At 33.4% G+C, this 57,671-nt stretch carries 55 protein-coding genes and 1 riboswitch (2 of these 56 running past the window's edge); of the genes, 29 read left to right on the top strand and 26 right to left on the bottom strand.

Annotated elements, in window-relative coordinates; translation table 11 throughout:
• The 11 genes from B0A75_RS02355 to B0A75_RS02305 form a co-directional block, all read left to right on the top strand.
• Positions 1-384: the 3' portion of a hypothetical protein gene (locus B0A75_RS02355; protein WP_089052683.1), read on the top strand. 297 nt of this gene lie to the left of the window's left edge; only the last 384 of its 681 coding nucleotides appear in the window; the start codon falls outside the window, past its left edge; the stop codon is at positions 382-384.
• Positions 384-953, top strand: coding sequence for a DNA-3-methyladenine glycosylase I (locus B0A75_RS02350; RefSeq protein WP_089052682.1), 570 nt, complete (start codon positions 384-386; stop codon positions 951-953). Before B0A75_RS02355 ends, B0A75_RS02350 begins: the two co-directional genes overlap by 1 nt.
• A gap of 98 nt (positions 954-1,051) precedes the next feature.
• A riboswitch (TPP riboswitch) is annotated at positions 1,052-1,148 on the top strand.
• 66 nt (positions 1,149-1,214) lie between these two features.
• Entirely contained in the window at positions 1,215-1,421 is a 207-nt protein-coding gene (thiS, locus tag B0A75_RS02345; RefSeq protein WP_053472622.1) for a sulfur carrier protein ThiS, read from the top strand.
• A 136-nt stretch (positions 1,422-1,557) separates the two neighbouring features.
• Positions 1,558-3,381, top strand: a complete 1,824-nt coding sequence (thiC, locus tag B0A75_RS02340) for a phosphomethylpyrimidine synthase ThiC (RefSeq protein WP_089052681.1) — start codon at positions 1,558-1,560, stop codon at positions 3,379-3,381.
• Positions 3,382-3,412: 31 nt separating this feature from the next.
• Entirely contained in the window at positions 3,413-4,027 is a 615-nt protein-coding gene (locus B0A75_RS02335) for a thiamine phosphate synthase (RefSeq protein ID WP_089052680.1), read from the top strand.
• Positions 3,994-4,749 carry a hydroxymethylpyrimidine/phosphomethylpyrimidine kinase gene (locus B0A75_RS02330; protein WP_089052679.1) on the top strand — a complete coding sequence of 252 codons (756 nt, stop codon included), beginning with the start codon at positions 3,994-3,996 and terminating at the stop codon, positions 4,747-4,749. Before B0A75_RS02335 ends, B0A75_RS02330 begins: the two co-directional genes overlap by 34 nt.
• Complete coding sequence (locus B0A75_RS02325) at positions 4,739-5,377, top strand: thiamine phosphate synthase (RefSeq protein ID WP_089052678.1); 639 nt, start codon at positions 4,739-4,741, stop codon at positions 5,375-5,377. The genes B0A75_RS02330 and B0A75_RS02325 overlap by 11 nt, the downstream gene beginning before the upstream one ends.
• The gene (locus B0A75_RS02320; RefSeq protein WP_089052677.1) at positions 5,358-6,134 is read left to right on the top strand and encodes a thiazole synthase; all 777 of its coding nucleotides are present in this window, start codon (positions 5,358-5,360) and stop codon (positions 6,132-6,134) included. The genes B0A75_RS02325 and B0A75_RS02320 overlap by 20 nt, the downstream gene beginning before the upstream one ends.
• Before the next feature lie 152 nt (positions 6,135-6,286).
• Positions 6,287-6,664 (top strand): GxxExxY protein, encoded by a 378-nt coding sequence (locus tag B0A75_RS02315; protein ID WP_089052676.1) that lies wholly within the window; start codon positions 6,287-6,289, stop codon positions 6,662-6,664.
• A gap of 38 nt (positions 6,665-6,702) precedes the next feature.
• A complete protein-coding gene (thiH, locus tag B0A75_RS02310) occupies positions 6,703-7,839 on the top strand; it encodes a 2-iminoacetate synthase ThiH (protein WP_089052675.1) in 1,137 nt (378 codons plus the stop codon).
• 57 nt (positions 7,840-7,896) lie between these two features.
• Positions 7,897-8,607 carry a HesA/MoeB/ThiF family protein gene (locus B0A75_RS02305; RefSeq protein ID WP_089052674.1) on the top strand — a complete coding sequence of 237 codons (711 nt, stop codon included), beginning with the start codon at positions 7,897-7,899 and terminating at the stop codon, positions 8,605-8,607.
• Here B0A75_RS02305 and B0A75_RS02300 read toward each other — a convergent pair.
• From B0A75_RS02300 to B0A75_RS02285, 4 genes are all read right to left on the bottom strand, one after another.
• Positions 8,604-9,398, bottom strand: coding sequence for an MOSC domain-containing protein (locus tag B0A75_RS02300; RefSeq protein ID WP_089052673.1), 795 nt, complete (start codon positions 9,396-9,398; stop codon positions 8,604-8,606). The two genes, B0A75_RS02305 and B0A75_RS02300, sit on opposite strands and share 4 nt — an antisense overlap.
• 4 nt (positions 9,399-9,402) lie before the next feature.
• On the bottom strand, positions 9,403-10,038 hold the full coding sequence (aat, locus tag B0A75_RS02295) for a leucyl/phenylalanyl-tRNA--protein transferase (protein WP_089052672.1): 636 nt from the start codon (positions 10,036-10,038) through the stop codon (positions 9,403-9,405).
• 243 nt (positions 10,039-10,281) lie between these two features.
• Positions 10,282-10,653, bottom strand: a complete 372-nt coding sequence (locus B0A75_RS02290; protein ID WP_089052671.1) for a DUF3127 domain-containing protein — start codon at positions 10,651-10,653, stop codon at positions 10,282-10,284.
• Between the two features lie 30 nt (positions 10,654-10,683).
• A complete protein-coding gene (locus tag B0A75_RS02285; RefSeq protein WP_089052670.1) occupies positions 10,684-11,559 on the bottom strand; it encodes a flavin reductase family protein in 876 nt (291 codons plus the stop codon).
• 161 nt (positions 11,560-11,720) lie between these two features.
• Between B0A75_RS02285 and B0A75_RS02280 the strand changes: the two genes are divergently transcribed.
• Positions 11,721-12,875, top strand: coding sequence for a sensor histidine kinase (locus B0A75_RS02280; protein WP_089052669.1), 1,155 nt, complete (start codon positions 11,721-11,723; stop codon positions 12,873-12,875).
• 66 nt (positions 12,876-12,941) lie between these two features.
• Here the strand turns inward: B0A75_RS02280 and B0A75_RS02275 are convergent, their stop codons facing one another.
• Positions 12,942-13,328: an HIT family protein gene (locus B0A75_RS02275; RefSeq protein WP_089052668.1), complete on the bottom strand. Its 387-nt coding sequence runs from the start codon at positions 13,326-13,328 to the stop codon at positions 12,942-12,944.
• A 67-nt stretch (positions 13,329-13,395) separates the two neighbouring features.
• Positions 13,396-13,872 carry a transcription elongation factor GreA gene (gene greA / locus B0A75_RS02270; RefSeq protein WP_089052667.1) on the bottom strand — a complete coding sequence of 159 codons (477 nt, stop codon included), beginning with the start codon at positions 13,870-13,872 and terminating at the stop codon, positions 13,396-13,398.
• 155 nt (positions 13,873-14,027) lie between these two features.
• Between greA and B0A75_RS02265 the strand changes: the two genes are divergently transcribed.
• Positions 14,028-14,441 (top strand): Rieske (2Fe-2S) protein, encoded by a 414-nt coding sequence (locus B0A75_RS02265; RefSeq protein ID WP_089052666.1) that lies wholly within the window; start codon positions 14,028-14,030, stop codon positions 14,439-14,441.
• Positions 14,442-14,487: 46 nt separating this feature from the next.
• Here B0A75_RS02265 and B0A75_RS02260 read toward each other — a convergent pair whose 3' ends face one another.
• From B0A75_RS02260 to B0A75_RS02235, 6 genes are all read right to left on the bottom strand, one after another.
• Positions 14,488-16,677, bottom strand: coding sequence for a TonB-dependent receptor (locus tag B0A75_RS02260; protein WP_089052665.1), 2,190 nt, complete (start codon positions 16,675-16,677; stop codon positions 14,488-14,490).
• 231 nt (positions 16,678-16,908) lie between these two features.
• Positions 16,909-17,139: a hypothetical protein gene (locus B0A75_RS02255; RefSeq protein ID WP_089052664.1), complete on the bottom strand. Its 231-nt coding sequence runs from the start codon at positions 17,137-17,139 to the stop codon at positions 16,909-16,911.
• A 3-nt stretch (positions 17,140-17,142) separates the two neighbouring features.
• A complete protein-coding gene (gene arfB, locus B0A75_RS02250) occupies positions 17,143-17,544 on the bottom strand; it encodes an alternative ribosome rescue aminoacyl-tRNA hydrolase ArfB (protein WP_089052663.1) in 402 nt (133 codons plus the stop codon).
• Positions 17,544-19,658 (bottom strand): DUF4301 family protein, encoded by a 2,115-nt coding sequence (locus B0A75_RS02245; RefSeq protein WP_089052662.1) that lies wholly within the window; start codon positions 19,656-19,658, stop codon positions 17,544-17,546. Before B0A75_RS02245 ends, arfB begins: the two co-directional genes overlap by 1 nt.
• On the bottom strand, positions 19,619-20,242 hold the full coding sequence (gene pnuC / locus B0A75_RS02240; protein WP_089052661.1) for a nicotinamide riboside transporter PnuC: 624 nt from the start codon (positions 20,240-20,242) through the stop codon (positions 19,619-19,621). The genes B0A75_RS02245 and pnuC overlap by 40 nt, the downstream gene beginning before the upstream one ends.
• A gap of 34 nt (positions 20,243-20,276) precedes the next feature.
• Positions 20,277-21,005 (bottom strand): geranylgeranylglyceryl/heptaprenylglyceryl phosphate synthase, encoded by a 729-nt coding sequence (locus B0A75_RS02235; RefSeq protein WP_089052660.1) that lies wholly within the window; start codon positions 21,003-21,005, stop codon positions 20,277-20,279.
• 85 nt (positions 21,006-21,090) lie between these two features.
• Here B0A75_RS02235 and B0A75_RS02230 point away from each other — a divergent pair, with 85 nt between their 5' ends.
• The 3 genes from B0A75_RS02230 (at position 21,091) to B0A75_RS02220 (ending at position 22,450) form a co-directional block, all read left to right on the top strand.
• Positions 21,091-21,687 carry a Crp/Fnr family transcriptional regulator gene (locus B0A75_RS02230; RefSeq protein WP_089052659.1) on the top strand — a complete coding sequence of 199 codons (597 nt, stop codon included), beginning with the start codon at positions 21,091-21,093 and terminating at the stop codon, positions 21,685-21,687.
• An 80-nt stretch (positions 21,688-21,767) separates the two neighbouring features.
• Complete coding sequence (locus B0A75_RS02225) at positions 21,768-22,052, top strand: hypothetical protein (RefSeq protein ID WP_089052658.1); 285 nt, start codon at positions 21,768-21,770, stop codon at positions 22,050-22,052.
• Positions 22,049-22,450 (top strand): group III truncated hemoglobin, encoded by a 402-nt coding sequence (locus tag B0A75_RS02220; protein WP_089052657.1) that lies wholly within the window; start codon positions 22,049-22,051, stop codon positions 22,448-22,450. Before B0A75_RS02225 ends, B0A75_RS02220 begins: the two co-directional genes overlap by 4 nt.
• Here B0A75_RS02220 and B0A75_RS02215 read toward each other — a convergent pair.
• Positions 22,447-23,103 (bottom strand): 4'-phosphopantetheinyl transferase family protein, encoded by a 657-nt coding sequence (locus tag B0A75_RS02215; protein WP_089052656.1) that lies wholly within the window; start codon positions 23,101-23,103, stop codon positions 22,447-22,449. The genes B0A75_RS02220 and B0A75_RS02215 overlap by 4 nt on opposite strands.
• A gap of 277 nt (positions 23,104-23,380) precedes the next feature.
• Here B0A75_RS02215 and ahcY point away from each other — a divergent pair, with 277 nt between their 5' ends.
• The 10 genes from ahcY to B0A75_RS02165 all read left to right on the top strand — a co-directional run bounded on the left by ahcY (position 23,381) and on the right by B0A75_RS02165 (position 32,449).
• Complete coding sequence (gene ahcY, locus B0A75_RS02210) at positions 23,381-24,697, top strand: adenosylhomocysteinase (RefSeq protein WP_089052655.1); 1,317 nt, start codon at positions 23,381-23,383, stop codon at positions 24,695-24,697.
• Between the two features lie 201 nt (positions 24,698-24,898).
• Positions 24,899-27,217 carry a patatin-like phospholipase family protein gene (locus tag B0A75_RS02205; protein WP_089052654.1) on the top strand — a complete coding sequence of 773 codons (2,319 nt, stop codon included), beginning with the start codon at positions 24,899-24,901 and terminating at the stop codon, positions 27,215-27,217.
• A gap of 89 nt (positions 27,218-27,306) precedes the next feature.
• Entirely contained in the window at positions 27,307-27,591 is a 285-nt protein-coding gene (locus B0A75_RS02200) for a hypothetical protein (RefSeq protein ID WP_089052653.1), read from the top strand.
• Positions 27,592-27,600: 9 nt separating this feature from the next.
• Positions 27,601-28,680: a hypothetical protein gene (locus B0A75_RS02195; protein ID WP_089052652.1), complete on the top strand. Its 1,080-nt coding sequence runs from the start codon at positions 27,601-27,603 to the stop codon at positions 28,678-28,680.
• A gap of 47 nt (positions 28,681-28,727) precedes the next feature.
• A complete protein-coding gene (locus B0A75_RS02190) occupies positions 28,728-29,060 on the top strand; it encodes a DMT family transporter (RefSeq protein WP_089052651.1) in 333 nt (110 codons plus the stop codon).
• Between the two features lie 59 nt (positions 29,061-29,119).
• Positions 29,120-29,581, top strand: a complete 462-nt coding sequence (locus B0A75_RS02185) for a GNAT family N-acetyltransferase (RefSeq protein ID WP_089052650.1) — start codon at positions 29,120-29,122, stop codon at positions 29,579-29,581.
• Between the two features lie 208 nt (positions 29,582-29,789).
• Positions 29,790-30,632: a bifunctional helix-turn-helix domain-containing protein/methylated-DNA--[protein]-cysteine S-methyltransferase gene (locus tag B0A75_RS02180; protein ID WP_089052728.1), complete on the top strand. Its 843-nt coding sequence runs from the start codon at positions 29,790-29,792 to the stop codon at positions 30,630-30,632.
• Positions 30,633-30,801: 169 nt separating this feature from the next.
• Complete coding sequence (locus B0A75_RS02175) at positions 30,802-31,515, top strand: 2OG-Fe(II) oxygenase (RefSeq protein ID WP_089052649.1); 714 nt, start codon at positions 30,802-30,804, stop codon at positions 31,513-31,515.
• A gap of 93 nt (positions 31,516-31,608) precedes the next feature.
• Entirely contained in the window at positions 31,609-31,854 is a 246-nt protein-coding gene (locus B0A75_RS02170; RefSeq protein WP_089052648.1) for an Ada metal-binding domain-containing protein, read from the top strand.
• Positions 31,841-32,449, top strand: a complete 609-nt coding sequence (locus B0A75_RS02165) for an alpha-ketoglutarate-dependent dioxygenase AlkB family protein (protein WP_089052647.1) — start codon at positions 31,841-31,843, stop codon at positions 32,447-32,449. The genes B0A75_RS02170 and B0A75_RS02165 overlap by 14 nt, the downstream gene beginning before the upstream one ends.
• Positions 32,450-32,460: 11 nt before the next feature.
• Here B0A75_RS02165 and B0A75_RS02160 read toward each other — a convergent pair whose 3' ends face one another.
• Positions 32,461-32,781, bottom strand: a complete 321-nt coding sequence (locus B0A75_RS02160; RefSeq protein WP_089052646.1) for an MmcQ/YjbR family DNA-binding protein — start codon at positions 32,779-32,781, stop codon at positions 32,461-32,463.
• Positions 32,782-32,813: 32 nt separating this feature from the next.
• Positions 32,814-33,569 (bottom strand): NUDIX hydrolase, encoded by a 756-nt coding sequence (locus tag B0A75_RS02155; RefSeq protein WP_089052727.1) that lies wholly within the window; start codon positions 33,567-33,569, stop codon positions 32,814-32,816.
• Positions 33,570-33,847: 278 nt separating this feature from the next.
• Here B0A75_RS02155 and B0A75_RS02145 point away from each other — a divergent pair, with 278 nt between their 5' ends.
• A complete protein-coding gene (locus tag B0A75_RS02145) occupies positions 33,848-34,117 on the top strand; it encodes a hypothetical protein (RefSeq protein WP_241687377.1) in 270 nt (89 codons plus the stop codon).
• 50 nt (positions 34,118-34,167) lie between these two features.
• Here the strand turns inward: B0A75_RS02145 and B0A75_RS02140 are convergent, their stop codons facing one another.
• The 9 genes from B0A75_RS02140 to B0A75_RS02100 form a co-directional block, all read right to left on the bottom strand.
• A complete protein-coding gene (locus B0A75_RS02140) occupies positions 34,168-36,396 on the bottom strand; it encodes a glycoside hydrolase family 3 N-terminal domain-containing protein (RefSeq protein WP_089052726.1) in 2,229 nt (742 codons plus the stop codon).
• 14 nt (positions 36,397-36,410) lie between these two features.
• Positions 36,411-37,835, bottom strand: coding sequence for a glycoside hydrolase family 30 protein (locus B0A75_RS02135; protein ID WP_089052643.1), 1,425 nt, complete (start codon positions 37,833-37,835; stop codon positions 36,411-36,413).
• 2 nt (positions 37,836-37,837) lie between these two features.
• Positions 37,838-38,677, bottom strand: coding sequence for an endonuclease/exonuclease/phosphatase family protein (locus tag B0A75_RS02130; RefSeq protein WP_089052642.1), 840 nt, complete (start codon positions 38,675-38,677; stop codon positions 37,838-37,840).
• A gap of 157 nt (positions 38,678-38,834) precedes the next feature.
• Positions 38,835-40,589, bottom strand: a complete 1,755-nt coding sequence (locus B0A75_RS02125) for a cellulase family glycosylhydrolase (RefSeq protein ID WP_089052641.1) — start codon at positions 40,587-40,589, stop codon at positions 38,835-38,837.
• 30 nt (positions 40,590-40,619) lie between these two features.
• Complete coding sequence (locus B0A75_RS02120) at positions 40,620-42,092, bottom strand: glycoside hydrolase family 30 protein (RefSeq protein ID WP_089052640.1); 1,473 nt, start codon at positions 42,090-42,092, stop codon at positions 40,620-40,622.
• Between the two features lie 168 nt (positions 42,093-42,260).
• Positions 42,261-43,715, bottom strand: a complete 1,455-nt coding sequence (locus tag B0A75_RS02115) for a glycoside hydrolase family 30 protein (protein WP_089052639.1) — start codon at positions 43,713-43,715, stop codon at positions 42,261-42,263.
• A 140-nt stretch (positions 43,716-43,855) separates the two neighbouring features.
• A complete protein-coding gene (locus tag B0A75_RS02110; RefSeq protein ID WP_123872301.1) occupies positions 43,856-44,722 on the bottom strand; it encodes a hypothetical protein in 867 nt (288 codons plus the stop codon).
• 29 nt (positions 44,723-44,751) lie between these two features.
• Positions 44,752-46,263, bottom strand: coding sequence for a RagB/SusD family nutrient uptake outer membrane protein (locus B0A75_RS02105; RefSeq protein WP_089052637.1), 1,512 nt, complete (start codon positions 46,261-46,263; stop codon positions 44,752-44,754).
• A gap of 14 nt (positions 46,264-46,277) precedes the next feature.
• Complete coding sequence (locus B0A75_RS02100) at positions 46,278-49,388, bottom strand: SusC/RagA family TonB-linked outer membrane protein (RefSeq protein ID WP_089052636.1); 3,111 nt, start codon at positions 49,386-49,388, stop codon at positions 46,278-46,280.
• A 414-nt stretch (positions 49,389-49,802) separates the two neighbouring features.
• Here B0A75_RS02100 and B0A75_RS02095 point away from each other — a divergent pair, with 414 nt between their 5' ends.
• A complete protein-coding gene (locus tag B0A75_RS02095; RefSeq protein WP_244284331.1) occupies positions 49,803-52,604 on the top strand; it encodes a helix-turn-helix and ligand-binding sensor domain-containing protein in 2,802 nt (933 codons plus the stop codon).
• 37 nt (positions 52,605-52,641) lie between these two features.
• Here the strand turns inward: B0A75_RS02095 and B0A75_RS02090 are convergent, their stop codons facing one another.
• Together B0A75_RS02090 and gldJ are read right to left on the bottom strand one after the other, a co-directional pair.
• A complete protein-coding gene (locus B0A75_RS02090; protein WP_089052634.1) occupies positions 52,642-53,928 on the bottom strand; it encodes a UDP-N-acetylmuramoyl-tripeptide--D-alanyl-D-alanine ligase in 1,287 nt (428 codons plus the stop codon).
• Positions 53,929-54,046: 118 nt separating this feature from the next.
• Positions 54,047-55,732 (bottom strand): gliding motility lipoprotein GldJ, encoded by a 1,686-nt coding sequence (gene gldJ, locus B0A75_RS02085; protein WP_089052633.1) that lies wholly within the window; start codon positions 55,730-55,732, stop codon positions 54,047-54,049.
• A gap of 213 nt (positions 55,733-55,945) precedes the next feature.
• Here gldJ and porU point away from each other — a divergent pair, with 213 nt between their 5' ends.
• Positions 55,946-57,671: the beginning of a type IX secretion system sortase PorU gene (gene porU / locus B0A75_RS02080; protein ID WP_089052632.1), read on the top strand. Its footprint extends 2,111 nt past the window's final position; only the first 1,726 of its 3,837 coding nucleotides appear in the window; the start codon lies at positions 55,946-55,948; its stop codon lies off the right edge, out of view.

Raw genomic sequence — 57,671 nt, 5'->3', positions numbered from 1 at the left:
CCTAACGAAAATAAATTATTAAGCTTTACAAACCTTCATAAAATATTAAGTAACTGTAAAATTGGTCAAACTTTAACTCAAAAAGAGCTTACTCAAAACTTTGAAATTCAAAAAGAAGCGGTCAAACTTGTTAAAAGCGTAACCAAAACTGCCCAAAATGAAATCGAAGTTAAATGGCATTCAACGTGGTTTATTGAAAAAATATCTGATGCTAAACTTCAAGACGGGCGATTAAAAGTGGTATTTAAAGAAAATAAACTCTATACTTCCGGCAATGCAATTGGCATTAAATACAACAAAAAAATCTATAATAATTTAGTTATAATAGGCCGTTCGGCTTACATTCCAACTGTAAAAGGCTACAGCTGGCAAATTGGGAAATAATGAAAAACGAAAATATCATTCGCTGCGGCTGGTGCAGCGCAAGCGATTTATACAAAAAATATCATGATGAAGAATGGGGAACTCCTGTTTATGACGACCCTACTCTATTTGAATTTTTAATTCTGGAAACCTTTCAGGCCGGATTGAGCTGGATTACAATTTTAAACAAAAGAGAAAATTTCAAAACAGCTTTTGATAATTTCGATTATAAAAAAATCGCCCGCTATTCTGAAGATAAAATCGAAGAATTACTTCAAAATACCGGAATCATTCGAAACAAACTCAAAATTAGATCAGCAGTTACAAATGCTCAGGCTTTTATGAAAATTCAGGATGAATTTGGAACTTTCTCTGATTATATCTGGAAATTCACAGACGGGAAACCTATTGACAATAATCCAAAAACTCTAAAAGATGTTCCTGCAACAACTCCAATTTCTGATGCAATTAGCAAAGATCTAAAAAAACGCGGTTTTAAATTCGTTGGCTCAACCGTGATCTATGCTCATATGCAGGCCACAGGAATGGTCAACGATCATATTGAAGATTGCTGGACGAGAACTAAATAGCTTTCAATTACAATCGTCGTTTTCAGTCACAGTTTTCAGTTTTCAAAAAACTTAAAACTTAAAACCTGAAACTTCTAAACAAATTTTATTACATTTGCTTCACACTTTAGGGGTGTCTGCAATTTGCAGGCTGAGATTTTACCCTCTGAACCTGATCTAGTTCATACTAGCGTAGGGAAAAGTAAGATGACTTCTGCGCGCATTTTTTTTGCGTTCTTACAGCCATTCCTAAAGTATAACTCTATACTAATTCAAGAAGGAATGGAACTAAAAATCAATCAACAAACCAAACATTTCAATGCTGAATCGCTAAGCGTTCAATCATTGCTCGATCTCGAAATTCCGCACAAACAAAACGGAATCGCCGTTGCTATCAACAACACCGTTGTTCCAAAAACCAAATGGAACGAATTCCTCGTACAAGAAACTGACGAAATTTTAATTATTTCTGCTACGCAGGGAGGTTAAGATTTAAATTCCAATTCTTTAAAAATCCAAATTCCCATTATATACTGGACGTAGACGCACTGTTGTGCACCTCTACAGAAAAACTTTGTGAGACAAACACAATCAGAATCAACTTGAAACTTGAAACCAAAATATTATGACTACAGAAGAACAAATATCAAGAACACCATTTCCTAATTCTAAGAAAGTTTACATCGACGGAGAAATGCATCCGATAAAAGTAGCTATGCGCGAGATTCATCTTAGCGACACCAAACTTTCAAACGGAGGAATTGAAAAAAATCCTCCCGTAACCGTTTATGACACATCTGGTCCTTATACTGATCCAAATGTTGAAATTGATATTAGAAAAGGACTGCCGCGCTTACGCGAAAGATGGATTTTAGATAGAAATGATGTCGAAATTTTAAATGAAATCTCTTCAGATTACGGTCAAAGCCGATTGCGCGACGAAAACCTGAATCATCTTCGTTTTGAATATCTTCATCAGCCAAAACGTGCTAAAAAGGGCGCAAACGTAACGCAGTTATATTATGCAAAACAAGGCATTATTACTCCTGAAATGGAATACATTGCTATTCGCGAAAACCAACGTATCGAACTTTTAAATGAACAAACAAAAGCAATGCAATGCCAGCACGGCGGAAATAGTTTTGGTGCAAATACTCCAAAAAGTAAAATAACACCCGAATTTGTCCGTTCTGAAGTGGCATGCGGGAGAGCTATTATCCCAAACAACATTAATCATCCTGAAAGTGAACCCATGATTGTTGGGCGTAATTTCTTGGTAAAAATTAATGCTAACATTGGCAACAGCGCTGTAACATCGAGTATTGAAGAAGAAGTTGAAAAAGCAGTTTGGGCCTGCCGCTGGGGAGCTGACACGATCATGGATTTATCTACAGGAAAAAACATTCATGAAACTAGAGAATGGATTATTCGAAATTCACCAGTCCCAATCGGTACTGTTCCTATTTATCAGGCTTTAGAAAAAGTAAAAGGAATTGCAGAAGATTTAACTTGGGAAATTTTCCGTGATACTTTAATAGAACAAGCAGAACAAGGTGTTTCATACTTTACAATTCATGCTGGAGTTTTACTTCGTTATATTCATTTAACTGCAAATCGTGTAACAGGAATCGTTTCTCGAGGCGGATCAATTATGGCGAAATGGTGTTTATTTCATCATAAAGAAAACTTTTTGTACACTCATTTTGAGGAAATCTGTGAGATTATGAAACAATACGATGTGGCTTTTTCTTTAGGAGACGGTTTACGCCCAGGTTCGATTGCAGATGCTAATGATGCCGCACAATTTGCCGAATTAGAAACTTTAGGTGAATTAACCAAAATTGCTTGGAAACATGATGTTCAGGTTTTTATTGAAGGTCCAGGACACGTACCAATGCACATGATTAAAGAAAACATGGACAAACAATTAGAACATTGTCATGAAGCTCCATTTTACACTTTAGGTCCTTTAACAACAGATATTGCGCCGGGTTACGATCATATAACATCAGCAATTGGAGCCGCAATGATAGGCTGGTACGGATGTGCTATGTTGTGTTATGTAACACCAAAAGAACATCTTGGTTTACCTAATAAAAAAGATGTTAAAGATGGCGTAATCACCTATAAAATTTCGGCACATGCCGCAGACTTAGCAAAAGGTCATCCAGGAGCTCAGTATCGAGATAATGCTTTAAGTAAAGCCCGTTTTGAATTCCGTTGGGAAGATCAATTTAACCTAGCCTTAGATCCAGATACAGCGAGAGAATTTCACGATGAAACACTTCCTGCCGATGGTGCAAAAGCAGCACACTTTTGTTCTATGTGCGGACCAAAATTCTGCTCTATGAAAATATCTCAGGAAATTAGAGATGTCGCTGCCGCAGAAAAAGGAATGCAAGAGAAATCAGAAGAATTTATTGAGCAGGGAAAAGAGATTTATATTTAAGCGAGAAGATAAAAGAAATAAGAAGAAAGATATGATTGTGATTACGAATCCTTCTTTTATTAAAGATGAAATTGACATTCTTCATTCTTTATTTGAAGAAGGAATGTCTTTGCTTCATATTCGGAAGCCTGATTATTCTGAATGTGAAATGGCGCAATTCATTCAACAAATTAAATTAGAATATAGAACTAAACTTGTCTTACACAATCATCATCAATTGGCTGACGATTTAGGAATTATTCGTTTTCATTTTTCTGAAAAAGAAAGAAAAAATCAACGTCATCTTTTTTCAAAGTTTTCAGATTCTGATAAAGATAAAAACGAGTTTATATCAACATCAACACATTCTATAGACGATTTTAATTCTCTGGAAAATGGTTTTGATTACGCATTTCTAAGTCCGGTTTTTAAAAGTATTTCAAAAGAAAATTATGAGTCAAAAATAGATCTTTTTGAAGCATTAAAATCAAGAACAAATTACAAAACAAAAATCATTGCTTTAGGCGGAATTCATTCTGAAAATATTCGAAAAACACTCGAGAATGGTTTTGATAACATCGCACTTTTAGGTGCTGTTTGGAGCAATATAAACCCTGTAAAAGAATTTAAATTATGTCAGCAAATCGTCCTTTCGCACTTGCAATAGCCGGCCTTGACCCTTCGGGGGGAGCTGGTATTCTTGCCGACATCAAAACTTTTGAGCAGCATAATGTCAATGGTTTTGCGGTTATTACTGCCAATACTATTCAAACTGAAGATACATTTTATGAAATACAGTGGACGGATTTAAGTTTTGTGATTCGCTCAATTGAAACTCTTTTTCTGAGTTATAAAATCAGTGTGGTCAAAATTGGAATTGTTCCTTCTGCACATTATTTAAATCGAATTCTATCAACCATAAAACTGTTATCTCCAACTACACAAATAGTTTGGGATCCTGTTTTAAAATCAACGACAAAATTTGAATTTCTTTCAATTAACGATTATTCAGATCTCGACAAAATTTTATCAAAAATCGATCTAATCACACCCAATTATAATGAAATTGAAGTTTTATATCCTGGGTTTATTTCAAAGAAACTTTGGCTGCAAAATGAAATTCCTGCCAATATTTTATTGAAAGGCGGGCATAACGAAAAAGCCATTGGAACAGATCATTTATTTCTAAAAAATGAAGTTTTTGATTTGCTTCCTTCAGATAAAAAATGTTCTGAAAAACATGGTTCAGGCTGTGTCTTATCATCTGCGATTGCTTCAAATCTTGCATTAAACCAAACTTTATATGAAGCTTGTAAAAATGCTAAAACCTACATAGAAAAATACCTGAGTTCAACATCAACTTTAATCGGATATCATCATGTACAATAAACTGCAATACATTTCACAAGGAAAAACAATCGAACAACAATTGTACAACATTCATCAGGCTTTAGATGCTGGATGCGACTGGATACAAATGCGATTTAAAAATCAGACTGCAAAAAACAGCTTTGCTTTGGCAGAAGCTGTAAAATTTTTATGCGAAGAATATCTCGCCAACTTTATTGTAAATGATAATTTATATCTCGCTCAGCAAATTGCTGCCGATGGCGTTCACCTAGGTTTATCAGACATGAAAATCGATGAAGCAAGGGCAATTTTAGGGGCTACAAAAATTATTGGCGGAACTGCAAATACATTTGAAGACATAGTAAATCATGCAAAAAATGGCTGCGATTATATTGGTTTGGGGCCTTTTAGATTTACTAATACAAAAGAAAAATTAAGTCCGATATTAGGCTTAGCTGGTTACTATGATATCCTTGAAAAATTGAAAAAAAATAACATTGAAATTCCAATTTATGCAATTGGAGGAATCACCTTGAAAGATTTAAATCCGTTGATTGAAACTGGAATTCACGGAATTGCAGTTTCAGGTATCATCACAAAAAGTGATGAAAAAGAATTATTAATTCAACAATTAAACGAAAAATTATATGCAAACGTCATTGTTTAATATTGGAGATAAATCCTTTAAATCGCGTTTATTTCTGGGGACAGGAAAATTTGGTTCCAATCAGGAAATGGAAGATGCTATTTTAGCTTCAGAAAGTGAGTTAGTTACGGTTGCTTTAAAGCGCATTGATCTCGAAACCGACACTGATGCCATTTTATTGCATTTACAACATCCAAATATCAATTTATTACCCAATACTTCTGGTGCAAGAAATGCAAAAGAGGCCGTTTTTGCTGCACAATTGGCCCGTGAAGCTTTAGAAACAAATTGGCTCAAACTGGAGATTCATCCAGATCCAAAATATTTACTGCCTGATCCCATCGAGACTTTAAAGGCGACAGAAGAACTGGCTAAACTAGGTTTCTTTGTACTGCCTTATATTCATGCTGATCCTGTATTGTGCAAACATTTAGAAAGCGCAGGAACTTCGGCAGTTATGCCATTAGGGTCACCAATAGGCAGTAATAAAGGCTTAAAAACAATTGATTTTTTAGAAATTATAATCGAACAAAGCAATGTTCCGGTTATTGTTGATGCAGGAATTGGCGCTCCATCTGATGCTGCAAAAGCAATGGAAATTGGCGCTGATGCCGTTTTGGTAAATACCGCAATTGCCGTTGCAGGAAACCCAAAATTAATGGCTGAAGCATTTAAAGAAGCGGTTATTGCAGGAAGAAAAGCTTTTGAAGCCAAAATTGCTAATCAACAAAACTATGCTGTGGCCTCTAGTCCTTTGACTTCATTTTTATATGATTAATTTTTAATCTCTCGCAGATTTGGCAGATTAAGCAGATTTATTTGGATAAAAAATGCTCAAAAAATAATCTGCTTAATCTGCCAAATCTGCGAGAAAAACACTTTAAAAGTAGGAAATTTCGTTAGATTTGATTTAAAGTTAAAATCACGATTATGTCAGAAAATGAAATTTCATATAAAGTTAGAGGTGCTATTTTTACAGTATACAACACCCTAGGCCCCGGATTATTAGAATCAGTTTATGAAAGCGCCTTATATTATCAATTAAATAAAGATGGATTAAATACCATCAAACAAGTTAATATTCCGGTTAATTATAATAATGTAGAATTAGATATCACTTTCCGAATAGATTTACTAGTCGAACACAAAGTAATTGTTGAATTAAAATCCGTTGAAGAGCTTAAATCTATTCACTTTAAACAACTAAATACCTATTTAAAACTAACAAACAAAAAACTCGGATTATTAGTCAATTTTAATTGTATAAACATCCTAGATAATATACATCGAGTCGCAAACAAAATCTGATATATTCATGAAAATCTGCATGAAATAAAAAAAATAAAATGAAAACATTCAAATCTATTTTTGAGCAATATAATTGGGATGATATCCAGTCCAGAATATACCAAACCACATCAAAAGATGTCGAGCGCACTTTAGCTAAAACTAAATATGGTCTCGATGATTTCTTGGTTTTAATTTCGCCCATAGCTCAAAATTATCTGGAAGAAATGGCGCAAAAATGCCATGAAATCACCAAAAAGCGTTTCGGGAAAACCATCCAAATGTATGCGCCGCTTTATTTAAGCAACGAATGTCAAAACATTTGCACTTATTGCGGATTTAGTTTAGACAATAAAATCAAAAGAAAAACATTATCTGATACCGAAATAAAACTCGAAGTCGAAGCTTTAAAAAATACAGGTTTTGATCACGTTTTACTCGTTACAGGTGAAGCAAATTATACTGTAAACATTAATTATTTTCTAAACGCGATAAACCTTATCAAAAACGATTTTTCGATCATTTCTGTTGAAGTGCAACCGCTTTCTACAGAAGATTATGAAAGATTGCACAATGCTGGTGTATATTCTGTTTTGGTTTATCAGGAAACTTACCATCAAGAAGTTTACAAAAAATACCATACAAAAGGCAAGAAATCAAATTTTGACTATAGACTGGAGACTCCAGATCGAATTGGAACTGCTGGAATTCATAAAATTGGGTTAGGTGTTTTATTGGGTTTAGAAGACTGGCGAACGGATAGTTTTTTTAACGCTTTGCATTTAGATTATCTTCAAAAAAAATACTGGCAGACTAAATATTCTGTTTCCTTCCCTCGCCTTCGTCCTGCTGAAGGAATTATCGAACCAAATTTTATAATGGACGATAAAGATTTGACACAGTTAATTTGTGCTTATCGTTTATGGAATGAAGATTTGGAAATTTCAATTTCAACGAGAGAAAACGAAAAATTCAGAAACAATATTATTCCCATTGGCGTTACCAGCATGAGTGCAGGCTCGAAAACAAATCCAGGCGGATATGTTGTTGACCCGCAATCATTAGAGCAATTCGAAATCAGCGATGAACGTTCTGCAGATGAAATTACACAAATCATAAAAAGTAAGGGTTACGAGCCTATTTGGAAAGATTGGGACAAAGTATATAGTCAAAAGTTTGAAAGCCTAAAGTCATAAAGCCCAAAACTTTTGACTTTCAACTTTCGACTTTAAAAACTTTAAGACTAAATTAAAATGAGCATTATACAAGAATTTTTACGTTACAACAGACAAACCATGTTGCCTGAAATTGGTGATGAAGGTCAGGAAAAATTAAAAAAAGCACGTGTTTTAGTAATTGGTGCCGGCGGTTTAGGCTGCCCTATTTTGCAATATATTGCCACTGCTGGAGTTGGTTATATTGGAATTATGGATTTTGATACCATTGAAATTCACAATCTTCACAGACAAATTTTGTATACCGAAAATGAAATTGGTCAGCAAAAAGCAATTGCGGCAAAAGAAGTCGTTTCAAGATTAAATCCGCTTATTGAAGTTGCTGCTATTACCGAGAAATTAACTTTAGAAAATGCGTCAAAAGTCATTAAGCAATATGATATAATTGTAGATGGTTCTGATAATTTTACTACTCGTTATCTGGTAAATGATACTTGCGTTCAACTCAACAAACCTTTGGTTTATGGCAGTATTTTGAGATTTGAAGGACAAATTGCCGTTTTTAATCACAACGAAAGTAAAAATTTACGTGACTTATTTCCCGAAATGCCTGATCCGAAAGATGTTCCGAATTGCAATTTGAATGGAGTTTTAGGAACATTACCTGGAATTATTGGAAATATGATGGCGCATGAAACCTTAAAATTAATTTTAGAGCTGCCAACTTTAAAAAATGAAATAATCATTTTTAATACTTTGAAGTGGAATTTTACAAAGTTGAACTTCTAGAAAACAAGTGCATCTCCTACCTTAACAATTCCAGAATTCAATCCCACAATATTGGTTCCGAATAAAACTGAATTATCTACATTTCTGTATTTACTTAATGTTTTTAAAGGTTCTTTTTTCAGTCGCCCGTTTTCTGGATCATTATTCACCATAATGCATCTTCCGCAGGGTTTTATGTTTTTAAATTGAACTTCTCCAATGGAAAAAGTAGTAAAATCATCTTCTTCATGAGGATTTTCACTGCTTACAACAATGTTGGGGCGAAACCTTTTTATGGTGATTTTTTCATCTAGTTTATCATTCAAAAAGTCCAAGCTTTTTGTACCAATTAATAAATAAGGATAACCATCTGCTAAGCTTACATTGAAAGTTTCTTTTACTCTGGAACTTTCATGTTTACGATCTCCATTTTTTAGAATTTTTACTAATTTACATTCGAAACCCAAATGCTGGCTGAACCATTTTGAAGTTGCTTGATTCACTTCAACCACTTCACTTTTATCATCCCAAACATTCACTTCCAGCGAATTGCCTAAATGTTCATTGATAGAAAACTCATGTTTTTGATCTTTAAAAGTAATACTGATTTTTTCATCTAAAATCTTCGGATAAAACTGGCTCATATTGCGATGTTCTCTTTGTGTAATCATTTGATTATCTGCGTCAATAAGCATCCATCTGCGATCGTTTTCAAATCCCATTTCTTCAGCCAAAGCAGATTGAAGGCTGATTCCTGCCAAGCTTTTAATCGGATAAATATAGATTTCCTTTACAATATGAACTGTACTCATTTTATTAACTTTTTAAAATCGTTATAAATTCATCGCGATCAATTTCGCGACAACCCAAACTCTCTAAATGCGGATTGTAAACTTGACAGTCTAGTAATTTGTAATTCTCTTTTTCTAGATAATTCACTAAAGCTATAAAAGCAATTTTTGAAGCATTTGAAACTTTAGAAAACATACTTTCACCGCAAAAAATATGTCCTAAATCTATTCCGTACAAACCACCAACCAGTTCTTCATCTTGCCAGACTTCTACGGATTTTGCAATTCCCTGAGCATGAAGTTTACAATAAGCTTCAATCATTTGGTTCGAAATCCAGGTTCCGTTTTGTCCGTCTCTTTTTATCTTCTGACAATTTGAAATCACGTCTTCAAAATTTTGATTAAAAGTGACTTTAAATTGATTTCTATTTAAAATGTTCCGCATGCTTTTAGACACTATTAATTCATCTAAAAACAAAACCATTCTTGGATCTGGCGACCACCAAAGTATTGGTTCACCCTCATTAAACCACGGAAAAATTCCGTTCCTGTATGCGAGCTTTAACCGCTCTGGATTTAAGTCTCCTCCAATTGCAAGAATTCCCTCTTCATCAGCTTCTGAAACTGGCGGAAAAAATAGATCTTCAAATACGTAGTACATCTTTTTTAAATTCCAATAAAATTAAATGCTAAATTTCAATTTATCACAATGTTGTCATTTCGACCGAAGGGAGAAATCACAAACGAAACTAGACAAAGATTGTCAATTCACTTTACAGAATTACTTGTGCGATTTCTCCCTTCGGTCGAAATGACATAAACTTCAAATAAAAATAAAATTCCAAATCCCAAATTCACGAAAATGAATTGGAATTTGGAATTTAATAAATTGAATTTTAAACTCTTAGAACGGTAAATCGTCTGGTTCGTCTTCGTTTAAATTTGTTGCTGGAGCAAAAGCTTCTGCTGCCGGCATTGCTGGAGTTTGTGCAGGACCTTCTGGTGCAAGTCTTTCGATTCTCCAACCTTGAATACTATTAAAATATCTAGTTTCTCCTTGTGGATTAACCCATTCTCTTCCTCTTAAGTTGATAGAAACTTTTACTGCCTCTCCTTGCTTATAGCTGCTTAATAAATCGCATTTATCTTGTGTAAATTCGATTAAAATGTGCTGTGGATACTGCTCATCTGTAGTAACTACTAGTTCTCTTTTTTTGAATGAAGCACTAACTTGCTGCTCAGGATTAACCACTTTTACTTTTCCTATAACTTCCATCTTCGTCTATATTAATTATTGTTTCTATTCTTATTTTTTAGCTAAAAGCACTTTCCAAGCCGAGGTAATATCTTCTTTATCGAGATATTTTTTTGCTTCTAAATGGATTTTTTTCTGATCGTCTGAACTTAAAACTCCTTTTACAGCAAAATTTTCTTTCACAAATATACTAACTTCTTCTTTTGTAGGCAAGGATTCAATATTACCTAATTTCCCAAGGTCATTCCCATTAAACACAGGGCTTTGTCTGATATAATCCGGAATTGCATCAACACCAACACCTAAAGTTGTTAGCGGTTTTTGTACTTCAAATAACCCTTGATTCGATCTAGAATACCAATTTCCGCCAAGTCGTGAAACCAAATCGATTTTATGTTGATCGATTGCTCCGTTTTCATCAAGAATTGCTTCATGAATATGAATTTTAACTACTTCACAAAGGATCAAATTCCCTGCTCCGCCTTCGGTTCCTAGAGGAATAATCTGAGTTACCTTACATTCAAACTGAACCGGAGATTCTTTTACTCTATATGGTTTTACAAAATCTGAAGGAATTTGGGTTAAACCTGCTTTTATAAACTCGTTTACACAATCTCCATATTCTGTGCTTGCCAATGATGTTTGCTGCACCAAATCGTAATTAACCACATTAATTACTACTTCACGAGTTGCTTCAGCATTTATCAAGGTGTGTTTTATGGTATTATCACGAACACGTCTTGATGGAGAAAAAACTAAAATTGGCGGATTAGCGCTAAACACATTAAAGAAACTAAAGGGAGATAAATTTGGAACTCCATTTACACTTATGGTGCTTGCAAAAGCAATTGGCCTTGGGCCTACGGCACTTTGCAAATATCCTTGCAGTTTTACTGTCGTTATCTCTTTTGGGTCTATGCTGATCATAATTTCTCCATTTAACCGAACCTCAACTTCGGGCTTACAAAAGTATATAAATCGTTTAACTTCGAGAAATAGTTTTGCAAGATAAAAACAAAAAATCTTTAAAGTTCTGCGAAATATAAAATGCGTTTATTTCGTTATATTTATACCTCAAAAATTAGTTTATGCGTTTTTCTGAAAGTAGAAATACAACCCGTTGGATCATTATTTTTATTTCCTTCTTAATCATTTCTTTGATTCTTTGGAATACTTATACTTTTTTCCAAATCTTTAAAAATGAGGAAAGGTTAAAAATGAATCTTTGGGCTAATGCTCAAAAAACATTAATTAATGCAGATGAAAATACTGATCTTGATTTACCTCTTGAAATCATAAACAACAATACTTCTGTACCAGTAATGTTAGTAATGTATGACAAAGTTATAAGCTCAGTAAATATTCCTGAACACATAATTAATGATAGAAAAGAGTCTGTTAAATTTTTAAACAATCTTAAAAACGAAAATGATCCTGTTATAATTGAATATGCTCCTGGTAAATTTCAACAGATCTACTATGGCAATTCGGCTTTGATCAATAAATTAAAATATTATCCTGTAGCTTTATTATTGATTATTTTTTTGTGCGGTGCTTTGATCTACAATTTTTACAAAAGCACAAAAATGGCAACTCAGAATAAATTATGGGCCGGAATGGCAAAGGAAACAGCACACCAAATTGGAACTCCATTATCATCATTAATAGGCTGGGTTGAAATTTTAAAAACGGAAGAAATCGATCAATCTATTACAGCTGAAATCGAAAAAGATGTTGAGCGTTTGCAAACCATAACAGATCGTTTTTCTAAAATTGGTTCTGTTCCTGTTTTAGAACCAAATGATATTGTGGCAGAAACTTTGAATACCTATGAATATTTGCAATCGAGATTTTCTAAGCAGGTTTCGTTTTCGTATCAGGCTCCTGAAAAACAAATTTTTGTTCTGATTAATCCCACGCTGCACAGCTGGACTATTGAAAATTTAATTAAAAATGCAATTGATGCAATGAAAGGAAAGGGAAATCTTGATCTTCAGATAGAATTAGATTCTCATCATGTAAAAATAAATGTAAAAGATTCTGGAAGCGGCATTTCTAAAAATCAATTCAAAACTATTTTTGAACCTGGTTTTACTACTAAAAAAAGAGGCTGGGGCTTGGGGCTTTCTTTGACTAAAAGAATTGTTGAAGAATATCACAATGGAAAGATCAAAGTGCTTCATTCTGAAATTGGGAAAGGAACTACTTTTCAAATCAGTTATAAAATAAACACTCTTGTTTAAAAAAAATAGACATAAAAAAAACACCAATTCAAAATCGAATTGGTGTTTTTAATTTTTTTGTACTTTTTAAAGATTAGATTGAATGTCTTTTGCCAAAGCCTCGAATTCTTCTTTTGAAAGTTTTACTTTATTATGAAAACGCATCTCATCCATTTCGTTAAGCGGAATTAGATGTACGTGTGCATGAGGAACTTCTAAACCTACAACTGCCATTCCAATTCTTTTACATGGAACTGTTTTTTCCAGCGCCGCTGCAATTCTTTTCGAAAACTTCATTAATCCTAAATACAATTCGTCATCCATATCAAAAATCTTATCGATTTCTTGTTTTGGAATACAAAGTGTATGTCCTTTTGCATTAGGATTTACATCTAAAAAAGCCAAATAGTTATCATCTTCAGCGATTTTATAAGCTGGAATTTCTCCGTTTACTATTTTAGTGAATATTGACATCGTTTATTTGTTTAATCGTTTATCCGTTTAACCGATTAAACAATTAACCGATTAAACTAAAGAAAATTTAGTCTCTTGAAATTTCAAGAATTTCAAATTTTAAAACACCATTTGGTACCGTAATCTCAGCTACTTCACCAACAGATTTTCCTAATAACCCTTTTCCAATAGGAGAAGTTACAGAGATTTTCCCTGTTTTTAAATCGGCTTCACTTTCAGCAACAAGAGTATACTTCATCTCCATTCCGTTGCTTTGATTTTTAATTTTTACATTAGAAAGTACCAAAGCTTTCGAAACATCAAGTTGAGATTCATCAATTAATCTTGCATTTGCATATACTTCTTCAAGTTTAGCAATTCTCATTTCTAATAAACCTTGTGCTTCTTTTGCAGCATCATACTCAGCATTTTCAGATAAGTCACCTTTATCTCTTGCTTCTGCTATATCTTGAGATGCTTTTGGACGCATTACACTCTTTAAATGCTCCAATTCATCTTTTAACTTTTTTAATCCTTCTGCGGTATAATAAGATACTTTACTCATAACTTCATCGTTTATATAAATAGAAAAAATCCCATCGGGACGGGATTTTGTATTACAAATATACTATTATTTTTTGTAGTACATAATTATATGTTAATCATATAAAAATCAAATCTAAATAATTTATTTTTGTTTCACTAATTCTTATTAAAATAATGAAAAAAATCTTTCTAATAATCGCCTTCGTTTCTATCCTTTTCTCTTGCAGTGACAGCGAGCGTAGCAATAAAAATCCATATATTCCAAATTACTCTGTAAATTTATCTGTAGATATGAACCTGCCGGCTTATTCCAATCTGAAATTTGTGAGCAACGGTGTAATAATTCCTAATTATGGAGCAAAAGGAATTATTATTTTTAATGCTGGAGGCACCTATAATGCTTTTGATGCTGCTTGTCCTAATCAGGATTTAAACTCATGCATTGCCATGACAATTAACGGTATAAATGCCGTTTGTTCTTGCGATAAAACGGAGTACAGTCTATTTACTGGACTTGGCGGTAAAGATTATCCATTAAAACAATATCGTGTTGAAGTAAGCGGAACTGTAATTCGCGTTTATAACTAACATAAAAAAAGCCTGANNTCAGGCTTTTTTTATGTTAGAGAATATTTTAGAATTTTAATGTTAATCCTGCTAGGAAATTGATTCCTGCCTGCGGGTAATAGTATGGATAAATATCCCACATAGCCCCGTTTGAAACATACTTTTTATCTAAAATATTGTTTACTAAACCAGTAATCATAATTGATTTAAAAACAGATTTTGGTTTAATCTCGTAAGACACATTCAAATCGTTTACAAAATAATCAGCCAGTTTTGCAGATGGTAATTCGATGTTATTCATGTATTGTTTGCCAACATACTTTTGCAGCAACGAAACATATAAATTCTCAATTGGTTTATAAATTATAATATTTCCTGCAATAACTTCTGGAGAATAAGCAATATCCGTTGTTCCGTAATACTGTCCATCAACAGCTAAATCAACATTTTTATTACTGCTTAAAGTGAAATTAGGTCTCAAAATAAATTTTTCTGAAAGTGCAATTGTCGCATCAAATTCAAATCCTAAACGGTAACTTTTTTCAGTATTAGCACGAATAGGCGCACCAACATCATCTAATCTTCCCGTTAATATTAATTGATCTCTATATCCCATGTAGTAGAAATTAGAATTCAATTGAATTTTTTCTGAATTAAATCTCCATCCCAATTCAAAATCATTTAATTTTTCAGGCTTCACATTTCCACCTTCGTAGTCTGTTCTATTAGGCTCACGATTTGCACGTGCATATGAAAAGTAAAGATTGTTTTTTGAATTGATCTCAAAATTTAAACCTGCTTTTGGATTAAAAAAGTTAAACTTATCATTTACCAAACCAGTTTGAGCGCTATTGGCTTTATAATGTACATTTCGGTATTGTAAATCTCCATAAAAGCTTAATTTTTCAGTAAACTGATAGTTTGCTTTTGCAAAAATATTCCCGTCTGTTTTTGTCGAGAAATCATCATAATAATGATCGCCTAATTCAGACTGAGCTGAATTTCTTGCCCAAATTACTTTTCCGTAATGATCGCCTTCGTATTTATTCCAGCCTCCGCCAATAATAACATCTAGTTTTTCTTCTTTGTATTTTACTGAAAAAGTTGTTCCGTAAAAGTCATTATCTAACCATTTCTGACGAATCAAATCGGTTCCTGGAACTAATTCTCCTAAATCATTCTCAACTTGTTTTGTAGGCTGAATTGGCCCATATCCTTCAATTGGCTCATCATATTTATAATTTTCATAATACCCTAATCCCTTTGTATAGTGAAAAGCTAGATTAGTACTCCACTTATCAGACCATGATTCACTCCAATGCAATTGGTAATGATCTTGATTGTAATTATCTGTTTCATTATCATAGAACCTAACATTTCCTTGTTCGTCTTTATACTTTCCTGCGGAATTATAAGTGCGGTTTGAATTTAAAGTTTCAGCATCGATTCCATTCCAAGATTGGTACGTTTTTTCAGTTCCTCCAAAAACCAAAGCTTTAATCAAAGTTGTTTTTCCAACGTAAGTTCCTTGCAAGAAATATGATTTTAGATCTGATTTGGCGCGATCTACATAACCATCAGATTTCAATGTAGATAAACGACCTGCTAACTCAAAATGATCATTTAACAAGCCTGTACTGAATTTTACAGTATTTTTATTTGAATTAAAACTTCCGTAAGAACTTGAAATTTCGCCATTTGCTTTAGAAGCGTAATTATCTGTAAGCATATTTAAGCTGGCTCCAAACGCAGAAGATCCGTTTGTAGAAGTTCCAACACCTCGTTGTAACTGTAAACTCTCTAGAGAAGAAGCAAAATCAGGCATATTTACCCAAAAAGTTCCTTGACTTTCAGCATCATTATAAGGAATTCCGTTTATAGTAACGTTTACTCTCGTAGCATCACTTCCTCTAACTCTAATTCCTGTATAACCCATTCCGTTTCCAGCGTCAGAAGTCGTAACAACAGATGGCAGATAGTTCATAAGAACAGGAATATCCTGTCCTAGATTTCTATATTTAATTTCTTTTTTATCCATGTTACTGAATGTAACTGGCGTTTTTGAAGTAACACGAACTGCAGAAACTAAGACATCATCAAGTTTAGTAACTTTTGTTGAATCCTGTTCTTGCGCAGTAGAAACCAGTGTAAAGAAGAAAGAAGAAAGAAGAAAGAAAATGGATTTGGTTCTGCTCAGTTTTTGAACCTTAGAACCTTTGCAACTTAGTACCTCAGTACCTAAAAAAAGTGTTTTCATTCGTAAAAAATTACGAATAAAAGGGGGAATTATTCTTTTGTTAAATTAATAAATGTTTCACGACAAAATAAAGTGTGCACGCTTGATAGTGTCGTTTTTTCCCTTAGCAACATTACTCGCTCAGGTTCTTTGGGTATGATCTCAGCTCGTTATTTAGAGCACCCCTTTGAGACAGTGCAAATGTAGTGTTAAAAAACAAATTCCAAAAATTAAATTCCAAATTCCAAAAACTCATTTTTTTCTCTTTGAATAGATACTCAAACAACCACCGATGACTGCAAAAAAACCATAAAGCGCATTTAAATATCCATTATGCACGCCCATCATTCGTTTTGAATTATAACCTATCGAGCCATTAAATCCATCATCGATTCCAAACTTAAAGAGCGCAAGCCCAAAGATTATGACTAAAATTTCCCAATAATAACTTTTTGACCGTTTATCTTTATCTGAGTTTTTCATTTTTTAAAACTCTGGTCTCTTCCTGTTTTTCTTTATTTCAGAAACACTTTTTTTGTCTTTGATTCTTTTTTTAATTACGGATTTTGGAATTTTGGTCGCTTTTCGAACTTTAGGAACAAATAGACCTTTCTTTATAATTTCTAAAAAACGTTTTATAACAATCTCTTTGTTTTTAATCTGACTTCGATCTTCGTCACAATTTAAAATCAATATGCTCTCGGATGTTAAACGAGATGATAAATTATCTTTCAAAAGCGCTTTTTCTTCTTCAGACAATACCTGAGAAGCTTCTAAATCAAAAGTCAAAACTACTTTTGATGAAACTTTATTTACGTTTTGTCCGCCTGCACCACTGCTTCGAACCGCCTTAAAATTTAATTCTGATATGATTTTTTCGTTATCCATTATTGTGGCTGATGTGTCGCTTTTAATAAATCGTTTACCGTTTTTACCGGATTAAAGGTTATTAATGGAACTGCAACAAAAATAGTGAGCCAATGCGCCATTGAACCATTCCACAACCCCGGCAATTCATAATTTTTTACCGCTTTGCCTTCTACACTTTTCTCTACAATAAAACCAGCATTTTGATCTATATATTGGCCAAGATTAAACTTTTGCCCTTTAAAATTCTTAATTCCGCAAACCAAATCAACTGGATTAAAATGGGTTGCTGCTTCTAAAATTTCAAGTTGTTTTTTATTTTGAAGATCAATTTGAGAGGCTTCTACAATTTGAAGAGAAACTTCTCCTTTGTCATTCATTACCCAAAATGGGCCTCCGCCCGGTTCACCTTCGTTTCGAACCATTCCGCAAACTCGAATTGGCCGATCTAAGATTTCTCTAATTTTGGTAATTTTATGTTCAAAAGTAAATTTGTAAAAATCTTTACTTACCTTAATATTTAACTTCTCGGCTAGAAATTCAATAATTGCAGCAAAATCACTTTCATTTAATTCGTTATTCTCAATTGCTCTTAAATAACCGAATACTCTTTCTTGAATTTCAATCAAAATACCGCCCAAGGTCTTTTTATAGAGCGTAATTTCATCAATATGATTTTGAATGACATTATCTATATTCTTAATAAAAATAATATCTGCATCGAGATTATTTAGGTTTTCAATTAATGCTCCATGTCCACCGGGCCTAAAAATCAGCTTTTCATTTTGATTTCGCACAATTTTGTTCTTTACATCAACTGTAATAGAATCTGTGCTTTTATTTTGATAGGAATACCCAATATTAATTTTCGTTCCTGAAGATTTTTCTATTTTTCCTCTAACCTCATCAACGGCCTGTTCAAATAAATTTTGATGAATTTCTGAAACGGTAAAATGCAAATTCGAGCTCTTATTTGTTGTCGCATAATGAACGCATTCGTTCAAATGCTCTTCAATTGGATTTGCAAGATGAGTTTTATATAGATGAAAAGGTAAAACCGCTTTTGGTTTATTTGCCGAATTAAAATACTCTGGAGACAACAGTAATTTTATGAAATAATAATTTTTATAGTCTCTTTCTAAAGCATCAAAATCTGGATAAACTTCTTTTAGCTTTTTATAAACTATTTCAAAAAAAGGAAATTTCTCCATTCCCACTATAAAAATAGCAAGCTCTTTATCATTTTTTCTATTGATATAGGCATTTATAGTTTCTTTTTCAATATCAAAATCATTCAAGAAAGCGATTAAAAACTTAAACATTCTAGTTGCTGCACCAGAAGCTGGAACAAACTTTTTAATTTTTAAATTTCCTCTCTGAGCATCAAAAAAAACAGCCTTTTCTTTAAACTCCGTATCAGATAAACTTAAAATTCCGTTATTGATAGTTGCTGGATTTATTAAGCTGCTTTTTGTAATTCCGCTTTTAAAAATTTCCAACTGTTTTAGAACATTTTCAAAAGGAATACCATGTTCATATATCTGAACAAAATCAGCAGAACTAAAACCATGCTTTTTAGCTATTGCTAAGTTATCTACAATTTCTACAGCCTTTGCCAAGCGGCTTTCTTTGTTACCTGAAAGCGTGATAAAGGGCTTTTTAGTATTTATCAGGGTTTCTTTAAAAACAGAGAATACTGTTTCTCTTCCTTCGGGTGTATCTCTAATATCATCCTTTTCCCAAGGGACATCAATGTCTGTAAGAAAAAATAAATCGTATTCGTGCTCAAGAGCCGCCTCATTTAAAAGCGGATCACAAACATTATAATACATTTCAGAGAAAACTTTGGTTACCATTAAATTGGTATCGCAAAACAAGTATTTTTTTGCCTTTGAAAGTTTTTGATTTTCTAGAGCGGTCTGCCCATAAGCAATGGGCATCATATCTGCCTCAACACAAATATGCTGATTTTCTTCCCATTTTTCTTGCAGATAATCACGTGCAAATTCCGGAACCCATTCTGTTTCGTAATAATCTGCAAGTTGTGTTGCCAATGTGGTTTTACCTGTACTTTCAGGGCCAAATAAAGCAATTTTTATGATAGCTGTTTTTTGCTGTCTAAGATTTTTCTCCATTCTAAATAAGCTGAAATAGCTAAAATTGTAAAAATTAAATATTGAAGTGACAGCATTCCAAGTCCGCGATAAGCGTACAGAGGTACAACAATAATGTCACCAATAATCCAAAGTGTCCAGTTTTCGATTTTTTTTCTGGCCATGTACCACATCCCTGCAAAAAATATTCCAGAAGATATCATATCAACATAATTGTCATTATGTATTTCGTAATCGAAATATTTATAAATCCCGAAAACTACAAAAACAGTTATCAAAAACAATACGACTCCGATTATTTTTTCATTAAAATTTGTTCTGGTAATTGGCAGATTATCCTCGACTGCTCCTCCTCTTCCCCAAACATACCAGCCATAGATGCTCATAATCGAGAAATATCCGTTTATAATCATATCGCCAATATAGCCGGCAACATATAAAAGATACACTGAAATAACCGTAGCGATTAAGCCAGTTGGATAAACCAAGATGTTTTCTTTTTTTGCAAACCAAACGCTTAAAATTCCAAACACAAAAACCAAAAACTCTAAGGCAATATGCCAAAGCGGTGCATTTTTATAACTATCAAGAAAAAAATCTATCATTTTTGCGGTATTTTATAAACTGTAAAAGTTTTATTTAGGATTCAAAAAAATGGCTGTCATTTTCAAAAGCAGTTCCTACAACTACCAAATCAGCGCCAGCATTATAAGCTTTTTTAATGGAATGCAAATCTACAATTCCTCCTCCAACAATAACAGGAATTTCAATATTTTGAGCAATTAACTGTATCATTTCTAGTGGAACTGGATTTTTTGCTCCGCTTCCCGCTTCTAAATAAATCAATTTATTCCCTAACATTTCGCCTGCTTGAGCTGTTGCGAGTGCCAAATCAAAATTCTCGCGACTAAGAGGTTCTGTTTTGCTAACACGCGCAACAGCAGTTTCGTTACCACTTTCAATCAAAATATATCCTGTAGAAATAACTTCGAGATTTGTTTTTTTAAGAATTGGAGCCGCCTGAACCTGATACTCTATTAAATAATCAGGATTACGTCCGGAAAGTAAAGACAAAAACAAAACAGCATCGGCTTGTGAAGAAATCTGTGAAGGATCTCCTGGAAACAAAACAACAGGCAGGTTTGTCTTTAATTTTAACTCTTGTATTAGATCTTCTAGAACATTACTTTGAACAATACTTCCGCCAACAAAAATATGAGTTGCTGGAGATTCATTTATTTTAAACAATAAATGATGTAAATTTTCCCATACAATTTTATCGGGATCTAGAAGTATGGCCAATAACTTTTGTCCATTTTTCTTAGCCTCTAAAATCTGCCGATGAATACTGAGTAATTTTTGCTCCATAATGGCTGTAAAAGTAAAAAGTTTTTAATGCCGAAGAACTATTTTGAATGAATTATCTTTGTAAAACAGCTTTAAATCAATTTTTATGATTGCTCCCGAATTATTAGAAAAATATGACGCGATAAGAAAGACTATCGATAAAAATGAAATTCTTTTTGAAGAAGGAAATCTGCCAACACATTATTATCAAATTATTTCAGGCGAGATTAAAATGAGTAATTATAATGATGATGGAAGAGAATTTATTCAGGGTATATTTTATAAAGATCAGTCTTTTGGAGAACCTCCATTATTTTTAAATCAAAAATATCCAGCAAATGCTATTGCTGTAGAGAACACTGAAATTTTTCTTCTGCCTAAAGTTACTTTTATGAAACTGCTGCAGGAAAACCCATCTGTGAGCATTAATATAATTGAGAATCTTGCACAGCGTTTGTATTACAAATCTATAATGGCGGCAGAAATATCGACTCATGAACCTGAACATCGGGTTTTAAAATTAATAGATCACGGAATTGCTTATTTTAATTTTAAAAAAGATGCAAACGGACATCTCATTAATTTTACAAGACAGCAAATTGGAGACTTAACCGGACTACGTGTTGAAACTGTTATTAGAGCTATAAAAGCACTTGAAAAAAAGGGACAACTAAAAATAATAAACCGAAAAGTATATCGATAAAAAAGATTATGTTTTATGATTTAAGTCATAAATAACAGCGTCAAGGTGCCTGTACCTTTGTTATTCTAAAACTTAATATCATGACACTTTATCAAACAACATTCGAAAATTTTGACAAAAATTATATTGGTTCTGCAACAATGGCTGTAATTGGTCAAAGCTGTTTAGGAGCCGCTGCAGCAATGTTTATTCTTGCCAATGGAACTTCTATTCCGCAAATGATACAACTGGCTGTTATTGTTTTAGTTTGTATCTTTGTAAATACTTCAATTTTGGCTCAAATGAAGCATAAAGTGGTTTTTAACTTACTTCTTGCAAGTGCCTTTTTTAGTGTTTTATTTATTATTTTGAATAGTCTTACATGAGTAAAAAACAAATAGAAAATAGAGACGATGTTTCTTTTCTAGTCCATCGATTCTATGAAAAAATAAGAGCCGATGAAGAAATTGGCTTTTATTTTAATGAAATGATTAAAGATTGGGATTCACACCTAGAAAAACTGACTGATTTTTGGGAAATGAATTTGTTTGGCGTGAAGAAATACAATGGCAATCCTATCGCTGTTCATAATGAAGTTGATGCTCATTTTAAGGGGCAGATTACCTCAAATGAATTTGGAATTTGGCTTAATCATTGGTTTCAAACTTTAGATGAATATTTTGAAGGTGAAAATGTCGAAATACTAAAAAGACGTGCTAGAAAAATGAGTACTTTTTTGTACATGAACATGTTTGAACATCGAAAAAAAAATGATAATACTTAATTATTTTTTTCAAAAGCATAAACTAATGTAAAATTACCCTCAAAATTATCTGATTTTATTTCTTCATAATGCACATCAAAATCTTTCACTAAATCATCAAAATGAAGACTGGCGTTGGTTTTAGCTTTATTCAAAGAAAAATCATCAACCCTAATATGATCTTTAAAACTGATGCCTTTCTCGTTTCTAATTTTAAAAATGGCTTCTTTTGCACCCCAGATAACAGTAAGTTTCTTTACGTAATCTTCTAAAATATCTGGATTTAAATAGTCAAATTCAGTATCAACAAATTTATCTGCAATGCGAAGTATTTTTTCGCGCTGTAATTCCATATCGATTCCTACGGTTTCATGGCTGACAATTATTGCCGCAAAATGGTACGAGTGCGTAATTGAAATATGATTATGACAATCAAAATAAGGTTTTCCAAATTCGTCATAATGCAAATCATGGTCTGTAAAACCCATTTCCTGAATCAGCATTCGAACGCTTAAAAAAGCTCGCTGATGCAGTTGTGATTTCATTCCATCAAGCCTGCGCTGCGTCTTTTCTTTTAAGGTAACCTTACTATATAATTCATCGAACGATTCGGTTATTTCCCAAATTAAAATTTTTGTGGTTTCGTTGAATTGTATGGTTTGAAATAAAGGCATTACTTTTTAATTATGGATTATGAATTATTTTCCTGATTTAAAAACTGAATTGTAATTTAATGTCAGATCTTTTAGCCCTGATGGGAACGTCATCCTTTTGTGGCGGGGTTCGCCATAAAAGATATAGTGGACAGCAGGATTAGCTTCTAAAAACCTTTATTAACTAACATTCTAAAGATTAAGAAATTAAAGATTTCACAAATCTGACAGAAAGTAGTAAAAATAAAAAGCTATTATGTAAATTTGCAAAAATTTTACAATTACAAATATACTATAAATGAGTACAACGACTACGCCTTATGTGGCTTTCAAAGTAAAAGACATTTCTCTGGCTGCTTGGGGAAGAAAAGAAATTGAACTAGCTGAAGCTGAAATGCCAGGTTTAATGGCTCTTCGCGCTGAATATAAAGACGAACAACCTCTTAAAGGTGCTCGTATCGCTGGATGTTTACACATGACGATTCAAACTGCAGTTTTAATTGAAACTTTAATTGCTCTTGGTGCAGAGGTTACTTGGTCTTCTTGTAACATTTTCTCTACTCAAGATCAAGCTGCTGCTGCTATTGCTGCTGCTGGAATTCAAGTTTATGCTTGGAAAGGTCTTGACGAAGAATCATTTGACTGGTGTATTGAGCAAACTTTATTCTTTGGTGAAGACAGAAAACCATTGAACATGATTCTTGATGACGGTGGAGATTTAACTAACATGGTTATTGATCGTTTCCCAGAATTGGTTCCTGGAATTAAAGGTCTTTCTGAAGAAACTACAACTGGTGTTCACAGACTTTACGAAAGAGTAAAAGCTGGAACGTTGCCAATGCCTGCAATTAACATTAACGACTCTGTTACTAAATCTAAATTTGATAACAAATACGGTTGTAAAGAATCTGCTGTAGATGCTGTACGTCGTGCAACTGACTTAATGTTAGCTGGAAAAAGAGTTATCGTTTGTGGATACGGTGATGTTGGAAAAGGAACTGCTGCTTCTTTTAGAGGTGCTGGATCTATTGTAACTGTTACTGAAATCGATCCAATTTGTGCTTTACAAGCTGCAATGGACGGTTATGAAGTTAAAAAATTAAACACTGTAATTGCTAATGCTGATATCATCATTACAACTACAGGAAACAAAGATATCGTTCTTGGAGAGCACTTCGAGCAAATGAAAGACAAAACTGTTGTTTGTAACATCGGACACTTTGATAACGAAATTGATATGGCTTGGTTGAACAAAAACCACGGTGCATCTAAAATCGAAATCAAACCACAGGTTGACAAATACAACATCGCTGGAAAAGACATCATCATTCTTGCTGAAGGTCGTTTAGTAAACCTTGGTTGTGCTACAGGTCACCCAAGTTTTGTAATGAGTAACTCATTTACAAACCAAACTTTGGCTCAAATCGAATTATGGAATAACAGTGCAGCTTACAAAAATGAAGTTTACATGTTACCAAAACATTTAGATGAAAAAGTTGCTGCTTTACACTTAGCTAAATTAGGCGTTGAACTAGAAGTTTTGCGTGACGATCAAGCTGCTTATATTGGTGTTCCAGTTGAAGGTCCATTCAAACCAGAGTACTACAGATACTAAATCAATTTTAGATTTCTTAAAATAAATTGAATATTAAAACCCTTGCAGAAATGTAAGGGTTTTTTATTTTTAATGCTTTTCAGAATAAGTAAATTGCCTGTTTAAACATTTTAATCAAAAAATTCTACTTTTTAGAAATAAGTCCTTAATTTTAAAAATAAAAATAAGCCCTTATTTCTCAAATACATAAACATTGTAATCTTGAAAAAAACATCTTATTTATTCGCTTTCTTGTTTTTACTTGCTCTCCCGCAAATTATTTTGTCGCAGGAAAAGAAACCCAAGGTAGTTTTAGTATTAAGCGGCGGCGGCGCAAAAGGAATTGCACATATTCCGCTTTTACAAAAACTAGATTCTTTACACATTGTTCCAGACCTTATTGTTGGAAATAGTATGGGAAGTATCATTGGCGGTTTATATGCAATGGGATACTCTGGTGACAGTATAGAAAAGTTAACCAAAAACATTAATTGGGACAAATTACTTGGCGGCGGTCAGTCATTAAAATCTGTCAGCGTAGAGGAAAAAAGAGAATTTCAAAGATATTTAGTTGGAATTGGGATTAAAAACAAAAAACTAAACAGCATTGGCTCTTTATTAAATGATCAAAATCTAAGAGAATATCTTTCTGAATTAACTTACCCAGTATATAACATTAGAAACTTTGACAGCCTTTCGATTCCGTTTAGAGCTATGGCTACGGATTTGTCTGAAGGAAAAGAGGTTATTTTGAGCAAAGGCAGCTTAGCTTATGCAATGAGAGCCAGTATGTCGCTGCCTGCTATTTTCAAACCTATGTCGTACGAAAAAACAGTATTAGTTGATGGTGGTGTTTTAAATAATTTCCCTACAGATGTTGCTCAACAAATGGGGGCTGACATTATTATTGGCAGTGATGTTGGAGGCGGATTGGAACCAATAGACAAACTGAACAATGTTATAACCATATTAACGCAAACCAGTATGTTCCCTAGTAATATTAAGAATCCAGCAAATAGAAAACTCTGCGATATTTTAGTAGATCACATGCCCAACCTTCGTTTTTCGACTGCAGATTTTGCCGATAGTGCGGAAATCTATAAAGATGGTAAAATTGCAACAAATGAAAATCTTCCTGCTTTAATAGCCTTATCCGAAAAATTAAAAGGGTATCAACAACGTATTCACGAATTACCACAAATGCCCTCAGAAATTATTCTTGATACCATTATTTACAAAAAAATAAGCAAGGAAAATCTTGCTCTGGTATTAGGAAGAATGAATCTCAAAACACATGTAAAATATACCACAAAAGATTTAATAGCAGGTATTAACAGAGCAATGGGTACTAATCTTTTTGACGAGATTACATATAACTATTTCATCAAAGATGAAAACAAACTAGGGGTTACAATCTTTGGTCATGAACGTGCCAAAAATCAACTAAACACATCTGTACATTATGACACTTACCGTGGCGTTGGAATCATTTTTAATTACACCGCCAGAAATGTTCTTGCCAGAGCGTCTCGCCTTCTTGTAACTGCAGATATAGCGGAACAGCCAAAAGTCAGAATTAATTATCAGAAAAATTTTGGAAAAAACCGAGATTGGTGGTGGTCATCTGAACTTTACGGAGCCTTATTAAGGCAAGAAATTTATTTTAACGGCAAAGCTTCGGATAATGTACTTTATAATTCTGTTGAATTTAATAACGAAATCAATAGAAATATAAATTCATTAAAAAGTTATTTTGGCTATGGTTTACACTATCAATACGCTAATTTAAAACCAAAATATGACAGAGAATACAATCCTAACTCGATCGACATCAGGAATTACTCATTAAACAACATAGAACTAAACATGCATTATTCCTACAATGACATGGATAAAGTTTTCTTTGCTGAAAACGGAACAATTTTAAAAGCAAATGTAACCCGATCATTGTTTACAGATGTCTATACCTCTCTTAACGATCCAGATCAAACACACATATCTGGTTCGACCAATGGTTACACAAAACTTGGTTTCAGTTTTGAAAAAAGAGCTCTTTTAAGAAAAAAAATAACGGGAATCATAGGGTTTGATTCTTATTTTATTTTTGAGGATAAACTTAGCGACGATCAAATCTCGTTTTCTGATTTTGGTTATGCGGCAAAATATTTCGTAGGAGGAATTATCCCAAGTTCTGGCAGTAATCGCTTTTCATTTCCAGGTCTGCATGAAGACGAACTCAATGTTTCTCAATATATGGGCTTAAAAATTGCTTCTCAAATAAATCTTATGGGAAAAATCTACCTGACTCCACATTTTAATATCGCAACTGTTGGTTTTGAATCTTTTGATAAATACATAAATAAGGCATTTAGTCCAAAAGGAAAATGGGATGATGGCTTTGACCCAAGTCTTGTATTATCTGGAGGAGCTTCTATTTCTTATCAATCGATTTTAGGCCCTATTCATTTTGATACTTCTTGGATAAATAATATAGACAAGGTACGATTATTTTTTAGTGTTGGATTCTCATTCAACCCTTAATAGAACGCTGTAACTAAAAATAGAATTTTCTTTTTTATGCTTAAATTTGAAATCTAATAACTTGCAAAAAAGTAAAATTTTATAAAATAATGATCGAAAATGTTTTATGTGAACTACATGGCTCAAAAGAAATGTCTTTTGGCTGTATTCATATTGCAATGGCAATAGATTCAGACGAAAAAACAGGCTTTTTCTACTCAGAAGCCGAAGAAGATCTTCCACAGATTGCTTGGTGCGGAGAATGTGAACAATATCTATTGGATAATGGTGAAGAATGGACTGATGTTTTTCAAGCTAAAGCTGATTTTAAAATGTTATGCAGCGATTGCTTTGATGAAGCAAAAAATAAGGAATCAGAAATTCATTTACGATAAATAAATCTTATGAAAAAGAGTATTCTTTTTTCTGTTTTCTTCTTTTTAAACGTAACAGTATTTGCTCAAAGCAATGATATCTGGATCTCATTTCCAGATAAAGATTCAACTCATATTGGTTTTAAAGATAAAAACGGCATCATCAAAATTGAGCCAAAATTTATGGGATTTACAATCGCTAATAAATTCGAGAATATTATAGCCGTTACGGAAGGAAACAATCAAAAATGGGAAAGTTATTATTTAACCAAGACAGGCAAAATTGTTGGCCGAGACAGTTTATATATTTTTGACAATGGTCCAGATTGTGAAAATGAAGGTTTTATAAGATTTAGAGATCGTAAAACGGATAAAATGGGAATCTTTAATGGCGAAGGTAAAATCGTAATTCCTGCAGTATACAGCAATTTAACTAAAGTTAGAAATGGAATTTTTATAGGATTAAAAGATGCTGAAAAAGTAAGAGATGGTGAACACTTTTTCTGGACTGGAGGAAAAGAGTTTCTAATCGACATCGATAACAATGTTTTAATTGAAGATTTTGCATACAATGATAACCTTAATTTTTATTCTCTAGAAAAATCGACAGTACCTAGTAAAGATTCAATAAGAGAGTGTTTTCTTGGAGTTGACGGTCATTATTATTCGTTTATAAACTTTGAAAAAGAGTTTAAAGAATGGCTGACAAATAGTTTGCTCAAAGATTTATCTAAAGCTAATATATTAAAACAATCTTTTGACAAAATTACTTATTGGAAAGAACCAATGGGCTGGATAAATAACCCCAAAAACAAGTTCATAAATAATAATTACAATTTTTTAAAACTTAAACTTCAAGAATTAAATACTGCAAAAACAGATTATTTCATTTCTGCCGACGGTTTGAATCAATTTATTTTTGAATCTGCCGAATACGAAATGTATTTCAATAATTGTAATGAATCTAAAGACTGGATTTACCCTATTATGGATATTGTCATCAATTCAAAAAACAAAACAGATTTTGGACAGGATCATTTTGAGTTTTTAAGAACTGAAAATGGTTATAAATTAATAAGTGTTTCTACAAAAAAACATAAACTTAAATAATTGCTGCCTGCTTTGTACAAAACGTAACTTTGTAAAAAAACTTAATTATGAAGAATTTTTTATTTTTATTTATCGCCATTGTCTTCGAAATTATTGCCACGACTGCATTAAAAAAATCGGAGCAGTTTACTCAACTTATTCCCAGTATTATTACAATCGTAGGATACTTTGCTGCATTTTACTTTTTAAGTTTTGCCATAAGAACTATTCCGGTTGGTTTTGCTTACGCTATTTGGTCAGGAGTCGGCATTGTTTTAATTACAACTATTGGCGCTATTTTCTTTAAAGAAATCCCTGATTTACCTGCCATAATTGGATTGAGCCTAATTATAATTGGAGTTGTTGTAATTAATATTTTTTCTAAAACTACAGCGCATTAAATCATTTTTCATCATACAACACTATGATAAATGAAACATCACAATAAATCAACAAATTAATGATTTTCAAAAAAGGCACACTTTCAGACTTAGACGAAATGCAGCAATTGTATATAGAAACCATACAATCTGTCTGCAAGAATGATTATAATCCCGCACAAATCAAAGCTTGGATTTCTGGCATAGAAAACAAAAAACGATGGCTTGAAGTTATCGAAACACAATTTGTTTTATTAGTACTTATTGAAAATCAAATCGCTGGTTTTGGAACGTTAAAAGATGGAAACTATATTGACTTCTTTTACATTCATAAAGATTTTCAACGACAAGGAATTGCTGATAAGCTTTTAACAGAATTAGAGCTCGAAGCCAAAAAACAATATTCCAAAAATATAACTTCAGATATCAGTATTACAGCAAAACCATTTTTTGAAAAAAAAGGATTTATTGCAAAAGCCGAACAAAAAAACATTCGTTACAATGAAATACTTATTAATTACAAAATGGAAAAAGAATTATAGTTTTTTGTTTCAAGTTTCAGGTTTGTGCCAATCTTTGTCGACATACTTTCTGCCCTTCGACTTCGCTCAGGGTGACAATATTGCGTAAAAAAAACTTTGCGTACTTTGCGTAAATCTTAGTGCCCTTTGCGGTTAAAAAAACTCCGCAAGATTCGGATTTTATACCTGCAGAAACCAATCGATATTTGCCTTATAAAATTGAATGAAAATGAACACACAGGAAACCATTAATTATAATCGTATTGCAGAAGCCATCGATTATATCAAAGCCAATTTTAAAGAGCAGCCTAATCTTGATGAAGTTGCCGAAAAAGTGCATTTAAGTCCGTTTCACTTTCAGAAACTTTTCAGCGATTGGGCAGGAACAAGTCCGAAGAAATTCTTGCAGTATACCAGTTTGGAACATGCCAAAAAACTGCTTAAAGAAAATCAGGCAACCGTTTCTGAAACAGCTTACGAAACAGGACTTTCCGGAACAAGCCGTCTTCATGATTTATTTGTAAACATCGAAGGAATGACTCCTGCCGAATATAAAAACGGCGGAAGGAATCTTGAAATAAATTACAGCTTTGCCGAAAGTCCATTTGGTAATATTATTGTAGCCTCTACTTCAAAAGGAATTTGTTTTATGGCTTTCGCCGAAGATGAAACAAACGGCTTAAATGCTTTAAAAGACAAATTCTCAAATGCCTCTTTCTCTAGAAAACTAGATTTAGTGCAGCAAAATGCATTGTTTATATTTCAAAATGACTGGAGCAAATTATCTGAAATAAAACTGCATCTAAAAGGAACCGATTTTCAATTGAAAGTTTGGGAAACGCTGCTAAAAATCCCAATGGGACAGCTTTCAACTTATGGCACTATTGCACATCAAATTGAGAAGCCAAATGCTTCAAGAGCTGTTGGAACTGCAATTGGCAGTAATCCAGTTGCTTTTTTAATTCCATGCCATCGTGTGATTCAATCTTCTGGAATCTTTGGCGGTTATATGTGGGGAAATACGAGAAAAACGGCCATAATTGGCTGGGAAGGCGCGCAGATAAATCTATAATCCAAATTACACAAAACATATCCGTAGAGACGCAAAGTAGTGCGTCTAACGTATTGTTTATTCGCCGCGAATTACACGAATGCTCACGAATTAATTTTTATCAATCAAAATAAAAATTGGTGCAATTCGTGTAATTCGCGGCAAAAAAAATTTCAATCTAAAAATCATTATGCAAAACATACAATCAAAAATTGATTCTCAAAACTGGGAAAGCATCACCGAATCTATACATGAAAATGGATTCGCAATCCTTCCAAAAGTCCTTAATAACGAACAATGTGAAGATTTAAAATTAGATTATGACAATCCTGCTTTATACCGAAAAACGGTTGTAATGGAACGCTATCGATTTGGTCTGGGTGAATACAAATATTTCAATTATCCTCTTCCAGATTTAATTCAGAACATTCGCTCTGCAGTCTATCCCAAATTAGCCCCAATCGCAAATGCATGGATGAAAGTTCTAAATATCAATACAATCTTCCCTGATAAACATGAAGAACTATTAAAACTGTGTCACGATAATAATCAATTAAAAGCAACAGTTCTGATTTTAAAATACGGTAAAGGCGGTTTTAATACGCTCCATCAGGATTTATACGGGGATATTTATTTTCCAATTCAAATTGTACTCTTCTTGTCTGAACCAGATGAAGATTTTACCGGCGGCGAATTTGTTCTTACACAGCAAACGCCAAGAGCACAATCTAAGGCTATTGTTTTGAAACCCAAAAAGGGAGATATTTTGGTTTTTACAACCAATTTTAGACCTGTAAAAGGGTCAAAAGGGTATTATCGTGTTAATATGAAACATGGAGTAAGCGAGGTTCAATCTGGTGAAAGATATACGCTGGGAATTATTTTTCATGATGCGTTAAATTAAGTGACAAAGAGACAAAGAGACAAAGGTTCAAAGGCACAAAGATTGAGAACCTTTGTCTCTTTGTTACTTTGAACCTCTGCAACTAAAAAAGAAATGATTCAACATTCTAAAATTTCAGATTCAGACCTTCGAAATAAAATTAAAAAAGGCGAAATTTGTTTCGGCGGCAACCAAAAACTAAAGATCTACGGAACACTGAAATGCTCTTCCGGAAAAAGAATGAAACGCGAAAATCGGGTTTTCTTTTCTTCAGAAAACGAAGCTAAACAAAATGGTTTCAGACCTTGCGGACATTGCATGAAACTCGAATATCAAAAATGGAAAAATGGACTTATTTAATCCTCAAATAAACGAAACAACAAATCTGCTTCCTAAGGATGGTACGGTTAATTATTATGGAAAATTGTTTTCGAGAGAAAAAGCCGATTTTTATCGTGATATTCTATTGAATACGATCGAATGGAAAAATGATGAAGCGATCATTTTTGGAAAATTAATCTTAACCAAAAGAAAGGTGGCTTGGTATGGTGATAAGGAATTTGAATACACATATTCGAATACGACAAAAAAAGCGCTTCCTTGGACAAAGGAATTACTGGAACTAAAAACTTTTATAGAAGAAAAAACAGGAGAAACTTTCAATTCCTGCTTACTCAATTTATATCATTCCGGCGATGAAGGAATGGCGTGGCACAGCGACGCTGAAAAGGATTTGAAAAAAAACGGAGCAATTGGTTCTGTAAGTTTTGGTGCTGAACGTAAATTTGCTTTCAAACATAAGGAAACTAAAGAAGTTGTTGCTATGATTTTAGAACACGGAAGTTTATTGGTTATGAAAGACGAAACACAAACGCATTGGCTTCATCGGCTTCCGCCAACAAAAACTACTCAGAAGCCAAGGGTAAATTTAACTTTTAGAACTATTGTCAGGTAAGTTATAAAACTCTACTTCTTTTTAGAAGCGACACTTTGGTAGGAAAGTAATAAAGCATCCGCAAACATTTCAGGTCTTACTTTTGAAAGCTCAACAATTGTCCAGCCTTGTTTTCCCCATTTATTAGGTATTGGATAAAAAATCATTTCACTTGAAGCGCAAAATACAGATTGATCTATTTCATTGAATTTTAAAACGGCGTGGTTTTTCTTTTCATCATAAGTGGCGAAAATTTTCTTCTTGACACGAAAAGATGTTTTTTCAAAATGTGGTTCTTCGGCCGCATTTTCAAATGATAAAGCTAATTTTCGGAATGTTTCAATTGACACCATAATCGCAAATTATTTATCAGACTTAACAAATTTTACCAACCTTGATTCAATCCATTTTTCAAGACCTCATCGTATTTTTCTTTATCGAAAGAATATAAATTTGGTGCTTTGTGGGCAACATTACTTTTCTTTTCATCAAGTTTAACCAGAATTCCAATATTAGTTATCTTTCTAAGAAAATTTCTGCGATCTAGTTTTTTATCTAAAATCGTTTCGTATAATTTTTGCAGTTCTGGAATCGTGAATTTCTCTGGTAATAAATTATATCCAATGGGCATTAAATTCAGCTCTATTCTTAAGGTATCAAGAGCTTTATCTAAAATTTCCCGATGATCTAAAATAAGATCTGGAACTTCTTTATGATCGATCCATTCTACAACTTCGTTTCTGTTAATAGGATTAGGAAGTATTTTTAGAAAATCTACTAAGGCATAATAACCAATTGTTACAAAACGCTGCGTAAGCCATTTTCCTTGTTCGGGATCAATATCTAAATGTTTTAAAATTTCATTCCCAAAATGATTATCATTTCGCTTCGTTTTTCCAAATGTAGCAAACTGCCTTAAAAAAACACCTTCAACTCCTGTTCTTTCATTTAAAATGGTAACCGCTGCCGTATCAATATCCTGATCAATTGGAATAAATCCGCCTGGTAAAGACCATTTTTCGTTGTGCGGAATTTTAATCAGCAGCACTTTCAATTGGTTATCATGAAAACCAAAAATCACACTATCAATTGACAATCCCGGCTGGTAATTTTTATTATTTTCTAAAATTGATTTCAGCATTGATTTTATAATTAATACGACATTTAGTTTCAATTGTGTACGCAATTTACTTCATTTTTTACAAATCGCATTTATCCATTTTTAAAATCAGAAAAAAAACAAAAGTGTATAAATCACAATTTTTGTTAAAATTAAAAATAAAATCAAAAAAACAAGTACATTGCGTCATAATAACACATTTGATGATTGATTGTGAAAAACAATCAAAAAAAGAAAGAGAAAGAACTGCTTTTATACCACTTATAGTTCTTATCTCAGAAAACAAAATTTAGAAGAAAATGATGGAGAATATGACCACTAATCCGTTAAAAAAAATCAATTCAAAAATTAGAGATAAAATCTGGAGTTCTTTTGGTTTTGTTTCTAAAACGTATCTTTTGGAAGCTTCTTTAAAATACAGTGAAGAGCAGGAAAGAATTTTTAATGAAATGATCGTTGAAACAGAGGCTAAAGATAAAAAAGCAAAACGTGAAGCTTTTGACAAAGCATTGTATGCTTCATACAAAGGAATTGGCGCTATGGATTTTATAAATACGGTTTTAAAATAATTTAGCCTCTTTATAAAATCCATAACGCCAATTCTAATTGACATTCTATATTACTGCACTAATTCAAAATCTGATTTTAGTTTAATATCAGCTGATGAAGCTCCAATCATTACTTCAAAATCTCCTGGTTCAGCAGTCCATTCTAATTTATCATTGTAGAAAGAAAGCTTTTCTTTGTCGATTGTAAATTCGATTGTTTTTGATTCTCCCGCATTTAATTTTACTTTTTGGAAATCTCTTAATTCTAAAACTGGGCGAACCACAGATCCAAATTTATCTTTTAAATACAATTGTACTACTTCATCTCCAGCTGCTTTTCCAACATTTGATAATTGAAATGAAACTTTAATTGTTTCGTTGTTTTTCATTTTTGTTGAAGAAAGTTTCAATCCAGAATAATCAAATTTAGTATAACTCAATCCATGTCCAAAAGCGAATTTAGGTGAATTCTTTAAATCGATATATGCTGAAACATAATTGTTTTGATTTTCGTCTTTGGCTGGTCTTCCTGTACTGAAATGGTTGTAATAAATAGGAATCTGCCCTACTTCTCTAGGAAATGTCATTGGTAATTTTCCTGACGGATTGTAATCTCCAAATAACACATTTGCAATTGCATTTCCTGCTTCTGTGCCTAACCACCAAGTGTAAACAATCGCTGGAACGTTGTCTGCTGTCCAATTAAAAACAAGAGGTCTTCCTGCATTTATTAAAACTACAACTGGTTTTCCTGTTGCCTGAATTGCTTTTACTAAATCTTCCTGAACGCCTGGCAAATGAATATCGCTTCGGCTTTTTGCCTCGCCGCTCATGTCGCGTTTTTCGCCAATACTTAAAATAACAACATCAGCTTGTTTTGCAGTTGCAACAGCTTCTGCAAAACCATCTTTGCTGTCGCCTTCAACTTCACAGCCTTTTGCATAAAGTAATTTAGTATTCTTGCCTACTTTATTCTGTAAACCATCCCATTGCGAAACAATCCATTTATTGTAATCAACATTAGGTAATTCTACAGACCAAAAACCCATATTTTCTTTATACTCTTTTACCATCGGTCCAATAAAAGCGATTGTTTTTAGGTTTTTAGAAAGTGGTAATGTTTGATTTTCGTTCTTTAATAAAACGATACTTTTTTGAGCAACTTCAAGCGCCGCTTTTCTGTTTTCTGGATTATTTAAAGCTTTCTCTGCTCTTTTTTCATCAGAATATCTATAAGGATCGTCAAACAAACCTAATTCAAATTTCTTGCGAAGAATACGTTTTACAGCATCATCAACTAAGCCTATTGAAACTTTGCCTTCTTTTACTAATTGTGCTAAATTATTTTTGTAAGCAACACTTTCCATATCCATATCACTTCCAGCAGTAATTGCTGAAAGTGCTGCTGCATTAAGATCTTTTGAGTAGCCGTGTGCTACCATTTCTCCAATAGAACCCCAATCTGAAACTACAAAACCTTGAAAGTTCCATTTTCCCTTTAAAATGTCACGCTGTAAATGAACATTTCCTGTAGCAGGAATTCCGTTTAAATCATTAAATGAATTCATAAATGTTGCTGCACCAGCATCTAAAGCGGCTTTGAAAGGAGGTAAATAAGTCTCCCACAACATTCTTTCGCTCATATCAACAGAGTTATAATCTCTTCCACCAACTGCGGCTCCATAAGCGGCAAAATGTTTTACGCACGCCATAACAGAGTTTAAATCTCCTAATTTATTTCCCTGAAAACCTTTAACTCTTGCATAAGCGATTTTAGAGGCTAGATAAGTATCTTCTCCTGCACCTTCCATAACACGTCCCCAACGTGGGTCACGCCCAATATCTACCATTGGTGCAAATGTCCAGTGAATTCCGCTTGCAGCTGCTTCTGTAGCCGCTACTCTTGCTGCCAGCTCTATGGCTTCTAAATCCCAACTAGCAGCTTCTGCTAATGGTAATGGGAATGTTGTTTTATAACCATGAATAACGTCCTGCCCAAACAACATTGGTATTTTTAAACGGGATTGCATGGCTAACTTTTGATAGTTTCGAGTAGATTCTACTCCCGTCACATTCAACATTGAACCTACTAAACCGTTCTTAATCTCGGTCTGCTTATTTGGGTTAATGGTTATTGGTCCTGTTATTGAGTTGTCGTTGCTATATTGATTTAACTGACCTATTTTTTCTTCAATAGTCATTTTTTTCAATAAAGCATTTACTTTCTGATCGATTGTTTCCTGCTGTGCAGCCGCAAAAAATGTGACCATCAGCAAGAGGAATGTTGTTGTTGTTTTCATGTGTTTTATTTTAATTACCAAACGTAAGTTGATACTGCTCCTGCGTTTAAAGTAGTTGAGATTTGTTTTTGATTGTATTTTACATTGAATGTTTCAGCTGTATTTCCATCATTTTCAACAATTAAAACAATTTGCCCTGATGGTGTTTTGAATGCAACATTATAAAGGTTCCCGCTTATATTGCTTCCAATTCTAATTGATCCTTCTGGTACAAATTTAGAAGCGTGACCAATAATGTAATAGCCTACTTCTCTTTTTATATTTTGATTTTGATCAATCATTAAAGCTCCTTTGCAAGTCGAACATCCGCCTGGTGTAAATGGCTTGTAAAATTCATCATTTGCTAATCCCCACGAAAGTGCATTTACACTCCAGTTGCGCATCGAGCCAATCACGACATTTTTTACACTCCATTTCAAATCAGATTCAAAACTGCTTCCTGAGCCTGTGTACTGTTCTGTAAAATACAAATCTTTATTTGGATACGCATCGTGAACTTTAGACAGGGCACTGATATCTCCTTCGTATAAATGAAATGCTGAACCTGCTACAAAAGGCAGTGCTTTTGGATCATTTAAGATAGTCAAAGGATATTCTGGTTTATTGCAGTTGTGATCGTAAACTACAATCTTGGTTTTAATTTTTGCTTTCGCGAAAGCGGGACCTAAATGATTTTTTATAAATTCTGCTTGTTGTTCTGCAAGCATCAATAAACTTGGATTGTTACCTGGATGTAATGGCTCATTCTGCGGCGTAATGGCATCAATTACAATCCCGTGCTCTTTCATGGCTTGAATATATTTTACAAAATACTCGGCATAAACCTGATAATATTTAGGCTGTAAGCTTCCGCCTTTTGAGCTTCCATTATCTTTCATCCAAACTGGCGGCGACCATGGAGAACCCATAATTTTTATTTGTGGATTTATAACTAAAATCTCTTTTAATAGTGGTACAACATCATTTAAATCTGGACCAAGATTAAAATGTTCCAACTTTAAATCTGTTTGCCCTTCTGGCATATCATCATACGAAAAAACTTTTTCATTCAAATCTGAAGCTCCAATACTTATACGCAGGTAACTTAAACCAATGGCATCATTTTTTCTAGAAAACAACTCTTGAAGCAGGGCTTCTTTTTTTGCTTTATCCAGTTTTAAAATTGTTTGAGCACTTCCTCCTGTTAACGAAAATCCAAAACCTTCTATGGTTTGAAATTTCTGAGCAGGATTTACTTCAATGGTTTGATTTGCATTAGTTTCTGAACTAAAAACTAAATCGTCCTGTTTTTTAAGTTTTGATGTTTCATCTGTTGTTGTAATCCAAGATTGTGCTTTTCCTGAATTGCTTGCAACATTTTTTGAAGATCCGCATTTTATCTGTACCGCAATAAGAGGCAGTAACAGTAAAATTTGGAGTTTTTTGTTGATGTTTTTCATATTTAATCTACTTCTATTAGAACAGGTAAATGATCTGAAGGATATTTTAAATCTTTAGAATCACTTAAAACTGCATGTTTTTGAACTGTAAGCCCGCTGTTTTTTGAGATAAAAATGTAATCTATTAATAAGGTCACAGGCTCATTGTGTTTGAAATTATTAAAAGTTCCTGATGGCCCAAATGGTTTTTCTTTTGAAACATCTCTGGTGTCGTCCATTACTTTTTTGATTTCAGTAATTTGAGGTGTGTTGGGTTCTGAATTAAAATCTCCCATTAAAAACACCGGATATTTTTTTGTGTTTATTGTTTTTATTTTTTCTAAAACTACCTGTACGCCTTTAACTCTTGCAACTTCTCCCATGTGATCAAGGTGAAGATTAAATACGTAAAATGTTTTTTTAGTTTTTAAATCTGTAAAAAGTCCGTACGTACAAACTCTGTTACAAGCGGCATCCCAGCCTCTTGAAACTACATTTGGTGTTTCTGAAAGCCAGAAAGTATTAGAATCTTGAAGCTTAAAACGATCTTTTTTGTAATAAATCGTGCAGGCTTCCCCAGTTCCTCCTTCTTCTCTTCCTATTCCAAATTTGCTGTATTTCGGCATATCTGATGCAATATCAATTACTTGACTTGGCGTTGCTTCCTGAACTCCAAAAATATCGGGGCTGTAAAATTGTACTTGAGACATGAAATAATCCTTACGATTTGGCCAGGCATTTTCTCCATCTGAAGCAACATTTAAACGAATGTTGTAGGTCATAATTTTTAAATTTTGACCATAAAATGCTCCGCTCACTAAAAGCATCATTACCACTAAAACAATTGTATTTTTCTTTTTCATATTTAAAAAATTTTGATCCGTAAAGCTAATGTTTCCTTAGCCTTAAAGAAAAAAACTTATTTAAAAGTTATGTTAATTATATACGTTAGGATAATCAATATTAAATATATCATCACGTTTTATTTTGTTTCTTAAACAAGAAAATTGATATTTCTTTTTACTTTTTTGAATTTCCTTTTTTATTCTCCGAAAAATCTAAATAGTTTAAATTAAAACCTCCTTTTTCAAAAACGGCTTTAATTTTGTTTTGTCCTGCATTCAGTTCGACATCAGTTAAGATTATGGTTTTCCATTTTTCATTTCCTCCGGTGGCTGGTAATGTTATCGATTTTGATGTTCCTTTTTCGGTTTCTAAATGAATTCTGCCTTCTGCTTTTTCACTTGAATATCGTATAGCAACATTGTATTTATTCTGCTTTTTAACTTCGGCAGTAAACTGCAGCCATTCGCCGTCTTCAATAAATGAAACTTGATAACCGTTTGATCCTGAGTCTTTGCATGGCAGAATATCTACACCGTCATTTCGCATTGTGTTTCCTTTATTCCAATCTTCAAATTTGTTAGTTTCAACTCTGTAGTTCACAAAATCTTTATCGGAGTATGCGTAACCGTTTGTTCCTAAATCATAATGTGTTGCTGCAATTTTTCCGGGAATTATATTTTTCTTGTACGCCTTAGTATCATTTGTGTGTACTTGTCTAAACATCGCATCAATTACATCTGGTTTAACGGTTACGTTTTCCATTTTGTAATTATCTGCCATTTTCATTAATGTTTTTTTAGAAAAATCTGCTGTTGGTTTTTGTCCGCCGTCTTTCCAATATTTCAGTAAAACATCATATTCTGGAATTTTAGTAACTGAGGTTACTCCTGCAATGTTTTCGATTTTTTTCATTGGCCAAAATGCCCATCCAATATTATTGGTTTCCATCAGCGTAAGTGCATCTTTAAACCAAACATTAGAATTTTCTCCGCTTTCTCCTAACCAAATTGGCACGTTGTACTGTGTTCTATAATCAAGCATTTTCTGGATTGATTCTTTAGTATTATAGTTCCAATATTTATGAAAACTCAATGCCATATTATCATCCCATAAAGGAAAAATTCCATTGTAATTATTTCCCCAGCAGTTTCCTTCAATAAAAATCAAATGATTGGTATCGACTTCACGAATTGCTTTTGTAACAGCAGCCATTAGATCTCTCAAAGGTCCGTTTGAGTTTTCATCACAGCCATTTTTATTTGTTCCTGTAAAATTCCAGTTGGGTTCATTAATAATATCATACGCTCCAATCCATGGATTGTCTCTATAACGAGAAGCTAGTTTTTTCCATAAAGCAATCATTTTTTTCTGATTGGCTTCACTTTCCCATAATGATGGTTTTGTCGTATCGTAATCAGAAATTGCAGCATCATTTCCTTGTCCGCCCGGAGCTGCGTGTAGATCTAGAATAAGATAAATTTTGTTTTCGGCACACCATTTCAGTAAATTATCTGTCATTGTAAAACCTTCTTCTATCCAAGTGATTTCACCATTTTTTTCTTCTTCAATTGGCGGTGTATATAGATTATAATGCATTGGCAGACGGATCGAATTGAACCCCCATGCTGCTAAAGAATCTACATCTCGTTTTGTTAATCCGTTTGCTTTGTAAGCCGCATAAAACTCTTTTGTTCCCTGCTCGCCAATAACATCCTGAATTTTCTGTTTTATTATATATTGCGGACTGGCAAAGGGCTGTGTCTGCATCATGTATCCTTCCTGTACCATCCACCCGCCTATACCAAGTCCTCTTAGTAGAATATTCTTTCCGTTGCCATCAACAATTTTCTGCCCATCTCTATGTAAAAAACCTTGTCCTGCAACGGCAATCGAACACAAAAACTGTACTGCTATTATTATTTTTTTCATTTGAAAACTATTTTATTTTTTACTTGATTTTTATTTCCAAGTATAGGTTGCGACTGAACCTGCTTCTAAAGAGGTTGTGATCCATTTATCATTGAACTTGATATTGAAAACTTCTACAGCAGTTCCGTCATTTTCAACTATTAAAACTTTTGAACCTGATGGGGTTAAGAATGCCACATTTTGAAGATTTCCGCTTGTATTACTAGCAATTCTAACAGAACCTGCTGGAACAAATTTTGAAGCGTGTGCAATAATATAATAGGCAACGTTTCGCTGAAAATTTTCGATTGATGTTACCGTTAAAGCTCCTTTGCAGGTGTTACATCCACCAGGAGTATGAGGTTCGTAATTGCTGTTGTTGGCTAAATTCCATTCTAATGCATTCTTGCTGTAGTTTCTCATTGAACCAATAACTACATTTCGCATATGCCATTTTAGATCTCCTCCGAAATTTCCTGTTGAGGCGGTATATTGCTCTGTGAAATACACATTTTTTGTTGGATAAGCATTGTAAACATTGGATAATGCGCTGATGTCTCCTGCGTACAAATGAAAAGCTGATCCGTCTACAAAAGGAAAAGCATCTGCATCTGCTAAAATTGCTTTTGGATAACTTATGTTATCGCAGTTATGATCGTAAATAATAATTTTGACATTTAAATTGGCCGCTTTAAAGGCTGGACCTAAACTTGTTTTTATAAAAGCAGCCTGCTCTGCTGCCGACATATACATACTAGGATTATTCCCGTCGTGTAATGGTTCATTTTGTGGTGTTACGGCATCAATTGTAATTCCTTCAGCTTTCATTTGCTGAATGTATTTCACAAAGTATTTAGCATAAGCATCATAATATTTTGTTTGCAGTTTTCCGCCTATAAAGCTGTCTTTGTCTTTCATCCACAAAGGAGCAGACCAAGGAGTTGCGAGTATTAAAATTTTAGGATTGATTGCTAAAATTTCTTTTAAAAGTGAAATTACTCCTGCTTTATCTTTATCCAAACTAAATTTTACCAAATCCAAATCGGTTTCTCCAGTCGCAAGATCATTATAAGTAAAAGGAGATGCGTTTAAATCTGAAGCTCCTATGCTAATTCTTAAGTAGCTTACTCCTATCGAATTTTCGCCTGAACCAAAAAGTTCTTGCAAAAGAGCACTCTTTTTTGCTGGTGTTAATTGGTTAATTACTTCAGCGCTTCCACCTGTCAGCGTATAGCCAAAACCATCTATTGTTTGATACTTTTGTGATGCATTTACTTCAATATTTGGATAGATATTGTATGTGGTTCCAAATCCTAAAGTTCCAGATTGTTTTGCCAGTAAAACACTTTGATCTCCTTTTGTCAGCCAAAAATCGACATCGTTTGTAACAACAATTGGAGGTACAACAGGCGGTAAAACCAGAGCGGGATCAGCAGCATCATTTGACGAAGAGCACTTTATTTGCGAAAATACTGCCAATATGAAAAACAGTGCTTTTATTGTGTTTTTAAAGTTTAGTTTCATTTTTACATTTTTTTAACCTGATAAACAACATATTACAACCAAATCAACTTGTAATAAAATAACTTACAATCACTTTTACATTACATAAAAAAAGCAATTTCAAATACAAAAAAAATTGAGGGTCGAAATGGATGATTCAAATCAACCCTCTTATTTACTTAAAACACCCTAGTAAACTAGTGTTTGTATGGCGTGAGCTGGAATTTTAACGATTGTTTTTTCAGCTCCAATAATTAAATTGTAATTCAATTCTTTATCTGTTTGATTCATTACAATTGTTGCCATTGTACCATTGGTATTTAAAAATGAAGTACTGAACAATCCGCTTCTGCTTACTGCTGTACTTACTCTTACGGCATTTAAATGGATGAATTTTGAAAAATGCCCAATATAATAATAAGATGGTGTGTAGATTAACTCACCTGTTTTTGTGTCAGCATGAATTGGAGCAAAACAAAAATTCCCAACGTGATTTGGCCCTCCTTTTTCATCTAAAAGAATATTCCAATCCGTCCATCCCGCAGTTCCGTTGTTAAAATCATTCATCATAGAAATTCCATATCTTTCTCCATTTGCCCAAAATTGATATCTTTTAGCATCAAATTTCTCCACACAGCCTTCTGTAAACAATAGTTTTTTATCAGGATATGCCTCGTTTACTTTGGCTACATTATCAAACATTGATGAACCGCCAGACCAGTTTTCGTACCAGTGAAACCCCATTCCCCAAACATATTTTGATGCTTCTGGATCGGAATAAATTACGTTTGCTCTGTAATTCATTAAATCACGATTGTGATCCCATGCAATGATTTTTACGTCACCCAGTTTTTCTTTTTTTAATGTTGGTCCTAGAAAATTTTTAATAAAATCCCTCTCAGCTTCAGCAGAATAAATACATGATTCCCAAGTTTGGGTTGCCATTGGTTCATTTTGTGTAGAGGTTCCCCAAATTGGAATTCCTTCTTTCTCGTATGCTTTTATAAACTTTACATAAAAATCTGCCCATGTTTGGTAGTATTCTGGTAATAAAGTTCCGCCTTTCAAGATATTTTTGTTGCTTTTCATAAAAGCATTTGGCGACCATGGCGCAACGTAAGTCAGTAATTTACCGCCCGCTGTTTGAATGGCTTGTTTGATTAACGGAATTCGGTATTGTTTGTCGTGTTCAATCGAAAAAGTTTTTAAATCTTTGTCACCCTCTTTGATATAAGAATAGCTTTCACTGCTAAAATCAGAACTTTGTATTGTGGTTCTTAGCAAAGAATAGCCTATTCCTTTTTGTTTATCATAGTAGGCATTTAAAAATTCTGTTTGTTTTTCTTTTGAAAGTTTAGCAAAAACTTCAGCACTTGCGTCTGTTATTGCGCCGCCGATTCCCATAAAAGTTTGGAATTTTTTTGACGGTTCAACAAAAACGGATACTTCAGTTTCCAGAGGCTGTTTTGCTGCCGAAAAGGATAAATTATCTGTTGAAGTTAATCTTAAATTAGTATTCTCAGCAGTTGTATAAACCGTAACTTTCTTTCCGTTGGTTGTAAATTCTTTCTTTGCTTTTGTCTGCTGGGCAAGTGCCGACAGCGAGAACAAAAAGCACAGAATCTTTAAACTATTTTTTTTCATTCTTTCCTTAAATTATTAAATTCTAAATAGAAGTTTTTATTTCAGAAGCTCTTTTTCTGACCGTTTAAGGATTTAAAAAATAGCCCATACTCATAAATGATTATGGGCTATTTGCAACCAAACTTAAACTTAACTTAAACTTACTTTCCTCTTAATTCGACACTTTTAATGGTAATTCCGCCTGGAGCGATTCCACCGCCGCATCTAATCATTAGATATATTTTTCCTGTAGTACTAAATTTAACCACATTGCTTACAGCATCTAGTTTTGCATTTTTAGTACACCCGATAGATGATAATTTACCCGAAACAGGGTTCTTACCGCAGCCATCCCAAGTATTTAAGCCCATTACTTTTCCGCCGTCGCTATAATCGCCAGAAACTGTTGCTGGATCTTTTTCGCCTGCATAAACTTCAAACCACATATCTGTAGAGGCACCTCCCGAAACTACCATATCAATAGTGTATTCTTTGTCTTTTACTACATCTATAGCTTGATAAATTCCGGCGTGACCTCCGCTTACAGTTGCTCCTTTATCACTATAAACCCAGTCGCCTGTTGCTTCATAAATAACTTTTTTCCAGTTAGCCTGATCTGCAGCTGTTTTAAAAGAACCGCCTTTTACAAGATTTCCCTTTGCTAAATCAGTGGTTGCAACTACAAGTTGAGAACTTGCGGTTCCTGTAGCTCCGCCTGCACCCACTGCTGTATGGGTGATTGTGTAGGTTCCTGCATCTGGCAATGTAATGATCTCATTCATTTTTCCTGGATATTCACCGTCTCCGGTATTCCATCTTGAAGAGATAACGTTTTTTGTTTGTGCAACTAAAAGATAGGTGTTTGATGCTCCTTGAACTGGAGTTACTGTAAATGCTGCATCAATATTACTTCCTATTAAAACGTTGGCATTACCCGTTTCATCATCACAACTTATTAATGTTCCTAACCCTAATGCCAAAGTCAGCATTAGGAAAGTACTTTTTTTCAAATTTATATTTAGGTTCATATTCTTTGTTTTTGGTTAATTAGTTTCGACTATTGATAATTAGGATTTTGTTTCAATTTAGTACCGTTAAGTTCAGTGTACGGAATTGGAAATATCTCATCTGTACCTGCATCAAAACCTCTATCTGCTAATGCTGCTGGAGCATCTCCCCATCTAACTAAATCAAAAAATCGATGACCTTCACCAGCTAATTCCATTCTTCTTTCATTTTTAATAGCCGCTAATGTTACAGGTATAGAACCTAAACCAACTCTTTTTCTAACGGCATCAAGTAATTTTTGTGCTCTGTCTCCAGATCCTAAAGCTTCTGCTTCCATTAAGTAAGTGTCTGCAAGTCTGATGATATAAGAGTTTTGTTTGTAGTTCAACTCTGCATTACCACCTCCGGTACGAACATCAGATTGTCTTGGCAAGTATTTATTCAAGAAATAGCCTGTGTCTTGATAAGCTGGAATATAGTCGATTTGACCAGCGGCTTTAAGTGCTTTCAAATCTAAAATTGTAGCTCCAAATCTAGGATCATCTTTCATTGCATTATACAATTTTTGAGTAGCCACATTAAAAGCCCATCCGGAAGGAAGATCTGGCGCAGTAGAACCTTCTGTCAACACATATCCTCTTGGTCCAACCATAACGTTTAGAGAGTTTCCTTCATCTTTACCAGTTCCCCAAAATGTCCAGTCAGAATTACCTGCACTTGTATGAGATACTTCTAAAAGTGACTCTGCATTAAATTTCTTTGAAGTGTCCCATAAATCACTAAACTTATCCAGTAACTTATTTCCATATTGATTTTCAATGCCTGGCGTTCCATTTACTTCTGCAAGAACAGTGGCCGCTTCGGCTTTTTTACCTTCAAACAAAAGCACTTTTCCTAATATGGCTTGAGCTGCGCCTTTATTAAGTCTTCCCGCTTCAGTCTCTGGTGTTACTTTATTTGGTAAAGCTGTAATCGCTTCTTTTAAATCTTTTTCTATTTGTGCATAAATTACATCTGGTGTAACTTGTTCTGGATCGTAAATAGTCTGCGTATTTAGAGGTACTAAAACCAATGGAATGTTTTTAAACAATCTTACCAAGTTAAAATAGTACAGGGCACGTAATGCTTTTGCTTCTGCAGCAAATCTAGCTCTTACACCATTATCCATTGTAGCTGCAGGAAGTTTTTCGATCAACAAATTAGCTCGAGACACACCTTGATAGTGGTCATTCCAGTAACTCCCCGGAACACTGATTGAAGTAAGTGAGTGTGTAGAGAAATTCTGAATTCCATTTCCATCTGTTGCACTACCTCCTCCAGCATAAAAATCATCAGATCCAGCGTTTAACATTGCTACTAAATTTTCAAAACCTCCAGTGTTTTTTCTTAACGGATCGTAAACTCCCATTAAGGCTGCATAACATTGCTGCTCATTTGAAAAATAAGTGCTTGTATCAAATTTTCCTTCTGGGTTAATGGTGACAAAATCCTCAGAGCAAGATCCTCCTAGAGCTGCCATTGCTATAGCAATATATATGTATTTAAATTTTATAGTTTTCATAATTCTTTAATTTTTTAAAATTGAACATTCGCGCCAAACAAAATAGATCTTGCTTGTGGATAAACTCCTTTATCTACACCAAATACTTGACCTCCAATTTCTGGATCGTATCCGCTGTATTTTGTAAATGTGATTAAATTTTCACCTGTTAAGTAAAAACGAACTTTATCTGCACCAATTTTAGATGATAAGTTAGTTGGCATTGTGTATCCAACTTGAACAATTTTCAAACGCACGTAATTTCCATTTTCAAGATAAAAATTAGACATATTACTGTAGTTTTTATTTGGATCATCGTTTGTTAATCTAGGATAGTCGTTTGAAGTTCCTTCTCCAACCCAGCGGTCTAAAGCTTTTGTTTGATAGTTTGCATTCAAAACATCAAGTCTTCTTAAACCTTGAAAAATTTTGCTTCCAGCAGCTCCTTGCGCAAATGCCATAAAATCAAAGTTTTTGTAATCTAAATTTAAAGTAAGTCCAAATGTATATTTAGGAATATTTGTTCCTAAAAACTGTTTGTCATCATCTGTAATTGAACCATCTCCATTTGAATCTACCCAGCGGAAATCTCCCGGTCTGGCTTTTGGCTGCATCAACTCTCCTTTTGCATTTTTATAGGCTGCAACTTCTGCTTCATTTTGAAAAATTCCTGCAGTTTTGAAACCATAAAATTCGTTGAATGAGTGCCCAACTTGTGTTCTTGTTACTGGTCCCATAGACTGGAAACTTGCATCTCCAACAATATAGTTTGTAGATGATCCTACGTAAGTGATTTCATTTTTTAAATAGGCAAAGTTTCCGTTTACACCTAAATTAAATTCTCCAAGTCTTTTCTTGTATCCTAATTCAATTTCAAAACCACTGTTGTTCATATCAGCAATATTTGCAGAAGGCGGATCAACAACTCCAACATATCCAGGAATAACAACATCTCTTAAAATTCCCGTTGTTCTCTTTTTATAGTAGTCTACAGAAAGATTAAAATCATTAAAAAGTTTTGCGTCAAGACCAATTGTTGTTTGCGATGTTTCTTCCCATCCTAAATCAGCATTAGGCAGTGTAGAGTTCCCATATCCTGTTGTAATTGCACCTTCATTTCCAACAGAGTAATTGTACCCTCCAACAACTAAACCTCTATATTTGAAATCATTAATGTTATCATTACCAACAACTCCATAACCTCCACGCAGTTTTAAAGAATTAACTACATTATTTTCTTTCCAGAATCCTTCTTTAGAAATTACCCATCCTAAAGAGAATGAAGGGAAAACTCCGAATTTTTTGTTTTCACCAAAACGAGTCGACCCATCACGGCGAACAATTCCTGTAAAAAGGTATTTTTCTTTAAAATCATAGTTAGCACGTAAAAACAACGATGCCAATTTGTGCTCTACAAAATCCTCAGCTGCATTAACCCTGTCTGTTTGTGGAATATCAAAATTGAAAGAAGCATCTTTGTAGCTTGTAATTGGTAAACCAAACATAGTTACACCAATCATACCACCAATGTTTTCAACATAAGCTCCTTGTCCAGCAAGAATGTTTACATTATGATCACCGAATTTGTTAGAATAGGTCAGGATATTTTCAAGAGTCCAAGAAAATGATTTTCTGTTTTCCTGCATGTAGTTGTTTCTATCCGCTTTCATATTTGGATTTAGGAAAAAAACCGGTGTAAAACCTTCTTTCCCCCAATAAGCCAATTTACCGCCAAGTGTAGTTCTAAATTTTAAATGGCTGGTAATATTAGCTTCTAAATAAGCGTTTCCAACAAAATCATCTGACCAGTTAAATGCTCCTAATCTAGTTTGCATGAAACCTAGTGGATTGGTCATTTCTTGTTGTACTAAAGACGAAATTCCGTAAGGACGTCCGTTTGCATCTCTAACTACATTTGGATTTGCATAAAAACCTGTACCATCTACTGCTGGATCAGTAACAACAAGTGGAGTAATTGGGTCTAAGTTAATTGCAGAACTTAAAGGCCCTCCAAATTCAGTATTTGGATTATCAAGACCTTTAGTTTTTTGGTGTGTATAACCAAAAGTTTGTCCAAATGTAAAGTAATCAGAAATTTTGTGTGTTGAATTTAAACGGAAATTTTTCTTTGTATAGTTTGAAATTTCTGTTGCCACAATTCCCTCTTGATCTTGTATTCCGAACGAAGCATAAAAAGTAGATCTTTCACCTCCGCCGCTGATGCTTAATTCATGTGTATATCTAAAAGCTGAATCATTAAAAATAGCATCCTGCCAATCTGTACCTTTTCCTAAAGCAGCAGGATTTGTATATTTAATTGGGCCTCCATCAGCCATTGATTTTTCGTTCATAAGAGCACCGTATTGTGCTGCGTTAAGAAGATCTAATCGTTTAGCAGGAGTTGAAATTCCAGCAAAGCCATTATAGTTTACAGATATTTTTCCTGATTTTCCTTTTTTAGTCGTAACTAAGATAACTCCCGTAGCAGCACGAGTACCGTAAATCGCCGCAGAAGCTGCGTCTTTAAGAACTTCTATAGATTCAATATCACTTTGGTTAATAAAACCAACCGCATTTGCATCTACTGCAATACCATCAACAACCCATAACGGATCATTACCTCCTTCTCTAAAAGTAGTTATACCTCTAATACGAACCTTTGATTTTTCACCAGGTTGTCCAGAAACAGCAGCTACAGAAACACCCGCTGCACGACCTTGCAGAGTTTGTTCGACTCTTCCGTTTGGAACTTTTTCAAGATCTGCCGCTTTTACACTGGAGATTGCTCCAGTAACAACTGATTTCTTTTGAGTTCCATATCCTACAACCACTACTTCATTCAGGGATTGAGATTCTGGTGATAACTTAATTGTAATTTTTGTTCGACCATTTACAGCTTCAGTAACTGTAGTGTATCCAATAAATGTAACTGTCAAAACTCCATTTGAAGGTACTTGTAATTGAAATTTTCCATCAAAATCAGATGCGGTTGACTTAGTTGTACCTTTTAGTACAATTGTTGCACCCGGAACTGGCATTCCACTTTCGTCATTTATTATTCCACTAACTGTGACATCCTGAGCCACCGCTATAACCGAGAATAACAAAGACGAAACACAAAAAATAAGTAATTTTGTTAATTTCATTTTTCTAAAAATTTTGGTTAATTAATTAGTAATTTGATGCAATAATAATGTTAATATTTTACTATCAACAACTAGAATTCCTTACAAAAACACATCAAACTTATTTTTTACACATTACAAAAACACATCAAATTTTACATAAATATTTAATTTTCAAATATTTAAATCCAAAATAAACGATGTTATCAAAATGTTAATTATAAAAATAAACACTACACTATTATAAGATTGCTTATTTTTATTAAAAAAACACTACCCTACATCGTAATAGTACCCAAAAAACAAATATAAAACACTACAAACAAGCACTTTAACACATCTATTCCTTTACAAACCAAAAAAACAACCAAATTGACGAAACCATACATTTATATCATTTTTTTTACATTATTCACAATCTCAATTTTTTCGCAGGTGAAAAATATTGGCCTTCCAGATGTCAGAAATTACAAACGAAACGAATACAAAGGCGGCACCCAAAACTGGAATATTGATCAAGACAAAAACGGAAATCTATATTTTGCTAATAATAATGGCTTGCTGCAATTTGACGGAGCGACATGGCGAAAATATCCTTTGCCAAACTTAACTTCTGTTAGATGTTTAAAAATTGACAAATCAGGAAAAATCTTTGTAGGAGGTTATAATGAGTTTGGGTATTTTAAACCTGATCATAACGGGCGGCTTAAATACACTTCATTGGCTAAAAAAGTGGATAAAAACAAAATTAAAATCATCGATTTTGTCTGGAAAATTCATTCTATTGGTGATCAAACTATTTTCCAATCTTTTGCCAGAGCCTATATTTTTAAAGATGATAAGTTAACCATACTAAAAGCTCCAAAAAGGTTTCAGTTCTCATTTGTTGTTAATGGGAAACTCTATTTTCAAGATGTCGAAAAAGGAATCCTAGAATATAGAAATGGTAACCTTTATGTTTTACCAAATACCACAAGCTTGAACGATACCGAAATTTGGGCCATGCATTCTATTTCAAAAGATAAAATGCTGATTGTTACACTTGAGAAAGGCTTGTTCCTTTACGAAAACAACAATATTGTTCCTTGGAACACTGAAGCAAACAGCTTTGTTAAAAAGAACAATTCATTAGGTGCCGTACTTATCAACAACAAATTTATTGTACTGAATACGGTATTAGACGGAATTATTATCTGCGATTTTAATGGCAAAATAATCCAACATATTAATAGAAAAAAGGGATTACAAAACAATACGGTTTTAACTTCATTTATAGATAATAAAAGTAATCTTTGGCTTGGACTGGATAACGGAATTGCTTTTGTTAACGAAACTTCTCCTTTTACTTATTTCGGATTTAGTTATGATATTAGTACGGTATATGCTTCTGTTATCTTTCAAGGAAATTTGTATGTAGCAACCAATCAAGGTGTTTTTTATCATGCTTGGAACAACAGCTTTAAGGAAGATGTTTTTAAATTGGTTGAAGGAACTACGGCTCAATCTTGGAATGTTCAGGTAATTGACAATGAATTAATATGTGCAAACAACAGAGGCGCCCTCGTTATTAAAGGTGATAAAGTAACTCGTGTAATTGATTCTAGAGGTTATTTTGGTTTTAAAAAAATACCTAGTCACCCGGGATTCTTTATTGGTTCCAATTATGATGGTTTTGCCATTTTTCAAAAAACAGCGAGCGGATTAATATTCAAAAATCAAGTTTCTGGATTTGACAAATCATCAAATAGTTTTGAACTTGATCAATTATATTTCTGGCTTAAAAAAGACGAATCTATTTATAGAATGGCCTTAAGTGAAGACTTAACAAAATTTGCCAGCATTAAAAAAATTGATCAATTGACCCCTAGGTTTAAAAACATAGGAAGTCTTCAAAAAATTGGAGGAAAAATTTATTTTCAAACTAATAATCATTTCTATAAATACTCAAGTGAGCAAGACTTATTTTATGAAGACAAAAACATAACAGCACTCTTTAAAAATATACCTGTAATAAACGCTTTAAGCGAAGATTCTCAATCAAATTTATGGTATACATTTGATGAGTCATTGGGGGTATTAATGAAAGAGAAAAATCACTACAGTAATAGTATTGTTCCTTTTTCAAACTTAACTGGCAATTTAGTGAGCAACCATTTATCAGTAAATACGATCGACTCTAAAAATATTTTTATTGGATTAACCGATGGATTGGCTCATTATGATTTTAGCTTACAAAGTGCTCATAATACTAAACCTAAAGCTTTTATCCGAAGTTTTTCATTTCCGGGTGATACTATTGTAATTGGAAACAATCAAACTAGAATCGAAAATATTCGTATACCTTACGTTTCAAATAATGTTCGTTTTACCTTTTCATCGCCAACTTATGAGAATCTAGAGAATGTCCAGTTTTCGTATCAGCTAGAGCCTTTTGATGACAAATGGAGTAATTGGTCTGTGATATCATTTAAAGAGTACACAAACTTACGAGAAGGAGATTACACAATGAGGGTTAAGGTTCGAAACAGTTACGGAATTCAATCTGATCCATCGGCTGTTACTTTTACCATTTCTCCTCCTTGGTACAGACATTTTTTAGCTTTCATGCTTTATTTTATAGTCCTAATTATAGCGATTTATTTTATTTCGGATAGAATTAAAATGAAAATAAGAAAAAACAAGTATTATGAAACTATTGAACAGCGACGTCTTTATCTTGAAAAAGAATCGAGGATCAGGCAAGAGCAATATGACTTGGAAAAAGAAATCGAGAAATTAAAAAATGACAAACTGCAAATTAAAATTTTGGCAAAAGATAAAGAACTAGTTAACAACTCTTTGCAGGTAGTAAAGAAAAACAAAATTCTAAATGGAATCATCCATAAATTAAAAGAAATAGATGTTGAAGCTTTAGATGATTCTACAAAATTTCAAGTCAGTAAACTTAATAAGAGCATTGTAAAAGAAGTAAACACAGATAAAAGCTGGAAGGATTTAGAAAAACACATTAAGAATGTTCATTTTGAGTTTTTAAAGCGTCTGAAGGAAAAATATCCAACAATTTCACCTCGAGAACTGGATTTATCTACTTATTTATTGATGAATATGTCCACCAAAGAAATAGCCGAAATTATGAATATTTCGACTGGAGGTGTAGAATTAGCCCGATACCGTTTAAGGAAAAAACTGGGACTGAATAAAAAAGAAAAACTAATAGGTTTTTTAATGAGTATTTAAATTGAAAAAGCCATTCGAAATAACGAATGGCTTTTTATTATAAGATATATTCTAATGTACGTTCAAGAGCCATTCCTCTTGAGCCTTTAATTAAAATCGTATTATTATTGAACTGAATTGTTTTTAGATAATCTGCAAACGAATCAAATGATTCAAAAAATTTGATCGTGTCACTCAAAATTTTATGTTCGTAAAATGATTTTCCAATCAAATAACTTAAACATTCGTTTTCTCCTGTCAAAGAATCTACTATTATTTTATGTTCTTTTTGACTTTCATGACCTAGCTCAAACATATCGCCAAGAATCATTATTTTTCCTTTGTTTTCTAATTGTACAAAGTTTGCAATCGCAACTGCCATACTGCTTGGATTTGCATTGTAGGCATCTAAAATAATCTCATTTGAACCTTTTTTCAACAACTGTGATCTGTTGTTTTCAGGAATATAATTCTCAATAGCTTCTTTTACTGCCTTATCGTCGACCTCAAAATATTTACCAATAGTTACAGCTGCATTTATATTATTTGCATTGTACAGACCTATTAAATGAGACTCAACAACAAAATGATCATAAGTAACAATCACAAAAGGATTCGCCGTAATATTTTTAATCTTCAAATCTGCATTCTCTTTATTCACTCCAAAAGTGAATGCTTTTATTCCTTGTGATTTTTCGATTTGAATAGGATCTTCAAGATTTACAAAAACAAGTTTGTTATTTTTTGCCAAATATTGATACATCTCGCTTTTTCCTTGTATAACTCCTTCGACGCCGCCAAAACCTTCTAAATGCGCTTTACCAAAATTTGTAATATAACCATAATCTGGCTGAGCTATTTCACATAAAAACTCAATTTCTTTTTTATGATTGGCTCCCATTTCAACAATTCCAATTTCAGTTTCTCTTGTAAAAGACAAAAGTGTCAGCGGAACTCCAATATGATTATTTAAATTACCAATTGTTGCTTTTGTTTTAAACTTCTTAGACAATACAACATTTATCAGCTCTTTGGTAGTGGTTTTTCCATTACTTCCGGTAAGAGCTATAATAGGCAATTTCAAATAGGTTCTATGATATTTTGCAAGCTCCTGCAAGGTTTCCAAGCTGTTTTTCACAAGGATAGTTCGTTCATCGATCAAATAAGATTCGTTGTCAATAATAACAAATAACGCTCCTAAATCGAGTGCTTTTTGAGTAAAAGTATTGGCATCAAAATTCTCTCCTTTAATGGCAAAAAACATTGATTCTTTTTCAATTTTCCTTGTGTCAATTGAAACTGATTTACATTGTAAAAACAAATTATGAATGTCCTGAATATTCATTTAATTTTTTATTTAATAGACCATAAAAATAGAAAAAAACAATAAAAAAATTCCAAATTCCATACTGAAATATTCAGCTTTTGGAATTTGGAATTTTTTATATTGAAATTTCTAAAACTTAATTTCTAGGTGATTTTTTTCTTTCTGATTTTGCACCTACTCTTGACATAGCACATCTAAATCCGATGTAATCTGTTGCCATATCTTGAGGAAAATATCTTCTTTGAGCTGGATCTAACCAATATGCTCTATCTCTCCAAGAACCTCCTTTGTAAACTCTAACTTTATCATCAATTAAAGTAGTACGTTTACTAGAGTTATCATATTTTCTAATCATTTTACCTAAACTGTCCGTTGTTACGTTATGTTTAGGAGAATTGTACATTGCCTGGTCAGCTTTTGATCCTGATTCAGAATCTCCAAAGTCAAAATATCTTGAAGATTGTTTATCACCATCTCTGTAATTGATATTATTACTTGTACTGAAGTTTTGTCTTAAATATGTTTCTTGCTCATCAACTGGAACCTGAGCGATTTCTCCTGGAAGATTTCTCGCAATTACTTTTCCATTGCTTAATGTGTCATATTTAATAGTAGCAGTTGTAACGATTTCAACTTTACCGTCTTTACCAATTTTGTTTTTAGCATATTGATTTCCTCTATAGTAGTTAAAATCATTTGCTTCATTATCAATAATTGGTCTGTAAACATCGGCAACCCATTCTGCAACGTTTCCTGCCATATCGTATAAACCGAAATCGTTTGGAGCATAACTTTTTACAGAGTTTGTAATATCTGCACCATCATCAGACCAACCTGCAATTCCACCGTAATCACCGTTTCCTTGTTTAAAGTTAGCTAACTGATCACCTCTATTTTTACGTTTCGCTGAACGAGTGTAATCACCAGACCAAGGATATTTCTTTTGTCCTTTGTAAATGTTATATTCTCTTTGTCCAACATCAGCTGCAGCGGCATATTCCCACTCAGCTTCAGTAGGAAGTCTGTATTCTGGTAAAATGATTCCAGAAGAACGTTGTGCGTATACATTTTTCTCTTCAGGAACTACGCCATCTTTTCCAGCTTTTGGTCGTTTTCCGTTTGGATTTTTCTTGATAACAATTTCTTCGCTTCCACCGCGTGAAGTACTAGGAGACATTAAATACCCTTCAGTATTAAATGCATTTTCAGCAGTAACATCACTAGTTTTAGCTCCTTTTTGAAGGTAACCATTTTTCTCTAAAACTGCTTCGTTTACACGGTCAGTTCTCCATTTACTAAATTCAACAGCTTGAATCCAGTTTACACCAACTACTGGGTAGTTTGCATATGATGGGTGTCTTAAATAGTTATTTGTCATCGTTTCGTTATACCCCAAACGATTTCTCCATACTAAAGTATCAGGTGAAGCTCCTTCGTAAATATTCTTGTAATTTTCTTCTGTTGGAGGGAAAACTTTTTTCAACCACTCAAGGTATTCTAAGTACATACCATTGGTAACTTCAGTTTCATCCATATAGAAAGACTGAACGTGTTGCTGAGTAGGTGTGTTATTCCAATCGTGCATAACATCATCTTGTACTTTACCCATAGTAAATGTACCTCCTTCAACAAAAACTAAACCAGGTCCTGCCTGTTGTTTTTTTCCTGCATTTCTAGCAGCAGTTCCATTCTGACTATCTACATCCCAGCCAGTTGCTCTCGAAGCGTGAGTGGAACTCGATTTTTTGCTACAACTAGCCGTGCCCAACATCAATACCATTGACATCATTAATTGCAAGACTACAATTTTGTTTACTTTCATACTCATTCTTAGGTGATAAATTTAGGTGCTGCAATATAATAATTAACATTTAATTAGCAACATCCGTTCTAATAATTTTATTTAGCTGTTTTTTACCAGAAAATAACCTATAGTTACGAACGCAAAAATATACTTTTTATTATTTACTGTAACATGAAATACTATATTTTTACCTACTAATTTTTTTTAAATTAAATTTTGCTTTTTCAGATAATGAAACAGTTTCTAATAGTATACTTTCTATTGCTTCCAATTCTCTCATTCGCTCAGATAAATGGGAGCTTGACACTTGATTGGCAAACCAAAAAGGAGATGAATTACGGCGACTTTAAAACCATAATTCCTTACTTTTCAGGAAATACTTTTCGTTACGACATTACTAAAAAAAACTTAACGCTCCTGCTCAATCTAAATCAGTCAAACATTTCAAATAATTCTTCTGTACAAATTACAAATACCATTTACGAACCAATTTCAAAAGCCGATTTAGGCGACTTAAACCCTGAAAACATCCCAGATAAACTTAACGAATCGTTAAAAAGCACAAGTGCTAGAGACACGAAACAAGCCTTTCTGTTTCTATACCCTATTATAAAGGAAGGAAATAATTTCAAACGTCTGCGATCATTTTCTTATTTCATTACAAACACTGCTTCAAAAAACAGCAATTCAACAGCTTTTCAAAAATCAAATTCTATCATAAATTCCGTATTAGCTTCTGGCGATTGGTATCGTTTTTATGTTGAAAAATCAGGAGTTTACAAAATTTCAAAATCTTTTTTGCAAAGCTTAGGTTTTGATCCCGGAAAAGAAGATCCAAAAAGAATAAAAATCTACGGTAATGGCGGACAAATGCTTCCTTTATCAAACAACATTTATTACCCCGAGGACCTAACCGAAAATGCAATCCAAATTATTGGAGAAAATGACGGTATTTTCAACAACGAAGATTACATTCTTTTCTATGCAGAGGGTGTAGAAAACTGGAACACTGAAAGCCAAACAAACTTAAATCTGTACGATACAAAATCATACTATTATATTACCAGTTCCGGAGGAGAAGGCAAAAGAATCCCAAATGCAAGTCAGCCATCAGGAATCAGTACTTTAGAACTCAATACGTTTGATGACTATCAGTTTCATGAAGTAGACCAAACCAATCTTGTTCATTTAGGAAGGCAATGGCTTGGAGAAGCATTTGACATCAATCAGGAACAAGAGTTTTCTTTTAACTTTCCAAACATTGAGACATCTTCACCAGTAAAAATTGAACTAAATGCAGCCTCGGCAGCCTTTACCCCTACTTCCTTTGTTATTTCTGCAAATGGTCAAAACATTGGAACTATAAACTTCAGCAGCCTTTCAACAAGTTCCGAAATCAAATATCTAACACAAAAATTACCTGCAAATACAACATTTTCTGGTACAGAAAACATAAAAATAAAACTTACCTATAATAACAATGGAGTACCGGGCTCAAAAGGCTTTCTTGACTATATCAATTTAACAGCAAAAAGAAAACTTCTTGGCACAAACAAACAATTCAAGTTTCAATATAACGCTGCCGGCTCGACAATTGGAATTGTAAATTATACTATTGGAAACGCTTCGACAATTTCTCAAATTTGGGATATTACAGACCTATATAATATATCGAAATTTGAAAATCCAAATCAAGTTGTTTTCAGCTTCAAAGCAAACCTTGGAGAAGTTAGAAAATATATTGCACTTGATGCTGCAGATTATTACACTCCTTTAAAAGAAAATCAATCTAAAATTGCAAATCAAAACTTAAAAGGAACACTTTTTAAAAACAATCAAAATAGCTTCCAAGATATTGATTACGCAATTATAACCCCAAAATCATTAACCTCACAAGCAGAAAAATTAGCCGTTTTTCATCGCACAAATTCAAACTTAAATGCAAAAGTTATTACGC

Source organism: Flavobacterium oncorhynchi (genome assembly GCF_002217355.1).
GTDB classification, from domain to species: Bacteria; Bacteroidota; Bacteroidia; order Flavobacteriales; family Flavobacteriaceae; genus Flavobacterium; species Flavobacterium oncorhynchi.
The sequence above is the reverse complement of the archived record's forward strand: the minus strand, read 5'-3'. Positions and strand labels throughout refer to the sequence as shown.

Coding starts and splice junctions, on each gene's coding strand:
- B0A75_RS02350 (WP_089052682.1), top strand. CDS start 384: ATGAAAAACGAAAATATCATTCGCTGCGGCTGGTGCAGCGCAAGCGAT.
- thiS (WP_053472622.1), top strand. CDS start 1,215: ATGGAACTAAAAATCAATCAACAAACCAAACATTTCAATGCTGAATCG.
- thiC (WP_089052681.1), top strand. CDS start 1,558: ATGACTACAGAAGAACAAATATCAAGAACACCATTTCCTAATTCTAAG.
- B0A75_RS02335 (WP_089052680.1), top strand. CDS start 3,413: ATGATTGTGATTACGAATCCTTCTTTTATTAAAGATGAAATTGACATT.
- B0A75_RS02330 (WP_089052679.1), top strand. CDS start 3,994: ATGTCAGCAAATCGTCCTTTCGCACTTGCAATAGCCGGCCTTGACCCT.
- B0A75_RS02325 (WP_089052678.1), top strand. CDS start 4,739: ATGTACAATAAACTGCAATACATTTCACAAGGAAAAACAATCGAACAA.
- B0A75_RS02320 (WP_089052677.1), top strand. CDS start 5,358: ATGCAAACGTCATTGTTTAATATTGGAGATAAATCCTTTAAATCGCGT.
- B0A75_RS02315 (WP_089052676.1), top strand. CDS start 6,287: ATGTCAGAAAATGAAATTTCATATAAAGTTAGAGGTGCTATTTTTACA.
- thiH (WP_089052675.1), top strand. CDS start 6,703: ATGAAAACATTCAAATCTATTTTTGAGCAATATAATTGGGATGATATC.
- B0A75_RS02305 (WP_089052674.1), top strand. CDS start 7,897: ATGAGCATTATACAAGAATTTTTACGTTACAACAGACAAACCATGTTG.
- B0A75_RS02300 (WP_089052673.1), bottom strand. CDS start 9,398: ATGAGTACAGTTCATATTGTAAAGGAAATCTATATTTATCCGATTAAA.
- aat (WP_089052672.1), bottom strand. CDS start 10,038: ATGTACTACGTATTTGAAGATCTATTTTTTCCGCCAGTTTCAGAAGCT.
- B0A75_RS02290 (WP_089052671.1), bottom strand. CDS start 10,653: ATGGAAGTTATAGGAAAAGTAAAAGTGGTTAATCCTGAGCAGCAAGTT.
- B0A75_RS02285 (WP_089052670.1), bottom strand. CDS start 11,559: ATGATCAGCATAGACCCAAAAGAGATAACGACAGTAAAACTGCAAGGA.
- B0A75_RS02280 (WP_089052669.1), top strand. CDS start 11,721: ATGCGTTTTTCTGAAAGTAGAAATACAACCCGTTGGATCATTATTTTT.
- B0A75_RS02275 (WP_089052668.1), bottom strand. CDS start 13,328: ATGTCAATATTCACTAAAATAGTAAACGGAGAAATTCCAGCTTATAAA.
- greA (WP_089052667.1), bottom strand. CDS start 13,872: ATGAGTAAAGTATCTTATTATACCGCAGAAGGATTAAAAAAGTTAAAA.
- B0A75_RS02265 (WP_089052666.1), top strand. CDS start 14,028: ATGAAAAAAATCTTTCTAATAATCGCCTTCGTTTCTATCCTTTTCTCT.
- B0A75_RS02260 (WP_089052665.1), bottom strand. CDS start 16,677: ATGAAAACACTTTTTTTAGGTACTGAGGTACTAAGTTGCAAAGGTTCT.
- B0A75_RS02255 (WP_089052664.1), bottom strand. CDS start 17,139: ATGAAAAACTCAGATAAAGATAAACGGTCAAAAAGTTATTATTGGGAA.
- arfB (WP_089052663.1), bottom strand. CDS start 17,544: ATGGATAACGAAAAAATCATATCAGAATTAAATTTTAAGGCGGTTCGA.
- B0A75_RS02245 (WP_089052662.1), bottom strand. CDS start 19,658: ATGGAGAAAAATCTTAGACAGCAAAAAACAGCTATCATAAAAATTGCT.
- pnuC (WP_089052661.1), bottom strand. CDS start 20,242: ATGATAGATTTTTTTCTTGATAGTTATAAAAATGCACCGCTTTGGCAT.
- B0A75_RS02235 (WP_089052660.1), bottom strand. CDS start 21,005: ATGGAGCAAAAATTACTCAGTATTCATCGGCAGATTTTAGAGGCTAAG.
- B0A75_RS02230 (WP_089052659.1), top strand. CDS start 21,091: ATGATTGCTCCCGAATTATTAGAAAAATATGACGCGATAAGAAAGACT.
- B0A75_RS02225 (WP_089052658.1), top strand. CDS start 21,768: ATGACACTTTATCAAACAACATTCGAAAATTTTGACAAAAATTATATT.
- B0A75_RS02220 (WP_089052657.1), top strand. CDS start 22,049: ATGAGTAAAAAACAAATAGAAAATAGAGACGATGTTTCTTTTCTAGTC.
- B0A75_RS02215 (WP_089052656.1), bottom strand. CDS start 23,103: ATGCCTTTATTTCAAACCATACAATTCAACGAAACCACAAAAATTTTA.
- ahcY (WP_089052655.1), top strand. CDS start 23,381: ATGAGTACAACGACTACGCCTTATGTGGCTTTCAAAGTAAAAGACATT.
- B0A75_RS02200 (WP_089052653.1), top strand. CDS start 27,307: ATGATCGAAAATGTTTTATGTGAACTACATGGCTCAAAAGAAATGTCT.
- B0A75_RS02195 (WP_089052652.1), top strand. CDS start 27,601: ATGAAAAAGAGTATTCTTTTTTCTGTTTTCTTCTTTTTAAACGTAACA.
- B0A75_RS02190 (WP_089052651.1), top strand. CDS start 28,728: ATGAAGAATTTTTTATTTTTATTTATCGCCATTGTCTTCGAAATTATT.
- B0A75_RS02185 (WP_089052650.1), top strand. CDS start 29,120: ATGATTTTCAAAAAAGGCACACTTTCAGACTTAGACGAAATGCAGCAA.
- B0A75_RS02180 (WP_089052728.1), top strand. CDS start 29,790: ATGAACACACAGGAAACCATTAATTATAATCGTATTGCAGAAGCCATC.
- B0A75_RS02175 (WP_089052649.1), top strand. CDS start 30,802: ATGCAAAACATACAATCAAAAATTGATTCTCAAAACTGGGAAAGCATC.
- B0A75_RS02170 (WP_089052648.1), top strand. CDS start 31,609: ATGATTCAACATTCTAAAATTTCAGATTCAGACCTTCGAAATAAAATT.
- B0A75_RS02165 (WP_089052647.1), top strand. CDS start 31,841: ATGGACTTATTTAATCCTCAAATAAACGAAACAACAAATCTGCTTCCT.
- B0A75_RS02160 (WP_089052646.1), bottom strand. CDS start 32,781: ATGGTGTCAATTGAAACATTCCGAAAATTAGCTTTATCATTTGAAAAT.
- B0A75_RS02155 (WP_089052727.1), bottom strand. CDS start 33,569: ATGCTGAAATCAATTTTAGAAAATAATAAAAATTACCAGCCGGGATTG.
- B0A75_RS02145 (WP_241687377.1), top strand. CDS start 33,848: ATGATGGAGAATATGACCACTAATCCGTTAAAAAAAATCAATTCAAAA.
- B0A75_RS02140 (WP_089052726.1), bottom strand. CDS start 36,396: ATGAAAACAACAACAACATTCCTCTTGCTGATGGTCACATTTTTTGCG.
- B0A75_RS02135 (WP_089052643.1), bottom strand. CDS start 37,835: ATGAAAAACATCAACAAAAAACTCCAAATTTTACTGTTACTGCCTCTT.
- B0A75_RS02130 (WP_089052642.1), bottom strand. CDS start 38,677: ATGAAAAAGAAAAATACAATTGTTTTAGTGGTAATGATGCTTTTAGTG.
- B0A75_RS02125 (WP_089052641.1), bottom strand. CDS start 40,589: ATGAAAAAAATAATAATAGCAGTACAGTTTTTGTGTTCGATTGCCGTT.
- B0A75_RS02120 (WP_089052640.1), bottom strand. CDS start 42,092: ATGAAACTAAACTTTAAAAACACAATAAAAGCACTGTTTTTCATATTG.
- B0A75_RS02115 (WP_089052639.1), bottom strand. CDS start 43,715: ATGAAAAAAAATAGTTTAAAGATTCTGTGCTTTTTGTTCTCGCTGTCG.
- B0A75_RS02110 (WP_123872301.1), bottom strand. CDS start 44,722: ATGAACCTAAATATAAATTTGAAAAAAAGTACTTTCCTAATGCTGACT.
- B0A75_RS02105 (WP_089052637.1), bottom strand. CDS start 46,263: ATGAAAACTATAAAATTTAAATACATATATATTGCTATAGCAATGGCA.
- B0A75_RS02100 (WP_089052636.1), bottom strand. CDS start 49,388: ATGAAATTAACAAAATTACTTATTTTTTGTGTTTCGTCTTTGTTATTC.
- B0A75_RS02090 (WP_089052634.1), bottom strand. CDS start 53,928: ATGAATATTCAGGACATTCATAATTTGTTTTTACAATGTAAATCAGTT.
- gldJ (WP_089052633.1), bottom strand. CDS start 55,732: ATGAAAGTAAACAAAATTGTAGTCTTGCAATTAATGATGTCAATGGTA.